This window comes from Lawsonibacter sp. OA9, assembly GCF_022440585.1.
On sequence record NZ_JAKNTI010000022.1, the window covers coordinates 1539905 to 1596640 of the forward strand.

Annotated in this window: 60 protein-coding genes (2 of these 60 only partly in view); 4 read left to right on the forward strand and 56 right to left on the reverse strand. The window is 57.6% G+C overall.

Going from position 1 to position 56736, the window contains the following annotated elements:
* The 23 genes from rlmN to cmk form a co-directional block, all read right to left on the reverse strand.
* Nucleotides 1-783: the 5' portion of a 23S rRNA (adenine(2503)-C(2))-methyltransferase RlmN gene (gene rlmN / locus MCG44_RS08610; RefSeq protein ID WP_147572274.1), read on the reverse strand. The gene continues 243 nt to the left of window position 1, outside the view; only the first 783 of its 1026 coding nucleotides appear in the window; the start codon lies at nucleotides 781-783; the stop codon falls past the left edge of the window.
* Nucleotides 780-2117 (reverse strand): 16S rRNA (cytosine(967)-C(5))-methyltransferase RsmB, encoded by a 1338-nt coding sequence (gene rsmB, locus MCG44_RS08615; RefSeq protein ID WP_240287744.1) that lies wholly within the window; start codon nucleotides 2115-2117, stop codon nucleotides 780-782. The genes rlmN and rsmB overlap by 4 nt, the downstream gene beginning before the upstream one ends.
* 232 nt (nucleotides 2118-2349) lie before the next feature.
* Nucleotides 2350-3273 (reverse strand): methionyl-tRNA formyltransferase, encoded by a 924-nt coding sequence (gene fmt / locus MCG44_RS08620; RefSeq protein ID WP_240287746.1) that lies wholly within the window; start codon nucleotides 3271-3273, stop codon nucleotides 2350-2352.
* The gene (def, locus tag MCG44_RS08625; protein ID WP_147572271.1) at nucleotides 3270-3773 is read right to left on the reverse strand and encodes a peptide deformylase; all 504 of its coding nucleotides are present in this window, start codon (nucleotides 3771-3773) and stop codon (nucleotides 3270-3272) included. The genes fmt and def overlap by 4 nt, the downstream gene beginning before the upstream one ends.
* Nucleotides 3774-3819: 46 nt before the next feature.
* On the reverse strand, nucleotides 3820-6285 hold the full coding sequence (priA, locus tag MCG44_RS08630; protein WP_240287748.1) for a primosomal protein N': 2466 nt from the start codon (nucleotides 6283-6285) through the stop codon (nucleotides 3820-3822).
* Nucleotides 6286-6351: 66 nt separating this feature from the next.
* Complete coding sequence (gene rpoZ / locus MCG44_RS08635; protein WP_147572269.1) at nucleotides 6352-6540, reverse strand: DNA-directed RNA polymerase subunit omega; 189 nt, start codon at nucleotides 6538-6540, stop codon at nucleotides 6352-6354.
* Nucleotides 6541-6583: 43 nt separating this feature from the next.
* On the reverse strand, nucleotides 6584-7189 hold the full coding sequence (gmk, locus tag MCG44_RS08640; RefSeq protein WP_186852651.1) for a guanylate kinase: 606 nt from the start codon (nucleotides 7187-7189) through the stop codon (nucleotides 6584-6586).
* Nucleotides 7186-7461 carry a DUF370 domain-containing protein gene (locus tag MCG44_RS08645; RefSeq protein ID WP_240287752.1) on the reverse strand — a complete coding sequence of 92 codons (276 nt, stop codon included), beginning with the start codon at nucleotides 7459-7461 and terminating at the stop codon, nucleotides 7186-7188. The genes gmk and MCG44_RS08645 overlap by 4 nt, the downstream gene beginning before the upstream one ends.
* A 14-nt stretch (nucleotides 7462-7475) precedes the next feature.
* Entirely contained in the window at nucleotides 7476-8357 is an 882-nt protein-coding gene (locus tag MCG44_RS08650; RefSeq protein ID WP_147572266.1) for a YicC/YloC family endoribonuclease, read from the reverse strand.
* A gap of 32 nt (nucleotides 8358-8389) precedes the next feature.
* Nucleotides 8390-8920: a hypothetical protein gene (locus tag MCG44_RS08655; protein WP_240287754.1), complete on the reverse strand. Its 531-nt coding sequence runs from the start codon at nucleotides 8918-8920 to the stop codon at nucleotides 8390-8392.
* Entirely contained in the window at nucleotides 8921-9511 is a 591-nt protein-coding gene (locus MCG44_RS14910) for a J domain-containing protein (RefSeq protein ID WP_186852517.1), read from the reverse strand.
* A complete protein-coding gene (locus tag MCG44_RS08665; RefSeq protein WP_262669756.1) occupies nucleotides 9511-10374 on the reverse strand; it encodes a DUF5685 family protein in 864 nt (287 codons plus the stop codon). The genes MCG44_RS14910 and MCG44_RS08665 overlap by 1 nt, the downstream gene beginning before the upstream one ends.
* A gap of 15 nt (nucleotides 10375-10389) precedes the next feature.
* Nucleotides 10390-10812 carry a SoxR reducing system RseC family protein gene (locus MCG44_RS08670; RefSeq protein ID WP_147572262.1) on the reverse strand — a complete coding sequence of 141 codons (423 nt, stop codon included), beginning with the start codon at nucleotides 10810-10812 and terminating at the stop codon, nucleotides 10390-10392.
* Nucleotides 10813-10829: 17 nt separating this feature from the next.
* Nucleotides 10830-12062: a YbbR-like domain-containing protein gene (locus tag MCG44_RS08675; protein WP_240287758.1), complete on the reverse strand. Its 1233-nt coding sequence runs from the start codon at nucleotides 12060-12062 to the stop codon at nucleotides 10830-10832.
* Nucleotides 12062-12946 (reverse strand): diadenylate cyclase CdaA, encoded by an 885-nt coding sequence (cdaA, locus tag MCG44_RS08680; RefSeq protein ID WP_240287760.1) that lies wholly within the window; start codon nucleotides 12944-12946, stop codon nucleotides 12062-12064. Before cdaA ends, MCG44_RS08675 begins: the two co-directional genes overlap by 1 nt.
* Before the next feature lie 235 nt (nucleotides 12947-13181).
* On the reverse strand, nucleotides 13182-14306 hold the full coding sequence (locus MCG44_RS08685; RefSeq protein ID WP_240287762.1) for an aminotransferase class V-fold PLP-dependent enzyme: 1125 nt from the start codon (nucleotides 14304-14306) through the stop codon (nucleotides 13182-13184).
* The gene (locus tag MCG44_RS08690; RefSeq protein ID WP_147572258.1) at nucleotides 14303-14557 is read right to left on the reverse strand and encodes a DUF3343 domain-containing protein; all 255 of its coding nucleotides are present in this window, start codon (nucleotides 14555-14557) and stop codon (nucleotides 14303-14305) included. Before MCG44_RS08690 ends, MCG44_RS08685 begins: the two co-directional genes overlap by 4 nt.
* Nucleotides 14558-14797: 240 nt before the next feature.
* Nucleotides 14798-15271: a 2-C-methyl-D-erythritol 2,4-cyclodiphosphate synthase gene (ispF, locus tag MCG44_RS08695; protein WP_147572307.1), complete on the reverse strand. Its 474-nt coding sequence runs from the start codon at nucleotides 15269-15271 to the stop codon at nucleotides 14798-14800.
* A 2-nt stretch (nucleotides 15272-15273) separates the two neighbouring features.
* Nucleotides 15274-16011 (reverse strand): 2-C-methyl-D-erythritol 4-phosphate cytidylyltransferase, encoded by a 738-nt coding sequence (gene ispD, locus MCG44_RS08700; protein WP_147572257.1) that lies wholly within the window; start codon nucleotides 16009-16011, stop codon nucleotides 15274-15276.
* A gap of 85 nt (nucleotides 16012-16096) precedes the next feature.
* Nucleotides 16097-16573: a CarD family transcriptional regulator gene (locus tag MCG44_RS08705; RefSeq protein WP_147572256.1), complete on the reverse strand. Its 477-nt coding sequence runs from the start codon at nucleotides 16571-16573 to the stop codon at nucleotides 16097-16099.
* A 178-nt stretch (nucleotides 16574-16751) separates the two neighbouring features.
* Entirely contained in the window at nucleotides 16752-18713 is a 1962-nt protein-coding gene (locus MCG44_RS08710; protein WP_186852516.1) for a bifunctional 4-hydroxy-3-methylbut-2-enyl diphosphate reductase/30S ribosomal protein S1, read from the reverse strand.
* Nucleotides 18710-19360 carry a lysophospholipid acyltransferase family protein gene (locus tag MCG44_RS08715; RefSeq protein ID WP_240287764.1) on the reverse strand — a complete coding sequence of 217 codons (651 nt, stop codon included), beginning with the start codon at nucleotides 19358-19360 and terminating at the stop codon, nucleotides 18710-18712. Before MCG44_RS08715 ends, MCG44_RS08710 begins: the two co-directional genes overlap by 4 nt.
* On the reverse strand, nucleotides 19357-20034 hold the full coding sequence (gene cmk, locus MCG44_RS08720; RefSeq protein WP_147572254.1) for a (d)CMP kinase: 678 nt from the start codon (nucleotides 20032-20034) through the stop codon (nucleotides 19357-19359). The genes MCG44_RS08715 and cmk overlap by 4 nt, the downstream gene beginning before the upstream one ends.
* 120 nt (nucleotides 20035-20154) lie before the next feature.
* On the opposite strand from cmk, the gene MCG44_RS08725 reads away from it, so the two are divergent.
* Nucleotides 20155-20598, forward strand: a complete 444-nt coding sequence (locus tag MCG44_RS08725) for a GyrI-like domain-containing protein (RefSeq protein ID WP_240287766.1) — start codon at nucleotides 20155-20157, stop codon at nucleotides 20596-20598.
* Here MCG44_RS08725 and MCG44_RS08730 read toward each other — a convergent pair.
* The 18 genes from MCG44_RS08730 to ylqF form a co-directional block, all read right to left on the reverse strand.
* Nucleotides 20582-21847, reverse strand: a complete 1266-nt coding sequence (locus MCG44_RS08730; protein WP_318653898.1) for an NAD(P)/FAD-dependent oxidoreductase — start codon at nucleotides 21845-21847, stop codon at nucleotides 20582-20584. The genes MCG44_RS08725 and MCG44_RS08730 overlap by 17 nt on opposite strands.
* Nucleotides 21844-22707, reverse strand: coding sequence for a MurR/RpiR family transcriptional regulator (locus tag MCG44_RS08735; protein ID WP_147572251.1), 864 nt, complete (start codon nucleotides 22705-22707; stop codon nucleotides 21844-21846). Before MCG44_RS08735 ends, MCG44_RS08730 begins: the two co-directional genes overlap by 4 nt.
* Before the next feature lie 160 nt (nucleotides 22708-22867).
* Nucleotides 22868-23593, reverse strand: coding sequence for a pseudouridine synthase (locus MCG44_RS08740; RefSeq protein ID WP_147572250.1), 726 nt, complete (start codon nucleotides 23591-23593; stop codon nucleotides 22868-22870).
* A gap of 19 nt (nucleotides 23594-23612) precedes the next feature.
* Entirely contained in the window at nucleotides 23613-24737 is a 1125-nt protein-coding gene (locus MCG44_RS08745) for a D-alanyl-D-alanine carboxypeptidase family protein (RefSeq protein ID WP_147572249.1), read from the reverse strand.
* 86 nt (nucleotides 24738-24823) lie between these two features.
* A complete protein-coding gene (locus tag MCG44_RS08750; protein WP_240287768.1) occupies nucleotides 24824-25246 on the reverse strand; it encodes a GerW family sporulation protein in 423 nt (140 codons plus the stop codon).
* Between the two features lie 4 nt (nucleotides 25247-25250).
* A complete protein-coding gene (locus tag MCG44_RS08755; protein ID WP_147572247.1) occupies nucleotides 25251-25871 on the reverse strand; it encodes a DUF2953 domain-containing protein in 621 nt (206 codons plus the stop codon).
* On the reverse strand, nucleotides 25868-26482 hold the full coding sequence (scpB, locus tag MCG44_RS08760) for an SMC-Scp complex subunit ScpB (protein WP_147572246.1): 615 nt from the start codon (nucleotides 26480-26482) through the stop codon (nucleotides 25868-25870). The genes MCG44_RS08755 and scpB overlap by 4 nt, the downstream gene beginning before the upstream one ends.
* A gap of 15 nt (nucleotides 26483-26497) precedes the next feature.
* A complete protein-coding gene (locus MCG44_RS08765) occupies nucleotides 26498-27298 on the reverse strand; it encodes a segregation and condensation protein A (RefSeq protein ID WP_147572245.1) in 801 nt (266 codons plus the stop codon).
* Nucleotides 27299-27448: 150 nt separating this feature from the next.
* The gene (yihA, locus tag MCG44_RS08770) at nucleotides 27449-28045 is read right to left on the reverse strand and encodes a ribosome biogenesis GTP-binding protein YihA/YsxC (RefSeq protein WP_147572244.1); all 597 of its coding nucleotides are present in this window, start codon (nucleotides 28043-28045) and stop codon (nucleotides 27449-27451) included.
* Between the two features lie 12 nt (nucleotides 28046-28057).
* Nucleotides 28058-30478, reverse strand: coding sequence for an endopeptidase La (lon, locus tag MCG44_RS08775; RefSeq protein WP_240287770.1), 2421 nt, complete (start codon nucleotides 30476-30478; stop codon nucleotides 28058-28060).
* A gap of 86 nt (nucleotides 30479-30564) precedes the next feature.
* Nucleotides 30565-31878 carry an ATP-dependent Clp protease ATP-binding subunit ClpX gene (clpX, locus tag MCG44_RS08780; protein ID WP_147572242.1) on the reverse strand — a complete coding sequence of 438 codons (1314 nt, stop codon included), beginning with the start codon at nucleotides 31876-31878 and terminating at the stop codon, nucleotides 30565-30567.
* 59 nt (nucleotides 31879-31937) lie between these two features.
* Nucleotides 31938-32519, reverse strand: a complete 582-nt coding sequence (gene clpP / locus MCG44_RS08785; RefSeq protein ID WP_147572241.1) for an ATP-dependent Clp endopeptidase proteolytic subunit ClpP — start codon at nucleotides 32517-32519, stop codon at nucleotides 31938-31940.
* A 209-nt stretch (nucleotides 32520-32728) separates the two neighbouring features.
* Complete coding sequence (gene tig, locus MCG44_RS08790; RefSeq protein WP_147572240.1) at nucleotides 32729-34123, reverse strand: trigger factor; 1395 nt, start codon at nucleotides 34121-34123, stop codon at nucleotides 32729-32731.
* Nucleotides 34124-34257: 134 nt separating this feature from the next.
* A complete protein-coding gene (locus MCG44_RS08795) occupies nucleotides 34258-34947 on the reverse strand; it encodes a metallophosphoesterase (protein ID WP_186852511.1) in 690 nt (229 codons plus the stop codon).
* Between the two features lie 4 nt (nucleotides 34948-34951).
* Nucleotides 34952-36436: a threonine synthase gene (thrC, locus tag MCG44_RS08800; protein ID WP_240288901.1), complete on the reverse strand. Its 1485-nt coding sequence runs from the start codon at nucleotides 36434-36436 to the stop codon at nucleotides 34952-34954.
* A gap of 140 nt (nucleotides 36437-36576) precedes the next feature.
* On the reverse strand, nucleotides 36577-36924 hold the full coding sequence (locus tag MCG44_RS08805) for a YraN family protein (RefSeq protein ID WP_240287772.1): 348 nt from the start codon (nucleotides 36922-36924) through the stop codon (nucleotides 36577-36579).
* A gap of 17 nt (nucleotides 36925-36941) precedes the next feature.
* Complete coding sequence (locus MCG44_RS08810; RefSeq protein WP_240287773.1) at nucleotides 36942-37547, reverse strand: ribonuclease HII; 606 nt, start codon at nucleotides 37545-37547, stop codon at nucleotides 36942-36944.
* Nucleotides 37548-38429, reverse strand: a complete 882-nt coding sequence (ylqF, locus tag MCG44_RS08815) for a ribosome biogenesis GTPase YlqF (RefSeq protein WP_240287775.1) — start codon at nucleotides 38427-38429, stop codon at nucleotides 37548-37550.
* A 106-nt stretch (nucleotides 38430-38535) separates the two neighbouring features.
* On the opposite strand from ylqF, the gene MCG44_RS08820 reads away from it, so the two are divergent.
* Nucleotides 38536-39300, forward strand: a complete 765-nt coding sequence (locus MCG44_RS08820) for a TraX family protein (RefSeq protein ID WP_240287777.1) — start codon at nucleotides 38536-38538, stop codon at nucleotides 39298-39300.
* Between the two features lie 37 nt (nucleotides 39301-39337).
* On the opposite strand, the gene rplS is transcribed toward MCG44_RS08820, so the two are convergent.
* The 6 genes from rplS to MCG44_RS08850 form a co-directional block, all read right to left on the reverse strand.
* Nucleotides 39338-39679, reverse strand: coding sequence for a 50S ribosomal protein L19 (rplS, locus tag MCG44_RS08825; RefSeq protein WP_147572234.1), 342 nt, complete (start codon nucleotides 39677-39679; stop codon nucleotides 39338-39340).
* Between the two features lie 153 nt (nucleotides 39680-39832).
* A complete protein-coding gene (locus MCG44_RS08830; protein ID WP_240287779.1) occupies nucleotides 39833-41485 on the reverse strand; it encodes a glucosyltransferase domain-containing protein in 1653 nt (550 codons plus the stop codon).
* Nucleotides 41478-42284: a Nif3-like dinuclear metal center hexameric protein gene (locus tag MCG44_RS08835; protein ID WP_240287781.1), complete on the reverse strand. Its 807-nt coding sequence runs from the start codon at nucleotides 42282-42284 to the stop codon at nucleotides 41478-41480. Before MCG44_RS08835 ends, MCG44_RS08830 begins: the two co-directional genes overlap by 8 nt.
* Nucleotides 42263-42970: a tRNA (adenine(22)-N(1))-methyltransferase gene (locus MCG44_RS08840; protein WP_240287783.1), complete on the reverse strand. Its 708-nt coding sequence runs from the start codon at nucleotides 42968-42970 to the stop codon at nucleotides 42263-42265. The genes MCG44_RS08835 and MCG44_RS08840 overlap by 22 nt, the downstream gene beginning before the upstream one ends.
* Nucleotides 42967-43560 (reverse strand): flavodoxin family protein, encoded by a 594-nt coding sequence (locus tag MCG44_RS08845; RefSeq protein WP_186852505.1) that lies wholly within the window; start codon nucleotides 43558-43560, stop codon nucleotides 42967-42969. Before MCG44_RS08845 ends, MCG44_RS08840 begins: the two co-directional genes overlap by 4 nt.
* Before the next feature lie 62 nt (nucleotides 43561-43622).
* Complete coding sequence (locus tag MCG44_RS08850; RefSeq protein WP_147572230.1) at nucleotides 43623-43826, reverse strand: DUF1858 domain-containing protein; 204 nt, start codon at nucleotides 43824-43826, stop codon at nucleotides 43623-43625.
* A gap of 300 nt (nucleotides 43827-44126) precedes the next feature.
* Between MCG44_RS08850 and MCG44_RS08855 the strand changes: the two genes are divergently transcribed.
* Nucleotides 44127-44870, forward strand: a complete 744-nt coding sequence (locus MCG44_RS08855; RefSeq protein WP_147572229.1) for a ThiF family adenylyltransferase — start codon at nucleotides 44127-44129, stop codon at nucleotides 44868-44870.
* 54 nt (nucleotides 44871-44924) lie between these two features.
* Here the strand turns inward: MCG44_RS08855 and MCG44_RS08860 are convergent, their stop codons facing one another.
* The 7 genes from MCG44_RS08860 to MCG44_RS08890 all read right to left on the reverse strand — a co-directional run bounded on the left by MCG44_RS08860 (nucleotide 44925) and on the right by MCG44_RS08890 (nucleotide 52795).
* Entirely contained in the window at nucleotides 44925-45347 is a 423-nt protein-coding gene (locus MCG44_RS08860) for a DUF3830 family protein (RefSeq protein ID WP_147572228.1), read from the reverse strand.
* A gap of 66 nt (nucleotides 45348-45413) precedes the next feature.
* Nucleotides 45414-46634 carry a tyrosine--tRNA ligase gene (gene tyrS / locus MCG44_RS08865; protein WP_147572227.1) on the reverse strand — a complete coding sequence of 407 codons (1221 nt, stop codon included), beginning with the start codon at nucleotides 46632-46634 and terminating at the stop codon, nucleotides 45414-45416.
* Between the two features lie 42 nt (nucleotides 46635-46676).
* Nucleotides 46677-47543 carry a DMT family transporter gene (locus tag MCG44_RS08870; protein WP_186852504.1) on the reverse strand — a complete coding sequence of 289 codons (867 nt, stop codon included), beginning with the start codon at nucleotides 47541-47543 and terminating at the stop codon, nucleotides 46677-46679.
* Between the two features lie 306 nt (nucleotides 47544-47849).
* Nucleotides 47850-49190: a hypothetical protein gene (locus MCG44_RS08875; RefSeq protein WP_240287785.1), complete on the reverse strand. Its 1341-nt coding sequence runs from the start codon at nucleotides 49188-49190 to the stop codon at nucleotides 47850-47852.
* Nucleotides 49183-50463, reverse strand: coding sequence for a DUF58 domain-containing protein (locus tag MCG44_RS08880; protein ID WP_186852502.1), 1281 nt, complete (start codon nucleotides 50461-50463; stop codon nucleotides 49183-49185). Before MCG44_RS08880 ends, MCG44_RS08875 begins: the two co-directional genes overlap by 8 nt.
* Nucleotides 50453-51412 (reverse strand): AAA family ATPase, encoded by a 960-nt coding sequence (locus MCG44_RS08885; protein ID WP_240287787.1) that lies wholly within the window; start codon nucleotides 51410-51412, stop codon nucleotides 50453-50455. The genes MCG44_RS08880 and MCG44_RS08885 overlap by 11 nt, the downstream gene beginning before the upstream one ends.
* 210 nt (nucleotides 51413-51622) lie before the next feature.
* On the reverse strand, nucleotides 51623-52795 hold the full coding sequence (locus MCG44_RS08890; protein ID WP_147572222.1) for an NADP-dependent malic enzyme: 1173 nt from the start codon (nucleotides 52793-52795) through the stop codon (nucleotides 51623-51625).
* Between the two features lie 243 nt (nucleotides 52796-53038).
* Here MCG44_RS08890 and MCG44_RS08895 point away from each other — a divergent pair, with 243 nt between their 5' ends.
* Nucleotides 53039-54466, forward strand: coding sequence for a sodium-dependent transporter (locus MCG44_RS08895; RefSeq protein WP_207721923.1), 1428 nt, complete (start codon nucleotides 53039-53041; stop codon nucleotides 54464-54466).
* A gap of 54 nt (nucleotides 54467-54520) precedes the next feature.
* Here MCG44_RS08895 and MCG44_RS08900 read toward each other — a convergent pair whose 3' ends face one another.
* Nucleotides 54521-56548 (reverse strand): complex I subunit 5 family protein, encoded by a 2028-nt coding sequence (locus tag MCG44_RS08900; RefSeq protein ID WP_240287789.1) that lies wholly within the window; start codon nucleotides 56546-56548, stop codon nucleotides 54521-54523.
* 50 nt (nucleotides 56549-56598) lie between these two features.
* A protein-coding gene (locus MCG44_RS08905) for a complex I subunit 5 family protein (RefSeq protein WP_240287790.1) crosses the window boundary here: on the reverse strand, nucleotides 56599-56736 show its end. It continues 1326 nt past the right edge of the window; 138 of the gene's 1464 nt are visible here — the last part of the coding sequence; its start codon lies off the right edge, out of view; its stop codon occupies nucleotides 56599-56601.

Genomic DNA, 56736 nt, shown 5'->3' on the forward strand with positions numbered 1-56736 from the left:
AACTCCGTCGATCATGGCGTACTCATAGGAGATCCGCCGTCCGGTGGTCTGGAAATACCGGCGACAGCAATCCATCAGCCTTTCCACCCCTATGCCCCGATTTACTGGCATGATTTTCGACCGCGTCTCGTCATCGGGCGCGTGGAGGGAAACGGATAGTGTTAATTGTAACCCACGCTGGGCCAATTTGTCAATTTTGTCTACCAAGCCGCAGGTGGACAGAGAGATATGCCGCATCCCAATGTTCAATCCGTCGGGATGGTTGACCAGGGTGAGGAACTTCATCACCGTGTCATAGTTATCCAATGGCTCCCCGATGCCCATCAGAACGATGTTGGAGATTGGCTCACCGCTGTCTATCTGGGTAAACAGGACCTGGTCCACCATCTCCGCCGGAGTCAGATCCCGGACCTTTCCAGCCAGGGTAGAGGCACAAAAGGCACACCCCATGCGGCAGCCCACCTGACAGGAGATACATACCGTATTTCCATGCTTGTACCGCATCAAAACTGTTTCAATACAGTTGCCATCGGCCAGCTCCCAGAGGTATTTGATCGTCCCATCCAGGGCGGAAACCTGCTTCCGGGCCACCTTGGGCTTGGACAGAAAGCACTGCTCCTCCAGCTTTTGACGAAGGGGCTTGGACAGGTCGCTCATCTCCCCAAAGGAGGTGGCCCCCCGGTAGAACCAACGAAAGACCTGCTTTCCCCGAAAGGCGGGCTCTCCCTGCTCTTGGAGCCAAGCGGTCAGCTCCTCCAGTGTCATGGATTTTAGGTCGATCAAAGGGAATCCTCCCCCTTCCGAAGCTTGCAAATAAAGAATCCGTCGGTGTCGTGGCGATGTGGCCACAGGGTTATCATCCCCTCCGGGGCCGCTCCTACTGGGTCAGGCAGTACAAAGGGCTCCTTTTGAAAGGAGCTGTCCCTTGTTAAAAAGGTCCCAATGACCTCCTCGTTCTCCCGACGGAGAAGCGTGCAGGTAGAGTAGAGCAGCGTCCCACCGGGCCGTACATACCGGGCCGCATTGGACAGGATGGCCAGCTGGATCTCTGGAAGTCCCTCCAAAGGCGCCGGGTCCTTGTAGCGGATATCCGGCTTTTTACGGATGACACCCAGCCCGGAGCAGGGGGCGTCTACCAGTACCAGGTCAAAGGCACGCTCCCACTCCGGGTGAAATACTTTGCCGTCGGCGGTCTGTGGGGTAATGATGTCCAGACCCAACCGGTCCGCGCCGGCCTGGATGAGTTTCTTTTTATGGGGATGAAGGTCGCAGGAAATGACCTGGCCACAATTTTCCATCGCAATCGCCGCAGCGAAGGACTTTCCTCCGGGGGCGGCACAGCAGTCCAGCACCCTCATGCCGGAGATGGGGCCTGCGGCGAGGACGGCCAGCCGGGACGCTGGGTCCTGCACATAGAACAGACCCTTTTGAAAGGCATCAAGCTCCTCCAGATTACCCGTCCGGGCCAAAAGCAGACAGTCGTTCAGCCATGGGTGGAGTCGTGCCTCCACCTCCGCCTCCTCCAGCTTATCCCGCAGCTCCTGGGCCGTAATCTTTGTTGTGTTCACCATAACGGACATAGGTGGCTGGCTATTATTTGCTGCAAGCAGCTTGGATGTTTCCCCTGTCCCGATGGCCAAGAGAAATTCCTTTACCATCCACTCCGGATGGGAATACAAAATAGACAGATAAGAGGTGGGGTCCCGCTGAGGTACCGTGGGAAGATCGTCCAGACTTCGGACCAACGCCCTCAAAATACCATTTACCATCCCCGCCGCCCTTGGGTTTTTACAGTGCCGTTTGGCCAGCTCCACCGAGCTGTTTACCGCCGCGCTCTGGGGAATCTTATCCAGAAAGAGAAGCTGGTATGCCCCCAAGCGCAGGGCCTGTACCACCTTTTCCTCCATCCTCTTCAGGGGAATATTGGAAAACCGGGACAGATAAAAGTCCAGCAGCATCTGATTTTGAAGCACGCCAAAGCACAGTTGGGTGGCAAGGGCCGCATCCCGTCTGTCCGCTCCGTGTTGAGCTAGTTGTTTCTTCAACACACCATCCGACCAGCCCCCTTGCTTGTAGCAGGCATACAGCGCCTGCAACGATACCTCGCGTGCGTCCATGCTTCTCACCGGCCTTTCTTCTTTTTTTCTTGAAAGAAAAAGGAGGGGAAAACTTGAGAAAAACTTCGTTTTCTCTCACTTTCTTACCATTTCTCTCAGCGTTAACAACAGAATGCCAATCAGGTCCTCCTATCATAGCAGCCGGGATGACTATAAAATACAGGCAAGTCTCCCTATAAATTGGCAAATGCCATGATAAATGACCGCTCCCATGGCGTTTCTCCTTTTTCGATCACAGGTGAATGGGATGGCCAGCCAAATAGGAGGCGGCGGACATGCGCTTGCCGCCAGGAGCCTGCAGCTCCAGGATACGGAGGAGCCTTCCGTCCCCACAGGCCACATCGATGCCTTCCTTCCCCGCGGCGACCACTGTACCAGGCTGTTTGTCCGTCCCCTGGTCCAGAAGGGTGGACTTGAACACTTTGACTGGCTCCGCAGAAAAGATGTCCGTGGAGGTGGCGGGCCATGGCACCAGCCCTCTGATCTGGTTATGGATGTCCCACCCGCTCCTGCTCCAGTCGATGGGAGAGAGCTCTCGGGACAGCATAGGAGCCAGCGTAGCCTGGCTGTGGTCCTGAGGGATCCGCCGGGCGGTCCCGGCAGCCAGCTCCGCCACAGTTTGGACCAGCAGCCGCCCACCCAGGTCAGCCAGCCGGTCGTGGACGTTCTCCACCGTTTCCTCCGGGTCGATATGGGTTCTCTCCTGGGCGATGATATCCCCGGCGTCCAGTTCCCCGGCCATATACATAATGGTCACACCCGTTTCCTTTTCCCCACGAATCACCGCCCAGTTGATGGGGGCAGCCCCCCGGTATTTGGGCAGCAGAGAGGAATGGACATTGATGCAGCCCATTGGAGGCAGAGCCAGGATATCGTCAGGTAGGATACGGCCATAGGCGGCCACCACCACCAGCTCCGGTGCCAGCTCCCTGAGCTGGGCTAATGCTGTGCCATCCCGAAGCTTGGTAGGCTGGTAGACCGGGATCCCATGAGCTGCGGCGCAGGACTTGACCGGTGTAGGCTGAAGCTTGTTCTGGTGCCGCCCAACCGGCTTGTCCGGCTGGCTGAACACCCCGCACACCTCATGTCCCGCGGAAATCAGCCCCTCTAGGGAGGGAACAGCAAAGTCTGGAGTGCCCATAAAGACGATCCTCATCCCCGCTCCTCCTGCTCCTCTTCCGACATCATCTGGTCCAAATCCTCGTTAGTATAGAGCTTGTCCGTCAGTTCCGTGTACAGATGGCCGTCCAGATGGCTCAACTCGTGACAGAAACAGCGGGCGGTGAGTTCCTGTCCCTCCACCTCAAACCAGTTTCCATCCCGGTCCTGGGCCTTTACTTTAACCCAAGCCGGCCGCTTCACATAGCCCCACAGTCCAGGGACAGACAGGCAGCCCTCCAGTCCGTCCTGTTCGCCCTTCTGGTCAACGATTTCAGGGTTGACCAGCTCCAGCATCTCTCCATCATCATTCACCACGATGACCGCACGGCGCAGGATGCCCACCTGAGGAGCGGCCAGCCCAAGGCCGTTGGCCTTTGCCAGCGTCTCCTTCAAGTCGTCCAGCAGCTCCCACAGCTTCTGGTCAAATTTGGTGACGGGATGGCACATCTTATTCAGGGCCGGATCGCCCTTGGTTAGGATCGTACGAATCGCCATGTTATTTTCTCCTTTTATTCTTCTGTCGGGGCCTCAAAGCCCAAGTCTAACTCTGATAGGGATCCCAATCTCCATACACGGACACCCCCCGGTTGTCCTTATCCTGATGGACGGACCGGATGAGATGAGCAATCAATCTACGGACTTCCCTGGTACAGGGGCCAGTCAAAGTCAGGCGATAACGGTAGCGGTTATTCACCTTCGCCACCGCAGCCGGAGCCGGACCCAGCACCTGCCAACCGCCCGGAGCGTATCGCTTCAGCTCCTGGTCAAGCGCCTGCCGCAGTCGGTCACAGCACCGCAGGACAGCCACCTCATCCACACTGGAGGCGGTGAGTACGATGATATCCTGAAAAGGCGGGTAGCCCCGCAGCCGACGCAGCAGGATCTCGGACTGGTAGAAACTGTCATAATCCTGGCTTGCGGCACATCGGATCACATCGTTTTCCGGGGTAAAGGTCTGGATGACCGCTCGCCCCTGTTTGTCCCCCCGCCCTGCGCGGCCTACGACCTGGGTCAGCAGAGAGAAGGTGCGTTCCCCAGCCCGGAAGTCGTCCACATACAGGGACAAATCGGGAGCGATGACCCCAACCAAAGTCACATTTTCAAAGTCCAGACCTTTGGCTACCATCTGAGTCCCCACTAAAATGGGAATCCGTTCCTTCTGAAAGCGGTCCAGCAGCTCCTCATGGGGGTGGGCCGCTGAAACTGTATCCGTATCCATCCGCAGGACCTGCGTGCCTGGAAACAGCGTCTCCAGCTCCTCCTGGACTCGCTGGGTCCCCACCCCGATAAAGTTCAGCAGTCCTCCGCAGGAGGGACACACCGGGGGCAGGGGCTGGGACCAGCCGCAGTGATGGCACATGAGCCGGCCGTTGGCCGAGTGATAGGTCAGCTTCACTGAGCACCGGGGGCACTCAGGCACCTGCCCGCACTCTCCGCAGGAGACCATTCGGCTGGCTCCCCGGCGGTTGAGGAACAAAATCGACTGCTCGCCCCGCGCTAGATTTTCTTCCAGCTCCCGCCGGAGCACGGAGCTGATGGCGGAGGCGTTGCCTTGACGCAGCTCCTGCTTCATATCGGCCAGGATAACCTGTGGAAGCGGGTGCTGGTTATAGCGGTTCTTCAGCTGGAACAGGTGGTATGTCCCCTCCTGCCCATGGTACATGCTCTCCACAGAAGGAGTAGCGGAGCCCAGCACCAGCAGAGCCCCGTGCTGGACACAGCGGTATTTCGCAATATCTCGGGCGTGGTACCGTGGAACATTTTCTGATTTATAGCTGGCCTCCTGCTCCTCATCCAGGATGATGACGCCGATGTTGTCCAGAGGGGCAAAGACAGCGGACCGGGTGCCAATGACCACGGCAGCTGTTCCTTCACGTACCCGCTTCCACTCGTCATACCGCTCCCCCGCCCGAAGTGAGCTGTGAAGGACGGCTATCTGATCCCCAAAGTGAGAAGTGAATATTCTTAGCAGCTGCGGTGTCAGAACGATCTCCGGCACCAGGACTAGCGCTGTTTTCCCCTGCTTTCTGGTTTCCTGGATCAGTCGGATATAGATCTGTGTCTTGCCGCTGCCTGTCACACCATAGAGCAGCGCGGCAGCCGGCTGACCGCTCCGGCGCAGCTGGTCAAGCCCCTCAAACGCCTCCTGCTGTTCCCGGTTGAGCACCAGGGGCTGGGCCGGCTCCACCTGGATGGCAGGCAGGCGGCGGAACACCTCCCGCTCCTCCAAGGTCAATATTCCACTTTTTTCTAGGGATTTTATGGTAGGCATAGAAGCCCCGGTGAAATAACACAACTCTTTGACCGAAGCCGCACCCAGTGTACACAGCAGTTCGGTTACGGAGTATCGAAGGGGAGCCGTCTTTCGCTTGGGCGTGACCATCGCCATAGCGTCCTCCGTGGGGACCGCCAACACCGCCAGCTTCTCCCGCTTATCCCCTACGCCCCGGCGTGTACTTGTTTCCAGCCGCGCCACGCCTCTCTCCACCAAAAGATGGATCGCCGGATTGGGATCCTTGGGGCCGAAGGCCATACGGATCTGTTCCATATCTCCCCTTCCGCCCCAGTCATACAACAGGTCCAAGAGCTGTACCGCCAGGGCCGCCCCCTCCGCCGTCTGATAGGCCGCTTCCTTGTCTCCCTGGACCACTACCTGATCCCGGAGTGAGAAATAGAGCCCTGCCGGCAGCATGGCTTTGACGCAGTCATACATCGTACAGAAACAGCGTTCCCGCATCCAAAGGGCCAGTTGGATCCCTTTATAGTCCAGCACCGGCGCATCATCTAACTTAGATTGGATGGCTTTTAGAGAGGGGCCACCCTCCCCCTCCTCACGGATGGAGAGGACAATGCCGTCCGTCCCCCGGTTTCCGCTTCCAAAAGGGACGAGCACCCGCATACCAGGCACCAGTTCCTTCTCCAACTCCTTGGGGATCCAGTAGTCATAGGGCTTATCAATAGCGTAGACGGCCCTGGAAACAGCGACTTTTGCGATTTTCCGTCCCACGGTCCGACCACCCCCTATCACAAGGAAAGCAAGCGCAAGGTTCCCCTTCGCCTGCTTTCTCTCCCTTTACTCCTGGTCCAATTTTCCTTCCGCCACCTCCCGGATGGCAATGCTGACCGGCTTGTCGTCCAGCGGCACACCAGCCGTCTCCGCCTCGCTGGCGATCTTGCGGGCCCGGCAGGCCACAACGTTTACCAGCTCATAGCGGCTGGGCACCTTCTTCAGTAAATCCTTCATAGCGGGATAGAGCATCATGATAAAAACCCCTTTTCAACCATAATCGTTAAAACTTTTTCGCTCAGATAAACTGGGAGAGCATACCGCTCCGGTTCTCCACCCGGCATTGGGCGGCGGTCAGGATGGACTCGATTTCATAAACCGCATTTGACACCTTGTCGTTGATCACCAGGTAGTCATAATTCGGTATCTCCCGAAATTCGATCCGAGCCTTTTCCAGACGCCCGGAGATAACCTCCTCACTGTCGGTATTCCGGCCGTGGAGACGTCGGGAAAGCTCCTCAAAGGAGGGCGGAATGATAAAGATGGACAGTGCGTCTGGGCACTGGTCCTTTACCTTGGCCGCTCCCTGAACCTCGATATCTAGCAGCACATCAATGCCGGCCGCCAGCTTCTCCCGTATTACCTTGAGTGAGGTCCCATAGTAGTTATTGACATACTCGGCATATTCCAGCAGCTCCTGGGCGGCGATCATCCGCTCAAACTCAGCCCGGTCTACAAAGTTATAATTGACCCCATCTTGCTCCCCCACACGGGGTTGACGGGTAGTGTAGGACACAGAGAAATAGATGTCAGGGCGCTGTCCCAATAGTTCAGCAATCACCGTGCTCTTGCCCACACCAGAGGGCCCGGAGAGGACGATCAGTTGCCCCTTTTCTTTCTTTATGGCCATGTGGCCCCCTCCTCTTCCTGTCTGTCCGCCTTTTCTCCTTCCAGCCGGCTGGCCACAACATCGGGCGAAAGAGCGGACAAAATCAGATGGTCATTGTCCATTACCAGCACGGAGCAGGTCTTACGCCCATAGGTGGCGTCAATGAGTACGCCCCGCTCTCTGGCCTCCTGGATCATGCGTTTGATTGGGGCTGATTCCGGCGCGATGACCGCCAGCAGCCGCTGGGCGGAAATCAGGCTGCCAAATCCGATATTAATCAGCTTCACAGCGCCGTTCCTCCTTATTCGATATTCTGGACCTGCTCCCGAATCTTTTCAATCTCCGCCTTGATATCGACCACCTGACGGGCGATGTCAATATCGCTGCATTTAGATCCGATGGTATTGGCCTCCCGGTTGAACTCCTGAATCAAGAAATCCAGCTTCCGTCCAATCGCTCCACCCTTGTCCAGCATCTCCCGGAGCTGTTCGATGTGGCTGCGCAGCCGCACAGTTTCTTCGTCCACGGCCACCTTGTCCGCAAAGATCGCGGCTTCTGTCAGGATGCGCGCCGGATCGAGCTGGGTGTTGGACAGCACCTCGTTCATCCTACTCTCCAGCCTGGTCCGATACTCGGAAACGGTCTGAGGGGAACGCGCCTCCACCACCCCCACCTTCTCCTCGATCAAGGCGGCACGGGCCAGAATATCCTCCCTAAGCCGTCCCCCCTCTCGGGTGCGCATCTGGTCAAAATCAGCCAAGGCCCGGTCCAGGACCGCACATATGTCTTTTGCCATCTGCTCTACATCCTCTTCCGCCTTTTGGGCCAACAGCACCTCAGGGAAACGCGAGAGTGTCTCAGGGGTAATATGATAGGAGCCCGCACCGCAAAACTCTGCCAGCTCTCTCAGAGCAGCGGCGTATTGGGCGGCCAGGGGCCTGTTTACCGACACCTGTATATCGTCGGCGCCCGTGCTGTCCATCGTGACAAATACGTCTACCTTTCCCCGCGAAATGGCGCTCTGCACCCGTGTCTTGATGGCATCCTCAGAAAACAGATACAGCCTTGGAATGCGGACATTACAGTCCAGATAGCGGTTATTGACGGAGCGCAGCTCCACTGTGATTGTGCAGCCGTTGACCGTCTCCTCCGCCCGGCCGTAACCGGTCATGCTCTTGACCAAATCAGGTCACTCTCCTTGATATGGATTATAGCTCAACGCCTTCCTCCCCGACTCAGACGATGTCCCAGCAAACCGATGAGCCTGGATAGGCCGATGTCGTAACAGATAAATACCAGGTTTCCCCCAGCAAAAAAGATAGCGATTCCCTCCTCCAGCCACTGGGGCGGGTCAGGGAGAAGCAATCCCTGAAATAAAAACCAGCACAGGATCAAAGCAACATTAAAGAAAATCAGCTTCAAGAGCCACTCTACCGCTCCACGGCGCAACCCCTCGATGCGGCTCTTTACCACCGGATAGAGGCCCAGAAACACCAGATAGAGCAGAGGTATCCCCTTATTTGGCAGCAGGACCAGTCCCAGCAAGGAACCTGCCGCCCAGCACATATAGCCAGCCGCGCGGCCAGCATACAATGTCGCAGTCACTGGAAACAGGCCAGCCACAGCTGTAAGACCCAGCCAGCCCGAAGGTACGATACAGGCCAGCCATAAAATGACCAGGCTCCCCGCCCCCAGCATACCGCCCAGAGCAATTCTGACGCTCTGTTCACGATCCCGACGTGACATTTAGCAGTGTCCTCCCCCACACAGACAGTTCAGACACAGCATTGAGGTACAACAGTCCATCCCGTCTACTGTATTGGTATAGCCATAGGGGCGATAACCCACATTGCCACGTTGCATGATAGACAGAGCCTGGCGGTATTCCATATTGTTGGGCTCCATCTGGACCGCCATGGAATAGTTCTGCATGGCCTCATCCAGCCATCCCTTGCGGTAGGCGATGCTGCCGGAGAGGAAATACCACTCCCCGTTTTTCTGGGGCACCTCCAATAAAAGGCGTTCCGCGGTCTGGAGATCACCGGCGTTAATCAGATTGCGGATCTGGGCAAAGGTGGGGTTTGCGGAGCCGCCATAAGACCTCTGCTGGCTATAACTCCCGGAGGACTGCTGATAGCCGCCACCACCGGCACGGCTCTTGGTGATGGCGTCATAGGCCTCGTTGATCTCCTTCATCTTCTCTTCCGCCAGATCTGCCAGAGGGTTGTTTTGATAGTTGTCGGGGTGGTATTTTCGTGCCAGCTCACGGTAAGCTTTCTTAATCTCCTCATCGCTGGCATTCTGGTCCACACCTAAGACGCTATACGGATCTCTCATCAGTTGTTACTCCAAATCTTTTGTTTTTTTATCTCTCGCCAGCTGCCATCAAAGACAGCCCGCTGCACCATAGGCAGCCCCAGGTACAGGATATTCTCTAAAATCGGGGTTCGGCAGCCAAACTCCCCTAATTGGAGAGCAGCGCCCATCAGCCCCAGGGAATGGTCTAAGGTACGCCTTAAGTTTTCATCATCCCCCTGGGGGCCAAATCGGGCTATCACCGGGTTATACCGCCCGGCTGCCCGGTCCTCCTCCATGTCGTCCCTCGCGTCCACCAAATAGATCCATCGCCCAAGCTGATAGAGCAGTTGGGATAACACCCGGTCCTGTTTTCCCTCTTTCGATGCCGCTCCCTGGAGCAGCCGGGCAAAGGTATCGGCCGACTGGTCCATCGAAGGACAACTCGCCCGCTCCAGCTGTTCCAATTCCACCAGGCTGTCCTGGACTTGCTGGTCAAAGGCAGGACAGCGAACCGCAGCCTTCCGGTAAGATGGACGCAGCAGAAGGGAAAGTCCTCTCGCGGGCATGGCTTTCCAAAAGCCCTCGTCCTTGATCGAATCCCGCAGCTTCCACCATGCCAGGATGACACTCTCATCCGCCGCCAACTCCAGCGCCTCGCTGTCAGGACACATGGGCTTTTTGACCAGAGGATTGGCGTGGCACCGCCCCTGACAGGGAGTAAAACGCTCCTCCGGCTCCCACAGCAAAAGAGCCAGAAAGGTGAAATCAAAGTTCAGGAACATAGGGGCCAGCAACCCATAGCGCCGGCGCAAGCAGCGGCACAAGCCGCAGTAGGTTGCCCGGTACAGGTCAAACTCCCTGCATTTCATCTCCGGGCGGCAGGGCCTTACATATCCAAACACTGCACGTTTCCGTCTTTAATGGAGCAGCTTCAAAACAGCAAATTCAGGGGCCTTGCTGCGGAGGATCGCCCGGTTAATCAGCCACGCGGGAACAAAGCCGAGTACCAGTCCCAGCAACGCGGTCCCCAGAGCGGCAATATCGCCCAGATGCAGAAGGGATTGGCCCAGCATATAACCCGCACCTAACCCAACGCAGGGCAGCAGGAACACCACCACGGAGGTGCTGATGTTGTGCCCAGACGTGGGTTCAACCTCCACCACATCGCCGGGCTTGGTCCCAATGGGATCGCTGGCCAACGCCAGGATCTCCTGCGTGGGTTTTTGGGTACAGCCAGCACAGGCTCCATCGCAGTGAAGTCCGCACTCCATCTGCCGCAGGAGGGAGACCTGGACCACTCCCTCACCTATCCGCTGTTTTACGATTGCGTTCTGAACCATGGTATTTTGCCTCCAAATTAGCTCCGACTCACATTGACTACAATGGAATAATCCCCGATGACCCCTACGCTCCCGCCGGCGTCCAGATAGACTCGGGCGGTGACCGGGATCAGCCCAGTGGTGGTCACCTCCGACACGTCCGCTACGATCCGGATCTGGCTGGCATCGATCTTTTCCAGATCCTCCGTTCTACCCCGGATAGTCACTGTACGGTTTTGCGTGACCGACTCGGCCGTATATCCATCCGGCGGCTGGCTTACCGTAATGTTGCCCACCTCGAAGGTAGCAGTTGACAAGCCATCTACCTTAACAGTCACTTTAGCAGAGGTAATCCCACTGACATTCTCTAATCCAGGGTCCAGTGTGATGGGGAAGGTATACTCTTTCGTCCCCACGACCTTGGATAAATCGACACTGCCCAGAGATATCTCCTCCAGACCCTCTATATCTGTTTCAGGTCCGGTCACGGTAATGATATCCGGCTCGATCTCGATAACCGCGTCATCCGCTGTGGCTCCGCCGCCAGGAATCACATTGACCGTCAGACCCACATCCTTCTGCACCACCACAGGAACCACCACATAGGCGGAGTCCGCGCTGAGGGTGACATCCAGATCAGTCAGCGGATTCCCTTCCCGGTCCAGCAGGGTGAGAGGAAGATCTCCGGCAAAGCGCTCGTCCAAATTTTCATCCTCAAGGATGGCAACCACCTTGGCGACCTGGCTGACCTGCTCTACCGAGCCGCTGACGGTCACACTTTCCGGACTCACAGCCGCGGTGCCCATCTGATAGTTCTCCGCCACCTGCCCTTTCAGTTGAAACTCTACGTCAAAAGAGCTTGTATAGAGTTTATCCACTGTTACGATAATGGTCGCCGGGTCCTGCTCCTGCAAGGTCACATCAGACACATTGACATTGGCGGGATAGCTGGGCTTGTAGCTTAACTCATTCTCCCCCTCCACACAGCGGGAAACATCTAGAGGGATATAGAGATTTGAACGGTTCTTCAGCAGGTTGGCCGCCACGCTGGTGGGCGCCTCAATCCGTAAGTTCACAGTTTCAGTGGACAGACCAGCCACGGTCAGCCCCTGGCTGGTCAATACATTGGTCCCAGTCAGCTCTACCCGCACATTATGGATGGTATAAGGCTGAGTGGGGTCCACCTCCGCCCGCACATAAAACCAAAAAAGCACTGCCAGCAGGACGGACAGCAGGACATATACCCATTTGCTCTCTCTCAGTCGTCCCATCATGAGCGGTCACCCTCTTTCCTGTTTCCGCCAAAGAGCTGGCTCAACAGAGGGAACTGGCTGCTCTTCTCCTCCTCCTTGCTCTCGCTCAACAGCTCGTTCCGCAGCAGCCGCTCTAAGGTCTCCGGTGCCAGATGCCGCTTGAGCATGCCTCCCACGGCCGCGGAGATGGAGCCCGTTTCCTCCGACACGATAACTACCACCGCATCCGAATGCTCGCTCATCCCGATCCCTGCCCGGTGGCGCATCCCCAGGTCGCGGCTCAGGTTCACATTGCCGGACAGGGGCAGCATACAGCCAGCGCCCACGATACGGCCCTCCCGAACAATGACAGCACCGTCATGCAGAGGCGCTTTATTCCAAAAGATGTTCTTCAGCAGTTCGCTGGATACACCGCAGTCCAGAGCCGTCCCTGTCTTAATGACATCGTCCAGGAGATTCTTGCGCTCAAAGACCATCAGAGCCCCAACCTTATCTCTGGAAAGGTCGGCATATGCCTCGGTCGTCTGGGTAATAGCGGTTTCGATCTCCATAGGCGTGGCCCTGTTGCTGGAAAAATTCAGTCCCAGGCGGCTGCTCCCCATCCGCTCCAAAAAGCGGCGTATCTCGGGCTGGAAAAGGACAACTAGGACCAGAACGCCCCACTCTACTACCTTGTTCAGCATGAAACTGGTGGCCGTCAGTGGGAGCTCCGAGGAGATCCACATGGCTACCAGCAGGATCAGGATTCCTCGTAAGACCCGTCCGGAGCTGCTTTTCCGGAGCATCCAGAGCAGTTTGTATATGATCAGAGAGAGGATGGCAATATCCAGCAGATCAAAAAGACGTATGGTGCTGATAATCGGAAGCTCATTTTGGAGCAGACTCGTGATATCCTGAAACACATGTATCACCTCTCTCAACGGCTGTCTTCGCATACCCGGCCGCAATTTTCCTATTTTGTTATTATACGATATTCCCGCCCGGTTGGCAACACGAAAGGGGGCGTTCCCGGAGAAAAATTCATGAATTTTCTTTTAATTTTCTTTGTTACTTTTTTACCCGTTTTTCCGGCGAAAAAAACGCTTCAAAACGGAGCTCATTCGCCTGAGTCCCACTTCAAAGCGTTTTTTTCATGATTCAACGTCTGACCATATCTCCAATTGCCCGCAGAAAGCGGTCAATTTCCATCTCGGTGTTAAAGGCAGATACACTGGCACGGACGGTCCCTGTTTCCAGAGTCCCAGCGGTGCGGTGTGCCTCCGGGGCACAGTGCAGGCCGGCTCTGAGCGCAAATCCTCGGTCCCCCAGCGCCTCACCTACGTCCTCACAGTCCCTTCCCTTAATTCGAAAGGAGAGCACACCGGACTGCGCCTTGGGCATAGACGCCTGGAACACCTCCACACCCGGCAATCTGGACAGCCCGTTACCCATCCGCTGGATCAGCCGGCTCTCATGTCCCGCAATCCACCGTATGTCCCGGCGGCGCAAAAAACGCAGGCCCTCCAGCAGGCCGGCCACACCGGCAATGTTGTGGGTCCCCGCCTCCAGGCGGTCAGGCAGGAACTGGGGCATGGACTGCTTCAAGGATTCACTTCCTGTCCCGCCCTCTAGAATCGGAGTCGGGTCACGGTTGCAGAGCAGCAGGCCGGTGCCCTGTGGGCCGTAGAGCCCCTTATGGCCCGGCATCGCTACAAAGGCGGCGCCCAGTTCCTGGATATCCAGCGGCAGGACGCCTGCGGACTGTGAGGCGTCAACAATCAGAGGCACTTCCCGCTGCCGGCACAGCTCCGCGATCTCCTGGATTGGGAGGATAAAACCGAACACATTGGATACATGGGTACATATAGCCGCGTCCGCCCCCTGGTCCAGACACTGGCGGAAGGAGTCTATCATTCCCTGCCTGTCAAAGAGAGGCGATCGGGCCACCAAAATTTCCACCTCCGGAATCGCGTGGAGCGGCCGGGTGACCGCGTTGTGCTCATAGCCGGAAATCACCACTCTGTCCCCAGGATGGACCAGGGTTTTTATGGCGATATTGAGTCCATGGGTAGCGTTAAACGTAAAAACCACCTGATCGACGCTGGTCACATGAAAGAGGGCAGCCGCCTCCTCCCGACAGGCGAAGGCAGTATCGGCGGCAGCCATAGCCGGCCGATGTCCTCCCCGTCCAGGGCTGGCCAAGTGGTCAATGGCGTGTGCGGTGGCGCGAGCCACAGAGGGCGGCTTCTGCAGGGTGGTGGCCGCGCTGTCCAGATAGATCACAGCTCCACCTCCTGATAGCTGCCGTCCCCGGCGGTGATATAGATACGCTTTGGCTCAAGATTCGTCCGCTGGAGGACCCGGAGGGCGTCAGGCAGACTGCGTTGGGATATCTTGACCGAGTGGCTGCACCCCTCCCCCGCCACGCTCTTTGGCGAGCGGAGAATCCGCGCCGTGATGCCCGCCCGCTCCAGGGCGGCGGCTGTCCGCTGTGCGTAGGTCAGAGAGCGGCATACAATGAGATAATAGAGCATGACTTGGTTCCTTTCTCGGGACAGTCTGTCGGCCGCCCCTCGGAAATAGCTGGGAGGGGAGCCTGCGTTCCCCTCTCATCTCCATTGTATGCTCTTTTTCAGGCGGTGACACCGCAGACTTGCTTTCTCTTTACAATGGTCAAACAGCCCATATCTCCATTTTCGCCATTCGCCAGGCGAAAATGGCCCCCCCCTGATACTTGCCGGAGTCGAACTATTTGCAACGTTCGTGCTTGCCGTTCAACCTTTCCAAATCAGCACTACTGCGTGCGCCGCCATCCCCTCACCGGAGCCAGTAAAGCCGAGACCTTCTTCCGTGGTAGCCTTTAGATTGACCTGCTCCGGGGACACTCCCATAGCTCTGGCCAGCCGCTCCCGCATCTGCGGAATATGGGGCGCCAGCTTAGGCCGTTGAGCCAGGATGGTGGCGTCGATATTCCCCACCTTCCAGCCCCGGTGATCCAGCAGGGCGGTCACTCTCTCCAGCAGTTTTATGCTGTCCGCCCCGGCGTAGGCGGAGTCTGTATCGGGAAAATGTGTGCCGATGTCCCCAAGTCCTGCCGCTCCCAGAAGCGCGTCCATCACCGCGTGGGTCAGTACGTCCGCGTCTGAGTGGCCCAGCAATCCCTTTTCCCAGGATATCTCTACCCCGCCCAGGATGAGCCTGCGCCCCTCTACCAGCCGGTGGACATCGTATCCGTGCCCGACCCGCATCTTCATAGCTCTCCCCTCACTCTCGCTTCCAGGATAGCCTCCCCCAATATTAGGTCAAAGGGGGTGGTGATCTTAATATTTTCCTTGCTTCCAGTGGTCAGGGACACCTTCATCCCCAGCCGCTCTACCGCCCCACATTCGTCTGTCAGGCTTTCCCCGTCAACCGCCGCCTTCTCCACCGCGGCCCGGATCAGCCCGGCTTCAAAGACTTGGGGCGTCTGAACCGTCCAAAGCTCTGAGCGGTCTACGGTTTCCTCTATCAGTCCCTCTCTAGCTCTCTTTACTGTATCTGTGACCGGTATAGCGGGGGCGGCTGCTCCCGTTTCCGCCGCCCGCTCCACCACCTCCTCCAGCACCTGCTGGGGGGCCAGTGGGCGGGCGCCGTCGTGGATTGCGATAAGGTCCGCATCCGGACGCACCTCCCTGAGCCCAGCCAGCACGGAGTCGGTCCTCTCTCTGCCCCCTACCACCACTTTGGACACTTTATCCAGTTGGAAGTCTTTGCAGATCCGGCTGACTTCAACCAGCAGGTCCTCTCTCGTGACCACCACGATCTCATCAAACCGGGGGCAGTCCTGAAAGGAATAGATCGTGTGCACCAAGACGGGCAGTTCCCCCAAAGGCGCCAATACCTTGTCTATCCCCTCCATCCTACGGGCGGAGCCCGCCGCCACAATCACAGCGGAACAGATTGGGGGATGAGCCTTCTTCTTCGCTAATTTTCGCAATACTTCCAGCATCTTAGGGACCTCCTACACAAAAAAGGAGCCGGTGGGCTCCTTTTCAGGTCAGCTTTTATCAATCACTATGTCTGGGCAGGACAAACTATGCCAGCGCTGTATCCAACTGCTCCTCCACTGTCTCGTAGCTTAGACTCTTGGAGAGCACGATCTCGGAGATCAGCATCTGCCGAGCCGAGTGAAGCATTTTCCGCTCCCCAGTGGACAGCCCCCTCGAGTGGTCCCTGGCCGTGAGCCCCTTGATGACCCAAGCGACCTGAAAGAGATCACCGCTTTTCAGGCGCTCCATATTCTCTCGGTAACGGCGGTTCCAATTTGAGGTCATCTCCGCCTGGATGGAAGGAATCGCCGCCATAACCTGATCGGCCTGATTCGCGTCCACTACTGGTCGGACGCCGATATCCTCGCTATGTTCTGTGGGGATCATAACCACCATGGACCGATTGGGGAGCTTCATCATGTAATAATCTCGCTCTACACCGTCAATTTTTCTCTGGACGATACTCTCTAAAACGCCTGCTCCGTACATTGGGTGGACGACTTTATCCCCAATCTGGTACAACTTTTACACCTCCATACCGATCATGACCCCGTCCTTGCCTCTATTTTCACACTAATTATAGCAATTTAAACGGCTTTACGCAAGCAAAACCCCTAATGATTTTAAAATTTTGTCATTTTTTACATCATATAGGAAACGGCCCTTGGTCAAAAAGACCAGGGCCGTTTTTAAATCAAAATTACTCCTCGGTTTCGGCAGGAGCTTCCTCGGCGCTATCTTCCTCCACAGCGGGCTCCAGCAGGGCACGGATGGAGAGGGAGATCTTCTTGTTCTCCATGTCCACATCGGTGATCTTCACGTCCACCTTATCGCCCTCAGCCAGTACGTCGCCGGGCTTCTCGATGCGGTGGTCTGCGATCTGGGAGATGTGGATCAGTCCGTCCACACCGGGAACTACCTCGGCAAAGGCACCGAAGGTCATCAGCTTGACGATGCGCACATTAGCGGTGTCCCCCACCTGGTAGGTAGAAGTAAATACGGTCCAGGGATCCTGGCTGTGGTCCTTCATGCCCAAGGAGATCTTCTTCTTCTCCTTGTCGGCGGAGATGACGTACACCTCTACGGTATCGCCCACCTTTACTACCTCAGAGGGGTGCTTAATGCGGCTCCAAGACAGCTCGGAGATGTGGACCATGCCGTCCACGCCGCCAATATCTACAAAGGCGCCGTAGGAAGTCAGGGACTTCACCGTGCCGGTATAGCGCTTGCCGTCCTCGATCTCGGCCCACACCTTCTCCGCGGCGGCAGCCCGCTCGGCGCGCTGCACCTTGCTGATGGAGCCCACTACACGGCGGCGGGCCCGGTTGACCTCTGTAATGACCAGACGGACCTTGTGCTTCAGCAGTTCAGCCATGGGAGTCTCCCGCGGCAGGCCCGTCTGGGAGGCGGGCACAAAGACGCGGATGCCCTTGACGGAAACAACCACACCGCCCTTGTTGTCCTCAGTCACAAAGCCCTCAACCACTGTCTCGTTCTCGCTGGCGGCCTCGATCTCCTCCCAGCCCTTGACCATATCCAGGCGCTTCTTGGACAGCTTGACCTGGCAGTCCCGGTCGCTGACCTGCATCACATAGGCTTCGATTTCGTCGCCTACCTTCACCAGGTCCTCAGGCTTGACGGTGGGGTCGTCGCTCAACTCAGCCAAGGGGATATAGCCGGGATACTTAAAGCCCAAGTCGACTTGGATCTCAGTGGGGGTAATAGAATCCACTATGCCCGTGACCTTATCTCCATTATTTATAGGCTTGATCGACTCCTCCAGCATCTCCGCAAAGGATTGCTCGATCTCCATGATTTCTTCGCTCATTTTGTCATAGACCTCCTTTATTATCCACGCGGGCGTGGACGCGCCCGCCGTGATGCCGACCATATCCGCCTGGGGCAGCCCGGTAAGATCCAGCTCCTCCGCGCTCTCAATCAGCTGAACGCGGGGACAAACCTCCCGGCAAAGCTCCGCAAGCCGCTTCGTATTGGAGCTTTGACTGTCGCCTATGACCACCATCATGCTGCATTTTTCAGCCAGCTGACGGGCCTCTTCCTGGCGTTTGGACGTCGCTCCACATATTGTATCAAAAAATTCTGCGTTTGTACACTCTTTTTTTGCTTTTTTCACGCAGTCGTCCCAAATTTTCCTGGTAGATGTGGTTTGCGATACCAAAGTGATAGGCAGGTTTCGCCGGTCCGGAGCCTCTAACAGCCATTTTTCCAATGCCTCTGCCCCCGATACCACAACTGGTTCCCGACACCAGCCAGCGATAGCCGTCACTTCCGGATGGTCAGGAGTCCCTACGATTACGGGCCTTCTCCCTTGCTCCTCCGCCTGGCGCACGATCTCATGGATTCGGGTCACATTGGGGCAGGTGGCATCCAAGATCTGGGCGCCCCGACTCTCCAGCGTTTTGTAAACCGCGCGGCTCTCGCCGTGGGAGCGGATAATGACCGACGCGCCATCCGGCACCTCCTCCGGTGTTTTCACCGAACGAAGGCCCTGCTCCGCCAACCGGCCGATCACCGCCTGGTTATGGATAATGGAGCCCAGCATAACGCAGGGCGTGCCCTGTGCGGCAGCCTGCTCCGCAAGCTCCACGGCCCGCCGTACACCATAGCAGAAGCCAGCACTCCTGGCCAATTCCAGCTTCATCCGATCCCCTCCCCCAGGGCCTGCACCCGGTTCATCACTTCCTGGGCAATCGACTGGAGCTCCTCCGCCGTAGGTTTACGGCCCTCATACTTGGGATAATAGGGCTGTCCGATGACCACAGTATTCGGTCGGAACAGCCGCTTCTTCCGCTGTATGTACACCGGCAGCAGGGGGACACCGGCTCGGGTTGCGAAGAGGGCGGCACCCGTCTTGACCGACACGTTTTCCCCTTCGTGAACTCTGGTCCCTTCCGGGAACATCAGCAGCTTATCCCCGCCCTTTAAGAATTTCAAGGCTGTCTTCACTGCCTTCATATCATTGTTTCCCCGGTCCACCCCAAAGACGCCGGCCTTGGACAATATCCAGCCGACAAATGGGACACGCATAATCTGTATCTTGGCCATGGCCCGCATGGGACATTTATGTCCAAAAGCAAAGACGACATAAAAAGGGTCCCCCGCGGTGGTATGATTGGGACAGATGACTGCCGGGCCCTTCGGAATATTCTCCCGTCCAACCGCCCGGATTGGGCGGAAGAGGTTAAAGAAGGGCCAGATGACAGCGTATAAAAAGGAAAAGTATCTGTCTAGGCTTTTGCGCTGGAGCTCATTCTTTTCCTGGGGTTCTTTCACCGATTCTTCGCTCACAGATGAATCTTCTCCTTTATCAAGGAAAGCATGGCCGCCAAACTCTCCTCTAAATTCAGCCGGGTGGTGTCCAGAAGGACTGCGTCCTCCGCCTGGCGCAGCGGTGCAATCGGGCGATTCCGGTCCTGTTCATCCCGCTGGACAATATCTCGCAGGACAGTTTCAAAATCAGTCTTTTGCCCCCGCCCTTCCAGCTCCAAGAGACGGCGGCGGGCACGGGACTCCGGTGCCGCAGTGAGAAATATTTTCACATCTGCCTGAGGCAGCACGACGGTTCCGATATCCCGGCCGTCCATGACCACATTGTGCTCACGGGCCTGAGTGCGCTGAAATTCCAACAGGAAGTCCCGCACTGCCGGGATAGCGGATACCTTAGAAGCCAGTCCGGAGATCTGATGTTCCCGGATCGCTTTGGACACATCCTCGCCCTCCAGAAACATCCGCTGCTCCCCGTCTGGGCCATAGTCCATAGAAATATCCAGCCCATTCAGCAGGGGGATCACCTGGCTCTCTTCGGTCGGATCCGCACCCGCCCGGAGGACCTTCAGGGCCACCGTGCGGTAGATGGCCCCGGTATCTACATATAAAAAGCCCAGCTCCCTGGCCGTCTTTCGGGCCAGGGTGCTCTTACCGGCCCCGGCGGGGCCGTCGATAGCAATGCTGACACACTTCATACAACCGCTCCAAACACTTCTGTAGTTTCCATAGAACAAATTAAAAAAGTTCTTGAAATTCCTTTTAATTCGGGATACTATACCTAAATCACCGTAATTTTATTGCAATATGGAGGTCCTATGATACAGGAGAGATTTGAGAACATTACCCTGGCATATCAAAGGAGCATCGGCCCATACGGCCAGCACAACCGGCATTTTATGGAGAACTTTAAGCAAACCTTAGACCGGGAGCAGCTATTGGACGCCCAGTCTGTTATTTTTGGCATCGCCCTGGACGATCCCGCCCGTGTGGCGGCAGAAAAGCTCCGATATGATCTGGGTCTGGTCCTCCGCCGGGGACAGTCCACCAGTCTGGAAACAAGGACCTTGGAGGACGGCCTCTATGTCGTCTTTGAAGTGCCCCACACAGAGGCCGACATTCTCTCCTTCTGGAAAGACCTGCCTGTCCTGACCCAGGGCCTGCCGGCCGACTGGAGGCGCCCCATCATCGAGCGGTACGCCGCCCCGATGATCGCCCGGCACCTGTGCGAGATGTGCGTCCCCCTTATCCGGCCCCTATAAACTCCACTGCCCCTTTCCCCGCCGCTCGGCCGGTAGCCCATGCGATCTGGAGGTTGAAGCCGCCGGTATAGGCGTCCACATCCAGCAGCTCCCCGGCAAAAAACAGGCCAGGCACCTTTTTGGACTGCATGGTCTTTGGGTCTACTTCGCCCACCTTGATACCGCCGGAAGTGATGATGGCCTCCTCAATAGGCCGTGGTCCGGACACGGGTACTGTAAAATGTTTCAGCGCTTCCAACAGGCGGCGGCGCTCCTCACGGGTCACATTGTGGGCCTTTTTGTCCCCTGGGATGCCGGCACGCGCCAGCAGGACAGGAATCATCGCCTTTGGGACCAGGCTACCTAATAAATTGCCCATATCTCTGTTGGCGTTTTCCCCCAGCTCCCGCAGCAGGCGGGCATCCAAAACGGACTCGTCCAGTGCTGGCTTTAAGTCGATGGAGCAGACATACTTAACTCTCTCAAAATCCCGCATATGAGCACTGGCTGACAGCACCAGCGGACCGGACAGGCCAAAGTGGGTGAACAAAAGCTCACCCTGCTCACGGTATACTATCTTACCCTTTTGTCCCCGGACCGTCAACTGAACATTTTTTAGAGTCAGTCCCTGCATCTGCCCACAGCAGGAGTCTGGGGACACCAGCGGAACCAGCGAGGGACACGGCTCCACAATGGTGTGGCCCAATGCCTCCGCCATCCGATACCCGTCCCCAGTGGAGCCAGTGGCGGGATAGGAAACGCCTCCCGTAGCAAGGATGACCGCTTTACAGCCAAATCCAGTCCTGCCCTTATCTTTTCTCACTTCCACGGCGCGCACCGCGCCATCCTGAATACAGATTTCAGAAGCCCGCTCATGAATCACCGGAACCTTCAGCCGTTTTAACTCCTGGAATAAGGCGTCGATGATATCCGAAGCCCTATCCGACCGCGGGAATACCCGATTCCCACGCTCCACCTTCAGCTCCACGCCCAGTCCGGTAAAAAATTCCTCTACATTGGCGGGTGTGGTGCGGCTTATAGAGCTGTATAGAAAACGTCCATTCCTGGTCGTGGCGGCTAGTGCCTCCTCCGGCGTACAGTGATTGGTCACATTACACCGGCCCTTGCCAGTGATATACAGTTTCCGGCCCACTTTGGGGTTGCGCTCCAACAGGCAGACCTCTGCCCCCAGACGGGCGGCGGTGATGGCCGCCATCATACCCGCGGCCCCACCGCCCACCACAATCAGATCATAATGGGTACCGCTCACTCCTGCACCTTCTCATAGACGCCGTACTCCTCCCAGATTTTCTCCAGGTCCTCAAAGGTATTGGCCAGGTCGTCATTTTTCTTCCGGCTCACCGCCACCAGCAGGGCGTTAATCAGTGAGAGGGGCGCCACCAGAGAATCGACAAAGGAGGCCATATCACTACGCGCCTTCAGTGTGTAGGTGGAGATGGGCGACAGGGGGGATACCTCGCTGTCTGTAATGGCGATGGTAGTTGCCCCCCGGCTCCGTGCAAAGTTCATCGCCTGAACCGTGCGGCTGGAATACCGGGGAAAGCTGACGCCGATAACCACATCCCCCTCCCCCACTCGTAGGAGGCTCTCAAAGACCTCGCTGGCTGTAGTGGCGGATACCTTGACTACATTATCGAAAATCAAATTGAAATAGAAGGACATGAAGGTTGCCATGGCCGCGCAGGACCGGACACCGATGATGTAGAGCTTCCGGGCAGACACGATGGCGTCAACAGCCTTCTCAAAGCTGTCCCTGTCCAGCTCCTCCAGGGTAAGACGTATCTTCTCGATGTCAGATTGCAGGACCATAGACAGCAGATCCTGGTCGCCCAGCCGATCATTGGTCACCTCAATCCGCTGAACGGATGTCAGCCGGTTACGGATCATCTTTTGCAGCGACCGCTGCATATCCGGGTATCCATCATAGCCCAACTCAGCAGCAAACCGGACCACGGTAGACTCACTCACATTCACCTTCTTGCCCAGCTTGCTGGCTGTCATAAAGGCAGCCTTATCATAGGACTCCAGGATAAAGCTAGCGATCCGCTTCTGTCCCTTGGAAAAGGTATGCATATTCTCCTGTATCAGGGCCAAAATGTCACGATTCATATGGTTCTCATCTCCCGTTTATATAGAAACCCCTCTGATACTATACGTCAGTCAAAGCGTACACGCCTTTCGTGGATTATCATACCCGTTTTCCTGCAAAAATGCAAGCGCTTTTTGCAAGAAATTCATTTTTTCTTGCAAAAAGCGCCGAGCAGCTTGTTCAATTATCTGTAGTTTCTTCTCCCGTCAGCAGGAGCACCTCCTGCTCCGTCAGCCTACGCCATGTTCCGGGGGCCAGTGTCCTGTCCAGGTGCAGCGCCCCCTCCCGAATCCGCTTCAGCCGCAGCACATTGAGTCCTGCCTGGGCACACATCCGGCGCACCTGCCGGTTTTTCCCCTGGTGGATGACGACAGACATCTGGGACACCCCTCCGCTGGTCCGCCCCCGCCGAACTTGGGCGGGAGCCAGCTTCTCCCCGTCCAACACCATTGGGCCGGACAGAATGGGCAGGGCTTTCTCTACATTTCCAGTCACCCAGACCAGATATTCTTTTTCCACCTCGTGGCTGGGATGGAGGAGCCTGTGGGTGATCTCCCCGTTATCGGTCAGAAGGAGCAGCCCTTCCGAATCCAGGTCTAGCCGGCCGATGGGCCACACTCGTGCGCCGCAACCGGACACCAGATCCGCCACGGTCTTTCTCCCCTGCTCGTCAGAGAGGGTGGACACATAGCCACGGGGCTTATTGAGCATCAGGTAGGTCCGTGCTCCCCCGGGGCGCAGCCTTTTGCCATCCACCAGCACCTGATCCCGGTCCAGGTCCGCTCGATCCCCCAGATGGGCTTTCTCTCCATTCACTGTGACCCGTCCAGAGGAAATCCACTCCTCCGCCGTTCTCCGGGAAGCCAGTCCGCAGGAGGATATCAGCTTTTGCAGTCGTTCTTCCATGGTCCGCCTTTCTCTTTCTCTATCTCTCCGAAAGCTGGGCCAACCGGTCCGACAGCCTGTCCCACAGCCCGCGGACCGATACGCTGTCCCGCGGGATATCGGCGCCGGCTACCAGGGGGATATCCGCCACTTCTTCCCCCTTCAAGCGGAACACCACCCTGCCCAAAGGGGCCCCCCTCTCCACCGGAGCGGTCAGAAGTTCCTGGTCCAGCAGAATATCATACTGGAGCTTCTCCCCCTCTGCCAAGGCCACAGAACAATCCTCGGCCGCTGATATGGGACACACTGGGATCAGACTGTCCGCCACCGGGAGCTGACAGACCTGTTCCCCCGCACGTGTCAGTTCCTTCGCACGATAGTGGGAGAAACCCCAGTCAAAGAGACGGGTGTGGTCCGCCCAGTCGTTGGGGTCACTGAGAGTGACGCAGATCAGCGCAGTCCCTTCCCTTCTGGCCGCTGACACCAATGTGCGCCCTGCCTTCTCGGTATATCCTGTCTTCAGTCCAATACAGCCCTCATACTGCCACAACAGCTTATTGTGGTTAGTAAATGTTCTGGTCCCTATGGTGATGGATTTGGTGGACACTATCTGCGCCAAGGTATCATTCTTCAGGCAGGCTTGGGCCAGCAACGCCATATCATAGGCAGAGGAGTAATGCCCCTCCGCGTTGAGCCCATTGGGATTGGCGAAATGGGTATCTGCCATCCCCAGCTCCTGAGCCTTCTGATTCATCCGGTCCACAAACCGCTCCACCGTACCGCCGCAGTATCCGGCTACCGCCAGAGCGGCATCGTTTCCAGAGCGTAGGAGCATCCCGTAGAGCAGCGCCTCCAGACTTACCCGCTCCCCCGCCCGCAGGTAGATGGAGGAGCCCTCAGCCCCGGCCCACTCCCCGGAGATGGTCACTTCTTCTTCCAGCACATGGCCTGATTCCAGGGCCACCAGGGCGGTCATCAGCTTGGTGATGCTGGCGATAAGACGCGGCTCATGGGCGTTCTGCTCATATAGCACCCGCCCGCTCTCTCCATCCATCAGGACTACCGAGGCGGCGGAGGTACCAGGCGCTCCGGAGGCCGCCGCGGCCGCGGCAGGTGCAACAGCCGCTGTCAGCACCGCCAGACACAAACTCATGATCCGTTTCATATCGGTCACCTTCTTCAAAAACATAGGTGACCATAGTATGGCAGTCTAACTTTTTTCGTTGCCCGGAAATTTTTGCGAATTTGGCTTTATTCGGCAAAATCCGCCCGCTCCGCCTCCTGTGCCTTTTTTTCCTGCTGCTTTTCAATAAAGTCCGTTACCTTGTCCACTACCTCGGGCACCGCTTCAATGACCCGGTCCACCGTAGTGGCGGGAGGAGGAGCCACAGGCAGCAGCTTCACGGAGCCTCCCCGGAGGATCAGAAAGGCCACCGGCTCCAGTTTAGCACTGGCTCCGCTACCCCCACCGAAGGCCGGATCGCTGGCTGGCTGCTTTTTGGTAGAAAACTCGGTCCCGCCGCCCGCTATCCCAAAGGACAGCCTAGACACGGGGATCAGGGTAACTCCATCTGCTTGAATAGGGGTGCCAATGATTGTGTTGGCGTCCGCCATGGCCCTCACGTGCTCCATGGTGACGCTCATCAGTTCACTTAGATGGTCCTTTTTTTCCATACCCTCAGGCCGCCTTTCTCACATTCTGCTCTTTTTGTTCCCCACGCGCCGCCATGACAGCCCGCAGAGCTTTTATCCCAAAATACACCGCCAGCCGGCATATCTGCCCCAGCTTCAGGGACAAGGAGGCCCTTCCCCGCAGACTGACGGCAGGAGCCTCCAAATCCAGCCTGACCCTAGCCCGGCCATCTACTATATGGAACCCCTCTACCAGGGGATACCACAGGGCGCCCAGGGCCCCGTTTGCCCATCCATAGGCCATTGCCGCGTCCGCAGGGTCCTGACCGCCTATGGTCAATTCCAGATCCAGGATATCTATTTTCAGCTTCTTCTGAAACTGTCCCGCCGCCTCCAGTGCGATGGGGAGCAGCCTTTTGGCATACTCCAGCCCCCCGCCCTTCACGCGGACAGGTTTTTCTTCTGTCAGGTCCGTTCCCATCTTTTTTCCCCGGACAGGCTTTTCCTTCTTTTTCCGCTTCCAAGGGAGCACTCTGATTCGGACAACCCCTGTTCGCAGCCAGAGGAACAGCCCCTCCTGCTGATAGGACACAACACAGCCCACCCGGACCTGTCCCAGCAGGAGCAGGGCCAGCAGGACGGCGGCCACCGTGAACAGGAGCTTCATGGCCCGTCCTCCGCCGGCAACCCGGCCCCCTGCTCCTCCTCCGCCCTAAGCCTGGCTACCGCCGCCTCCAGCTCCAGGGTCATCTGACTCCCCTCCTGGGAGGAGTCGGGGAGCTCAGGCAGCTCCTCCAGGCTGGACAACCCAAAGGAACGCAGGAAGTTCTTGGTGGTCCGAAACAGGAGCGGCCGTCCGGGGACAGCCAGGCGGCCCGCCTCCTCAATCAGCTCCCGCTCCAGCAACAGCCCCACCGTATAGGAGCTGTCTACCCCCCTCACCTGATCCACATAGGCACGGGTCACCGGCTGATAATAGGCGATAATCGCCAGTACCTCCAGGGCGGGCTGAGACAGGCGGGCCGGCTTGCGGCTCTCCAGCGTCTTTCTGATATAGGGGGCGAACTCCGGCGCGGAGCACAGCTGATAGCTGGTATCCAGCTTGATCAGCCGTATTCCCCGCCGCTCATAGCTGTACTGGTCCATCAGCCGCTGGGCCACAGCGTCCAGGGTGGGCCTGTCCACCTCCAGCCCCAGACACAGCCGCTCCACAGCCACCGGCTCTCCAGAGGCAAAGAGGACACCCTCCAGAGCGGATTCCAATTCCTTCAGTTCCACAGAGCTATCCTCCTCTTAGTAGCTGTCGGCGGTAAACTCCGCCGGCGTCTCCCCCTCCGCCTGGGTGCAGGTGACGGTACAGTCCGACTCGGTACCCGCCAACCTGACCCGGCGCGCTTTGCACAGTTCCAGCACTGCCAGGAAAGTAGCCACCACTTCGGAGCGGCTCCGGTTCCCCTTGAACAGGGCCCGAAAGCGGGTAACGCCGAACTGGAGCAACCGCCGGACGATCTCTCCCGCTTTGTCTGTCACGGGGTAGGGCTCCCGGCCCACGATGCCTTGGAAGGCGGAAACAGGAGGCGGGAGTTTGTTGTCTGTCCGGGACAATACAGCGGTCATAGCCTTCCAAATATCCTCCCTGTCATGGACATAGCGATAGGTCCTGTCCGGCTGGACCGGCTCCGGCACTTTGGTCAGATAGTCCCGCCCATAGTGGAACCTGGTATCCAGCACAGGGATGACTTCCTTGATTTTCAAAAAATTTTCATTTCTCTGATGGGCCTCTAGTGTAGCGATGAGCTGCTCCACCTCGCTGAGTGCCTCTTCATCGTGGATGGACAGGAGCATCCGAGTCTTGATATAGATCAGATGAGAGGCCATTGTGATAAACTCACTGGCCACCTCCAAGTCCAATTCCTTCCGCTTGTTCATCCATTCCAGATACTGGTCCAGGATCAGCGATATCTGAATGTCCTTGATCTCCATCTTATTCTTGCTCAAAAGATGGAGAATCAGGTCCAGCGGGCCCACGAAGTCCTCCATATTTTCTTCCTTGGCCTTCACCACCCCTTCCAGGTGGTAGATGGGTGCTTCCATGGGCTCACCTCTTTTGGGAAAATTGTGTCAGAATATTATACCAGCTATGGAGCCAAAACACAAGGCGTGAACAGCGGTTTCCCAATATAGAGAATAAAGTCTCTCCTGTACAAAGATCCCCGGTATGCCGCAGGGCATACCGGGGATCCTTCAGCTCACTCCGGCGCCGGACAGGATAGCCGACAGCAGTTCCTCCCTGCCGGTCCCCTTCTCAGCCGAAAAGGGGATAACGATGGTCTCCTCGTCCAGCTCCAGGGTTTCCCGGATCCTCTGGAGGTTGGGACCGATCTCGCTCTTTTTCAGCTTATCCAGTTTGTTGGCCACCACTACCATGGGCCGGCCTGTGTCACGGAACCATTGGGCCATGGTACAGTCATCGGCGGTGGGGTTATGCCGGGAGTCTACAATCATCACCCCCAGGGTCATCAGCTCCGGATGGGCGAAGTAGGACTCCATCAGCCGCGCCCACCGGTCTCGTTCACTCTTGGACACCTTGGCGTAGCCATATCCTGGCAGGTCCACCAGGTAGAAGCCCCCATCAATCAAAAAGTAATTAATGTGGATGGTCTTGCCCGGGGCGGCACCCACCCGTGCAAAATTCTTTCGGCCCAACAGCCGGTTGATGACCGAGGACTTACCCACATTAGAACGGCCGGCGAAGGCCACCTGAGGCAGCCCGTCGGTCCGGAAGTCCCTTGCGGAAGCGGCGGACAGGATAAATTCCGCCTTTTGCAGGTTGACAGGCATCCTATCCCCTCCTCACTGGCGCAGCCGGGGACCAGGGGCTCTCTTTGCAGTCCCCAGGACTGGAGCGGACGGCTCCCTCTGCTCCTCCGCGGAGGACAGCGGGTGTGAGAGGGCTGCCGACAGCACCTGGTCTGCCCGCTCTACCAGGATAAACTGGAGAGCCTTCCGTACCGTCTGGTCGATCTCCTCTAAGTCCTTGCCGTTGTCCGCTGGCAGGATGACCGTTTTGATGCCGTTTCGGAAGGCGGCCATCGTTTTCTCCTTCAAACCGCCGATGGGCAGGACACGGCCGCGGAGGGTGACCTCTCCGGTCATGGCGATGCCACGGCGCACCGGGCAGCCAGTCAGGGCGGACACCATGGCGGTAGTGATGGCGATGCCGGCAGAGGGCCCGTCCTTGGGGACGGCTCCCTCCGGGAAGTGGACGTGGATATCCTTCTCCTTATAAAAATCGGCGGGGATCCCCAGCCGGTCTGACTGGCTGCGGATAAAGCTGAGTGCGGCGTAAGCACTCTCCTTCATCACATCTCCCAGATTTCCGGTGAGCTCTACCTTTCCGGCCCCTGGGACCACATTCACCTCCACCTCCAGCAGCTCGCCGCCCACAGAGGTCCAGGCCAGGCCATTGACCACGCCTATCCGCTCTTCCAGGGCCTGCCGCTCGGGGTAGTAGCGTGGGACCCCCAGATACTCCTTGAGATCTTTTTCTGTAATGTGAATCGACTTTACGCCATCTGAAACCACTCTCATTGCGGTTTTGCGGCAGATGGCAGCCAGCATTCGCTCCAGCACCCGAACTCCCGATTCCCGGGTATAGGCTGAGATGATCTCCCGCAGGGCGCTGTCGGATACCTTCAGCTGGCTCTTTTCCAGGCCGTGGCGCTTCATCTCCTTCGGAAGCAGATGCTTTTTCCCAATCTGAACCTTCTCCTCGTCGGTGTAGCTGGACAGCTCGATGACCTCCATCCGATCCAGCAGAGGCCGGGGAATGGTATCCAGAGTATTCGCGGTGGTAATAAACAGGACTTGAGACAGGTCAAAGGGGACCTCCAGGAAGTTATCCCGGAAGGTGGCATTCTGTTCTCCGTCCAACACCTCCAGAAGCGCGGAGGAGGGGTCGCCCCGGTGGTCCCGGCCCAGCTTGTCGATCTCGTCCAACAGGATCAGCGGATTGCAGCTGCCCGCCTGCTGGATTGCGGTGATGATGCGGCCCGGCATGGCTCCCACATAGGTCTTGCGGTGCCCCCGAATCTCCGCCTCATCGCTGACGCCGCCCAGGGAGAGACGGGCCAGCTTCCGGTTCATAGCCTTTGCCATAGACATGGCGATGGAGGTCTTGCCCACTCCGGGCGGGCCCACCAGGCAGAGTACCTGTCCTTTCAACGCCGGGGCCAGCTGCTTGACTGCCACAAATTCCAGGATGCGCTCCTTCACCTTATCCAGGCCGTAGTGCTCCTGGTCCAGCACCCGGCGGACAGCCGGGACGCTGATCTTCTCCTTGGTGTATTTTCCCCAAGGCAGCTCCAAACATACGTCCAGATAGCTGCGCAGAACAGTGGCCTCCGAGGATCCGAAGGGCTGCTTGGTCAGCCGGTTCAGCTCCTTGGTCAACTTCTCCCGCACCTCATCAGGCAGGGCGGCCTTGGCGATCTTCTGACGGTACTCCTCGAACTCGTCGGCCCCATCACCCTCTCCAAGCTCGTTCTGGATGGCCTTCATCTGCTCCCTGAGGTAGTAATCCCGCTGCTGGTCGGACATCTGCTCTCTGGCTTTGCTCTGTATCTCGTTGTCCAGAGCCAGTATCTCCACCTCCCGGTCCAGCAGCCGATGCAGCTTCTCCAGGCGGCGCAGGGGCCGCCGCTCCTCCAGGATGGTCTGCTTGTCGCTGTTTCGCATGGGGATGTTTTGGGCGATATAGTCAGAGATATAGCCTGGGTCCTGGCTGGCCAATACATGGATCAGCAGGTCTGGAGATACCTTAGGGGCCAGCTCCGTATACCGCTGAAAGAGCTCGTAGGTGGAGCGCATTAGGGCTTCGGTCCGGGCGCTTGTTCCAGTCCGCTCCTCCTCTGGCAGTTCCAGTATCTCCCCCTCCAGATAGGGCTCGGTCCGCAGGAGGCGGAGCAGCTTGCCTCTGGCCTGCCCCTCTACCATAACCCGGACATTGTCTCCTGGCATACGGAGGATCTGGCGTACATTGGAGATGGTTCCTACCACGTACAGGTCGCGCTGGTCCGGCACCTCCACGGAGATATCCTTTTGGGCCACCAGAAACACAGGGCTGCCGGTCGTCATAGCAGTTTCCAAGGATTTGATGGAGATATCCCTGGCCACATCAAAATGGATCAGCACATTGGGGAAGATGGTCAGCCCCCGCAGAGCGATGACCGGCATAGTGCTGGTGTGGAGGATATCCTTCTGTGTGGTCGTCATGTGGTCACTTCCTCTCTGGTCGATATAGCGAAATGCCCCGGGGCCCGCCGATCCGGGGGCTCCGCGGGGCATTCAAGATTTCTCTTTTATCCGGCGTTGGTGCCGGGGACACCGCCGCGCTCGGCCTTAAGCGCCGCTTTCCCCAGACGGGGACGGCGGCAGCGTTCCGGGTCATAGGTCAATTCAGCCGGAGCACCATCCTGCACGGTAGCGGCGGTAATGGTTACCTTCACGATGGTTGGGTCAGAGGGCACGTCGTACATAACCTTGGTCATGATCTCCTCCAGCACCGCGCGGAGGCCGCGAGCACCGATGCCCCGCTTTACTGCCACGTCGGCCACCGCCTCCAGGGCCTCCCGGCTGAAGTCCAGCTCCACCTGGTCGTATTCCAATAGCTTCTGGTACTGCTTGACCAGGGCATTTTTGGGCTCCGTCAAGATCTGGACCATCTGGTCCCGGTCCAGAGACTGAAGGGTAGTGATGACAGGCAGGCGGCCTACCAACTCCGGGATGATGCCGAATTTCAGCAGGTCGTGGGGCTGGACCTCGGCCATCAACTGGCCCACGTTGCGCTCCTTCCTGCTCTGGATCTCCGCCCCAAAGCCAAGGGTTCGCTTATCCAGGCGGTTCTCAATGATCTTGTCGATGCCGTCAAAGGCGCCACCGCAGATAAAGAGAATGTTCTTGGTATCAATCTGGATAAACTCCTGGTGGGGATGTTTCCGTCCGCCCTGTGGGGGGACATTAGCCACGGTACCCTCCAGAATCTTCAGCAGGGCCTGCTGCACCCCTTCGCCGGACACGTCCCTGGTAATAGACGTATTCTCGCTTTTGCGGGCGATCTTATCCATCTCGTCGATGTAGATGATGCCCCGCTCCGCCAGCTCGATGTCGTAGTCGGCCGCCTGAACCAGACGCAGCAGGATGTTCTCCACATCGTCACCCACATAGCCCGCCTCAGTCAGTGTGGTGGCGTCAGCGATGGCAAATGGGACCTTCAGCACTCGAGCCAGTGTCTGGGCAAACAGAGTCTTCCCGCAGCCGGTGGGACCCATGAGCAGAATATTGCTCTTTTGAAGCTCCACATCCTCCGCCCCGCCGAAGTAGATGCGTTTATAATGGTTATACACGGCCACAGAGAGGGCCACTTTGGCCTTCTCCTGTCCAATAATATACTGGTCCAGAACAGCGTGTATTTCCTTTGGGGTGGGGATTACATCGGGGATATCGCTGTCTAAGGCATCCTGGATGGGGTCGTTGTCCTCGTCCAGAATCCCCATACACAGTTGGACACACTCGTTGCAGATATAGGCCCCAGGCCCGGCAATGATCCGGCGGACCTGGTCCTGATGCTTTCCGCAGAAGGAACAGCGGATGCTTTTTTCATCATTTCGCGCCATTGGTACACCTCATAAACTCTATGGTGGGAAATCGGGGCTGACCCTGAGCGTTCTCCAGGTCAGCGCTTATCGATGACCTTATCGATCAGGCCATACTCCATGGCCTCCTGAGCGGTCATAAAGTTGTCCCGCTCACAGTCCGCGGTGACCACTTCAATGGGTTTGCCGGTATTCTCCGCCAGAATGCGGTTCATCCGGCTCTTGACTACCTCCAGCCGCTTCAGGTGGATGGCCATATCGGTGATCTGGCCTTGGGTCCCGGCGGAGGGCTGGTGGATCATGATCTCAGCGTTAGGCAGAGCCAGCCGCTTACCCTTGGCTCCAGCAGCCAGCAGGAAGGCGCCCATAGAGGCTGCCAGCCCCACGCAGATGGTGGACACATCGCACTTGATATACTGCATGGTGTCATAGATGGCCATTCCGGCGGTAACAGAGCCACCGGGGCTGTTGATATAGAACTGGATATCCTTATCCGGGTCCTGGGCCTCCAGATACAGCAGTTGAGCCACCACCAGGGAGGCTGTGGTGTCATTGACCTCCTCTGACAGCATGATAATACGGTCGTTGAGCAGGCGGGAGAAGATGTCATAGGACCGCTCGCCGCGGTTGGTCTGCTCTACTACATAAGGAACTAAACTCATAATCACATACTCCTTCTTTTGGGACGGTGATACCAGAGTATACCCGTCCAGCCGGAAAATGATTCCTCCGGCCCACCAGAGAAAAAGGGACGATCTCAGGAGCGGGCGGCGTGCCGCCCTGCTCCATGGCCTCACCGGCGCCTTGTTACTCCACGTCTGCAAAAATATGGACACGCCCGGAGCGGTTCCCCACCCCGGACGTGACAGCATCACTCAGCCTTGGGCTCCTCGGTCTTCTTTTTGCGGGCGCGCTTAGGCTTCTCCTCGGCAGGGGCTTCCTCAGCAGCTGCCTCGGCGGCCTCCGTCTTCTTGGCAGCAGCCTTCTTCTTGGCCTTTCCAGCCTTGGCCTCAGCAATGACCAGACTGCTGGCCTTCTTCAGCCGCAGGTCCTTTTTCAGGTCCTCGGCGGGAACCGCTGCCTTCACCTGCTCAACCTTCAGGCCGTACTGTTCAGCCAGACGGCTGAACTCAGCCTCCAGCTCCTCCTCAGTGACCTCCAGCTTCTCGGCGTCGGCCACGGCGGTAAGGGCCAGCTCAGTCTGCACCTGCTTCAGGGCGGCGGGACGTGCGGAGGTGCGCAGCATCTCCGGGCTCATCCCCATCATCTTCATATAATCGTCCATGGAGATGCCCTGACCCTGGAGGCGCATGGCGTAGTCGTCCATCAGGCGGTCCACCTGGACCTCCACCATGCCGTCCGGGATCTCGCACTCCATATCCTCCACCAGCTGATCCATCACGGCGTTCTCAAAGTCAGCCTGAGCCTGCTGCTGGCGGCGCTGGGTGACCTTCTCCTTCAGGTCGGCCCGGAAGGCCTCCAGCGTTTCAAACTCGGACACATCCTTGGCAAACTCATCATCAACGGCGGGGGCCTGGGACTCCTTGACCTCGTTGACCTTCACATGGAATACCACAGCCTTGCCGGCCAGATCCGCATGGTAGTCCTCCGGGAAGGTGATATCCAGGTCCTTCTCCTCGCCGGCCTTCATGCCGATAATCTGCTCCTCAAAGCCGGGAACAAAGGCGCCGGAGCCCAGCTTCAGGTCGTAGTTCTCGCCCTTGCCTCCCTCAAAGGGGGTGCCGTTGTCAAAGCCCTCAAAGTCGATGACGGCAGTGTCGCCCTTCTTGGCCTTGCGCTTGACGCTGACCAGGCGGGTCGCCCGCTCGACAAAGGGCTTCATCTCCTCGTCGACGTCCTTCTCGGTAATCTTGGGCTCCTCCTTAGGGGCAGTGATGCCCTTGTAAGTACCCAGCTTGACCTCGGGTCGGACAGAAACCAGAGCCTTGAAGGTAAAGCCCTCCTTACCCACCTCAACGATCTCCATCTTTGGATAGCCTACATCGTCCAGCCCCTGTTCCTTGACAGCCTCCTCATAAGCGGAGGGGTAGACGTCGTTGATAGCATCCTCATAGAATACGCCAGCGCCGTACATCCCCTCGATGATCTTGCGGGGGGCCTTGCCCTTGCGGAAGCCGGGGACGGAGATAGAGCCGCGGCTCTTTAGATAGGCCTTCTGAACGGCGGCCTCGAACTGGGCGGCGTCGATCTGGATGGTCAGCTCGACGGTGCTTTTCTCTTTCTTCTCAACACTGGTGACCTTCATTTGTTTACTTCCTCCTGTGGGCGCATCTCCATCCCAAAGGGGGAAAGAACAGCGCCTTTTTACTTTCGCCACGATATTTTACCAGATATCTCTCTGTTTGACCAGAGGATTTTTAAGAATTTTCCATGAATTTTTCAATCTTCCACCAACTTTTCCGGTCGAAACCCCAAATAATCCGCCGAAACCAGGTGGTACTCAATGCCGCCATGCTTTCCAGAGGCCGCCAGACGGTGGCTTCCGCCGTGGAGGTGGCCATAGTAGCAGCGGGTAACGCCATACCGCTCCATCAGGTCGATGATCTCCTGGCAGCGATAACCCTGATAGAGAGGGGGGTAGTGGAGAAAGCAGAATTTTTCCTTCTCCCCCCCGGCCTTCAGGGACGCCTCCAGCCGAATCAGCTCCCGGTTGAAAATCTTGGTGCCGTGCCCCTCCCTGTCCTCCTCATAAAACCATCCCCTGGTCCCGCACAGGGCGATGTCCCCATAGAAATGGCAGTTATTGTGGAGCAGATGGAAGGTGGTAAATCCATTTTCCTGGAAGAACCGCTCCATTTTGGCGGCGGTATTCCACCAGTAGTCGTGATTGCCCTTCATCAGCAGTTTCTTCCCAGGCAGGGCGTTTAGAAAAGCGAAGTCCTCCCTCGCCTCCTCCAATCCCATGGCCCAGGATAGGTCGCCGCACAAGACCACCGTGTCCTCCGGGCGGATCTGTGAGAAGCCCTCTTTCAACTTATCCACATACCCCGTCCAGCCCCCGCCAAAAACATCCATAGGCTTTCCGCTGGAGAGGGATAAATGGGTATCTCCAATGGCATACAGGGCCATGGGCTCACACCAGCATGGACAGCACCGCGTCCACCATATTCTCTTTCTCCACCGTCCTCGTAAAGCGAATTTCCTTGTTACGCAGAGAGGACAACGGAGCGGGAGCGGGCAGTCCGGTCTTGGCGGACAACTGGTCCAGAGCGTCCAGCCCCTGTTCCACTTCCGTCACCCCCAGGGCTCCCAGCACATTGTCGCAGAACTTGAAGGGACTGGCAGTGGACACCACCACACAGGGGGTATCATCTCCGCTCTCCTTCCGATACTGGTCCAGGGCAGAGAAGGCCACGGCGGTGTGTGGATCGATGAGATAATCGTGCTGACGGTACACCTCACCAATGACACGCTGCGTTTCCCGGTCATCACAGCAGTAACCTTGGAAGAGCTTCTGCAGCCGCTCCAGAATGGGCTTGCGAACCTCATACCGGCCGCTGGTGTTCAACTGCTCCATATATTGCTTGACCTCCTGGGTGTCCTGGGTCAAAGCAAACAGGAGACGCTCCAGGTTACTGGAAATCAGGATGTCCATGGAGGGGGACATAGTATTGTGAAATGGACGCTTGCGGTCGTACACGCCGGTACGGATGAAGTCAGTCAGGACGTTGTTGCTGTTGGAGGCGCAAATCAGTTTGCCGATGGGCACTCCCATCTCTTTGGCATAGTAGGCGGCCAGGATATTGCCAAAATTGCCGGTTGGCACGCAGACATTGATGGTCTGGCCCGGAGCAATCTTCTCATCCCGCATCAGGTCGCAGTAGGCGGAGATGTAGTAGACGATCTGGGGCAGAACACGGCCCCAGTTGATGGAGTTGGCGGAGGAGAAGAAAAATCCCCGGTCCGCTAGAGTTCTGCGCAGTTCCCCATCGGAAAACAGCCGCTTGACGCCGCTCTGAGCGTCATCAAAGTTGCCTCGCACCGCGGTCACCCCCACGTTATTCCCCTCCTGGGTGACCATCTGGAGCTCCTGTACCTGGGACACGCCGTCCCTTGGATAGAACACCATGATGCGGGTATGGGGTACATCCTTAAAGCCCTCCAGGGCTCCCTTGCCTGTATCGCCGGAGGTGGCCACCAGGATGCAGACAGTCTTTTCCTCCTCCCTCTTGGTCAAAGAGGCAGTGAGCAGGTGGGGCAGCATCTGGAGCGCCATATCTTTGAAGGCACAGGTAGGGCCATGCCACAGCTCCAGGCAGTGGGTATTCCCATCCAGAGAGCGCACAGGGGCGACTGCCGGGGTGTCAAACTTCTCCGGGCCATAGGCGGCCGCCGCGAAGTCGGTCAGCTCCTTAACGGAGAACTCCTCCAGAAATTGCTTCATGATGTAAACCGCCCGGTGCTGGTAGGACATGGACTTTAAGTCCTCCAGGGCTTTACCGGGCAGCTTGGGGATGTAGAAGGGGGTCATCAGGCCCCCTTCTGGAGCCAACCCCTGGATAATGGCCTGGGAGGCCATATAAGAGGTACTTACATCTCTTGTGCTGACATATTGCATCTTGATCATTCCCATCTTGATTCACAAAGTCAAAAACGGTATTACCTGCCATCCGACAGGACCACTGTGCTCTATTATGACAGTTTCCCGGTCCCAGGTCAAGTTCTGAGGAAAGAAAAACCGAGAGAAATGTGGATGGCCTAAAAGGCGTTTTCCACTCTAGAAATCTGGGGGCGGCACGTTTCCGTCCCCTGAGGGGCATAGATCTCCACCACATCAAAACGGGGCTGGAGCTGTGTGGGGTTTTCGGCTAGGTAGAGCTGGGCGGCCAGACGCAGCTTCTCCTGCTTCCGGCTATCCACAAAGGCACCGGCACGAGCAAAGCTGCCACTCTTGCGCAGCTTTACCTCCACAAAACACAGGAAGTTCCCCTCCCGTGCGATCAGGTCTATCTCCCCTTGGCGGCATCTCCAGCCAGCGGCCAGGATCCGGCAGCCACGTTCCCGCAGCCATTGAGCCGCCAAGGCCTCCCCCCATCGGCCCAGCAATCTGCTCTCCTGTCCGCTCATAGGCTTTTCAAAAATGTGCGGCGGTGGATTGGACTGGGGCCATACCGCCGCAGCAGCTCATAGTGCAGCTTGGTACCATAGCCCTTGTGCTGGTCAAATCTGTATTGGGGATACCGCTCCGCCATCTCCAGCATGAAGCGGTCCCGGCTCACCTTGGCCAGCACAGAGGCGGCGGCGACAGAGGCCGACAGGCTGTCCCCCTTCACGATACAGCGGTGGGGCACGGTGATGGAGGAGGTCCGCCCCCTGTCCCGGTTGCCGTCGATCAACGCAAAGTCAGGGTGGACAGGCAGTCCATCGATGGCAAGCTGCATAGCCCTCATTCGGGCGCTTAGGATATCCGTAGCGTCTATCTCGTCGGCATCCACCCAGGCGACCGCGCAGGCCAGAGCCTGCTCCTGAATAAAGGGAAACAGGGACTCCCGCTTCTTTGCCGTCAATTTTTTTGAGTCGTCTAGCCCAGGGACATCCAGACCCAAAGGCAGGATAACGGCGGCGGCGTACACCGGCCCGGCCAGCGGTCCGGCCCCCGCCTCATCGCAGCCACAAACCAGCCCGTATCCAGCCGCCAGCGCCTCTCTCTCATAGGTATAGCGGTCCATTCACATTTCCCTTTCCGGCGCTTCCAGTGTGAAGCGTCCCAGCTTGCCAGCCCTGTATTCATCCAGAAGGACACGAGCCATCCGCTCGGTATCCAGCCCCCCCCCGGAAATCCGCATCCCCCGCTTCTGTGCGCAGGTCTCCAGCAGTCGGTAGCCATAGGCCACGTCATTTTCCTCCCCATCCCGCGGGGGCAGAGCGGCCAGCTTATAGCCGGCCATCAGGGCGTCGGGATAGCGGTGAGCCAGCAGGGTCATCAGATGACAGCCCAGGGTCTCTACATCCATGATATCGTCCTTCACCGCTCCAGTAAAGGCCAGATGGAGCCCGGTCTGTTCGTCGTCAAATTTGGGCCATAGGATCCCCGGAGTATCCAGAAGGTCCAGGGACTGATCCACATTAACCCACTGCTTGCCTCGGGTGACTCCAGGCCGATCACCCGCCTTGGCTGACTTTTTTTTCGCTACCTTGTTGATAAAGGTAGACTTGCCCACGTTGGGTACTCCGACCACCATAGCCCGGACTGGGCGACCCACTTGGCCCTTCTCCCGCCACTTGGCGATCTGCTCCTTCAGCGCCCCTTGCACGACCGCAGAAAACTGGTTGACGCCCCGGCCGGACTTGGCGTCTGTTTCCAGTACGCTGTACCCCTCTCCTTTGAAGCAAGCGGTCCACAGCCCAGTCATGGACGGGTCAGCCTGGTCCGCCCGGTTCAGGACAATCAGCCTGGGCTTCCCGGCGCAGATGGCGTCAATGTCCGGGTTTCGGCTGGACACCGGGATGCGGGCGTCGGTTATCTCTACCACAATATCAACATACTTCAGGTCAGCCTCGATCTGCCGACGGGTCTTGGTCATGTGACCAGGATACCATTGAATATTCATATGGGACACCTCCCAAAATTTCAGAAATTTGAAAGAAAGACAACCAAAAATTTGTAAGATTTCCATGTTATTCTCTTCCTCGAAACATATTCTGGAGGAAGATAATATGAGCTTTTTTACTCTTAAACTCGTGGCCCTGCTGTCCATGCTGTTCGACCATGTAACCAGTGTCTGGCCAGTATCCTGGTTTGTCTGGGACCTCTTTTTTCCCCACGCCACAGAAACGCCCCATATCGCGCTGGCTATACAGTCCCTTACGGATTATATCGGCCGCATCGCAGCCCCAGTGTTTCTGTTTTTCATTGCCAATGGCTACCGATACACCCATAGCGTCAAGCAGTATGCTCTGCGGCTGTTGGTCTTTGCCTGTTTGTCCGAGTGGCCTTATTACCTCTTATTTGGGATGCATGGGAACATCATATTCACACTTTTTTGGGGCCTAATCACCCTGTGGCTCTTTGAGCATGGTAATCGACTGCATCCTTGGCTGGGATGGACCTTGGCGGCGGCCGTCATTCTGGTAGCGGAGGTCCTGGCGCTGGCGGAGGGAACGGGCCGGTACCTCATCTTGATCCTTGCCTTTTATCTGACTGACCACTGGAGCGTAAGTCGAAAATTCCTGCTGTTCCTCTTTCTTCTGCCCGTGACCCGTTACGCTCTGACTTGGGATCTCCTCTCCCAAGCCGCCGCCGGTACATTGACCTGGCGCTGGATACACCTATGGGCGGTCAACACCATCGGTCCTCTCCTTGGAGTAGCTCTCACCTTCCGCTACAATGGCAAAAAAGGCCTCACCTTTCCGGTGGGTAAATATCTGTGGTATTTCTTCTACCCCGCCCACCTGCTAATTTTAGCGCTGATAGCCGGATAGAAAAAAGGAGCGGCACAAACCGCTCCTTTTTTGTGGATCACAGGGCCTCTTTGATCTTCGCAGCCTTGCCCACGCGGTTGCGCAGGTAGTACAGCTTGGCGCGGCGGACCTTACCGTGGCGGACCACCTCAATCTTCTCGACAGAGGGGGCGTGGACAGGAAATACCTTCTCCACACCGACGCCATAAGAGATACGGCGGACGGTAAAGCTCTCCTCGATGCCGCCGTGCTTCTTGGCGATGACGGTACCCTCGAACACCTGGATACGCTCACGGTTGCCCTCCTTGACCTTCAGGTGGACACGGACAGTGTCGCCGATGGCCACGACGGGGGGTTCAGCCTTCTTGTACTTCTCGGTAAAAGCCTGCATTAGATCCATATTACATTTCCTCCTGTTATATAGGCGTTCATGCCGGCTTTTCTGGCGCACACACGATTAGAGCGCCGCCGCAGAGGACCACCCGTTTTCAGACTAAGGAATCATATCACAATTTTCAGTGGATTGCAAGGACTTTTTCCCCTTTTTTACAAATCAGGACAGCTGTTCCGGCCGGAAAAAGTATCCGACACCGTCCTCCTCCCGCACCACACCCAGAAGCCGCCCCTCCTGGTCATAGATGGAGCACTCCGTCTCTCCCTCTTTCTCCAGCACCGCCGGTATCAGCTCCGCCCCGTCAAAGTAATAGAGGTGGTCAAAGGTATCCGGCCGGTTGGAGGCCGCGTTCCACTGGCGGTACATGGGATCGGTGGGCAGAGGTGTGACATTCCAGGAGCGCGAACCGTCCAGACTGGTCATCAGGCCCTGAAAGGCCCAGGCGCTCTCGGTGCAGCCATGGATGTGCTCATGATAATAATAGGTCTGGTTTGACAGATATGTAGGCTCTACCGCCAAGATGCCGACCCGGCCGTTGTCCTCCGGCTCCAGATCCTGTTGCAGGGCCTGGACGGTCATCTGGCCAATATACTGGTCTGTTTCCCAGGTCTGGCGATAATCGTGGATATCAGCGGCCCCAGCCCAGCAGAATATCAGCGCGGCCAGGGTAGCCAGCACCGCCGGCCCCTGCTTGCGGCCGGGGAGCCTGGACCAGAGGGCCATTACCGCGGTATCGCACACCAGAGCCAGCCCAGCAAAGGAGGTGACGGCTCCACGGAATGAGAACCAGGGATTTGCCAGCACAAAAAAGATACTGATGGGCGCCAGGAAGAGAAGTACCCCTGCCACAATCGCAAGCCAGGGGGACAGTGTTCCCCGCCCCGCCTCCTTCTTTGGAAAGAGGCGCCAGCACAGCACAGCTAACGCCGCCGTGAGGAACGCCCAGAACAGCAGCTGTCCGGAGAGGATCCACTGGAAAACGCGGGCCAGTCCCTGAAACAGCGTGGCCCCCATCCCTTCCACAAAGACAGACCGCATCTGGTCCAACACCTCTGGCAAAAAGGTATCCCACCAGTAAGGGGTGTTGACCGTGACCATTTCCGTCCGTCCGCTGTACACCCCATCGGAGGCCAGCAGCGCAGTCATCTCCAGGTAAAGCTTCATGGCGGGCAGGCCCCACAGGGACAGGAGCGCCCGCTTCCACCTCCTCCAGTCCCGGATTATCTCTAAAATAGCCATGCCTACGATAAGAGCTACGGAAAAAACACCGGATTGCTCGTAAAACCCATAGGGCAGTAACTGGAGGAAAAGGAAAGACAACGCCCAATACCAACGTCCCGTGTCCATCCACCGCAAAAAGGCCTCCGCCGCCAGTACCGCCATCAGCAGGCCGCACACCACCCGAGTGGACGCGGACATCCAATAGGTCCCCTCCACACCCAAGGGCAGAAGGGTCATTACCACCAGAAAAAGAGGACCAATAGAAAAGTACCGGCTCAACTGCCGTTTGAGCAGTACGGCGCTCACAGCCAGCGCAAGGGAGATCATCGCTACACCCAGGATCATATAGTCGTACATAGAGCCCCAGATAAAGTAGTCCGCCAGCCCCGCCAGCGGTCGTGAGGCCAGGAGCCCCATCGATGTCTGGAGCTCCCAGAAACTTTCAGACAGAGCGTAGTTGTGGTACTGGATGTAGTCGTCCAGCTGGGGCCAGTACTGGACGCCAAAAGCACAGGCCCTGGCCATCAGGAGAAGGAAGATCGCCAGCACTTCTTTCCCCATCTCATGGCGAGCGGACCGCATGTCAGACATTCCCATAGACCTCCCTGTGTCCGCTGGACAGCCGGACCTCCATGTGTGGGAATCGCTTCTCTAGGAACTGGACCAGTTGGGGACAGACCACCTGCTCCGTGGCGTAGTGGCCCGCGTCCATCAGATTAATCCCCAGAGCCTTCGCCTCTAAAAACACATCATATTTTACATCGGCGGTCACAAAAGTGTCGCACCCCGCAGCCAGAACTTCTGACAGCATGGACCCGCAGGAGCCTCCGCCCACCGCCACCTTATTCACCGGCACTCCACCATCCACATAGCGGACTGACGCGGCACCCAGTCGTTCCTTTACAAAAGCGGCGTACTGGCACGCATCCAGCCCCTCCTGATGGGCCCGGCCCACCCTGCCGATTCCGTAAGGACGACCCTGACAGTCTGTTCCGTCCTGGTGGAGCATCGCTGTGTCCACCAACGCCAGCCTGTGGGCCAGCACGTCGTTGACTCCCCCCTGGGCCGCGTCCAAATTGGTGTGGGCGCAGATGGCGGCGATACCCAGCTCTGCCAGCCGAAGCAGGGTCCGTCCCAAAGGTGAGGCGTCCGTAATCGTTTTTACCGGATGGAAGATGACTGGATGGTGGGACACGACCAACTGCGCGCCCCATAGCCCGGACTCCTCCACCACTTGTTCCGTGATGTCCAGCGCTACAAGGACACGGCTCACTGGCCGCTCCCCCCTGCCCACCAAAAAGCCGGCGTTGTCAAAGTCCATCTGTGTTTCAAAGGGCGCCCAGCCGTCCAGGGCCCGGTAGACCTCCATCACATCTGCCACTCTTGCCACTCCCTTTTCATCTCCAGCAGTCCCGCCCGGACCCGCTCCAGTTCTACACGCCGGTGGGCCGCCCGGTCCTCCCTGGCCTGTCCCATCCCAGACAGGGCCCTCTCTACCCGCTTCAGCCACTGGTCCAGCCACTTCCCCCGCAAGGGATGGGGGCTGTTCCTCCCCACCCAGCGTTCAGCGTCAGTCATTGGACCCATCTCGCCCGCCCTGACTGCCATAGCTGTATAAAGTGTATCTCCTTCACAGGAAAGCTCCTCCGCCTCAATCCGGTAGCCGTGGGTCCCCAGCCACCCCCTCAGGTCCGCCATAGACGACATGGGCTGAAGGACCAATAGGGTCCCCATGTCCCGTGTCCAGGGAGCAGCGGCCAGGATGGCGGCAATCGTTTCTCCCCCCATCCCCGCGATGGCTACGGCGTCCGCCTCTCTCGGCGAGATTTCCGCCAGACCGTCACACAGGCAGAACTTGACTTTTCCCTCCAAGCCGAATTCCTCTACGGTAGCTCTGGCCCGATTCAAGGGACCGGGTCGCAGGTCAGCGGCGATGGCCCCTCTGATCTTTCCCTCCAGCAGAAGAACGGCGGGCAGGTAGGCGTGGTCTGTGCCCACGTCAACCAGAACGACATCTCTGGGGAGCAAATCAGCCACCATCCGCAGCCGCGGTGTCAATTGAATCGTTCTGCTCATACTTCCTCCATCCGGATGGATAAGTAGATGGCCTGGGCAAAGTCTCGGACTCCAGACTCCTTTTCCTCATCCATGAAAGGCACAGATTTCCCCAGATCCCGGCGGCAGAACATCCCCAGATACTCCGCCTTCCCGTGCTTGCACCAGCGGCGCAGGCCCTCCTCCCAGAGGTCGGCCCCCCGATCCGGCCGGTATCCGCAGGTAACGATGGAGGCCACCCGTTTGCCGTTCAGCAGGGCTGCCCCTTTCGTCCTACCATAGTTCTTATTGCCCGCGTAGATGGCCCGGTCCAACAGAGCCTTCATAGGCGCGGTGCAGAAAAAGGCATAGACAGGGGTCGCCAGCACGATCACGTCGCAGTCCTCCATCTCCTGAAATATCTGGGCAAAATCGTCCTTCTGAACACAGCCCAGACTGTCAGGTACATCCTGGCAGGCCATACAGCCCAGGCAGGGCCCTACCTTTTTATCATACAGGTGGATACACTGGGTCTGTATGCCCAGGAAACGGCACTCCTCCAGAAAGGGCGCCAGCAAAGCAGCGGTGTTGCCCTGGGACCTGGGGCTACCCATCAATATGGTAAATTTCATCTCTGTTCCCCCTGACCAGAAAAAAACGGGGACGGAATCGCTCCGCCCCCGCTTTTCAAACTTTACTCACCGGCGGCGATCATCTCGTTGACCTTCGCCAGCAGAGCATCACAGTCCACCCCGTGGACCATGCAGGCCTGCTCCACGGTCTCTCCACGGGAGGAGGGGCAGCCCAGACAGTGCATTCCAATGCCCAGGAACAGGGGAGCGGTCTGGGGGGCGATGGTCAAAATATCACCGATGATGGTGTCTTTTGTAATGGTCATAGCAGGATTCCTCCATTTTCTGAGATAGGAGTATTATACCCCATCTTCTCCCCTTTTTCAATGGAAAATCGGAAAAAAGTCCTTTCCTTTGATGGTATGGCAGATACCCCTTCCTTGCCTGTCTATCCTATCTTTCCATACTGTTCGAGAATTCTGTTTAGCGCCGCTGTTTTCTCGCCAATCCTATTTTGTAAAATTACCAGTGTCTTCTCCCTTTCCATGACCCAATGGATATGGTAAAATAAAAATAAAATATCCGCGCCTCTCCATATGGAGGAGCGCGGGGCAAGGAGCGACACCATGTCCGATCCATTTATCCGTACCCGCCTACTCATCGGCGAGGAACCGCTCGACCGGCTGGCCGCCGCCCGGGTCGCCGTCTTTGGCGTGGGCGGCGTGGGCGGTTTCTGTGTAGAGGCGCTTGCACGGGCAGGCGTTGGAGCTTTACACCTATATGATGACGATACCGTGTCGGAGAGCAATCTCAACCGGCAGATCGCCGCCCTTCGGTCCACCATTGGTCAGCCAAAGGTGGAGGTCATGGCCCGGCGGGTACTGGACATCAACCCCGGCTGCCAGGTCAAGGCCGTCCCTATGTTCTATCTGCCTCAGAACGCCCATCAGGTAGACCTGTCCCAGTACGACTATGTGGCCGACTGTATCGATACTGTGGCCGCCAAGCTGGAACTGATTGCACGGTGTACGGCGCTAGGCATCCCCATCATCAGCGCCATGGGTTCGGGAAATAAACTGGACCCCACCGCCTTTGAAGTGACGGATATCTCCAAAACCCAGGGCTGTCCCCTGGCCCGCGTCATGCGTAAAGAGCTCCGTCGGCGGGGTATCCTCCATCTGAAGGTGGTCTACTCCAGAGAGGAGCCCCTCTCCCCCGCCCAGCTTATCGAGGCAGAGGCTCCCGCCGGTGAGGGTACCCGCCCCGGCTCCTCCGCTCGACGGGCCACCCCCGGCTCCATCTCCTTTGTTCCCGCCGCCGCTGGGCTGGTATTGGCCGGGGCGGTTATACGGGATCTTGGCGGCTTCTAAGCATAAAAACGGCGTGGGAAATATCCCCACGCCGCTTTTCGTTTCTGCTGTCAATCAGTCCTCGGCCAGCTCGATACGGATGTTCTGCGCTCCCTCGTACAGGGTCTTCCTCCCCAGTTCATAAAGCTGGTCCAGCCCTTCGGTAATCGTTAGAACATGGTTCCCCGCCAACTGTCCCACCTTGCTGGCAAAGGACACGCCGCCATAGGCCAGGATCATCTCCATCTCGCTGATGCCCCCTGGATAGATGAGCAATTCCCCCTTGCTGGGGTAGCTGGTGTGGTTCTCAAAGTCCAGCCCCTCCCACCGGGTGTCGCCCATGGGAATCCACATCCCCTCTCCACTCCAGCGGACATGGATCAGCCTGTCCTCGATGGGAAGCATCTTCTTAAAAATGGCACAGGTCCTGGGGGCCTTTTCTTCTTCCAACCGCGCGAAAAATTGATAGTCACCGCAGGTCAACATTACCTTGGTCATATCCGCCGCTCCTTTTCTGGCCTTTTCCCAAAAACGTCTGTCGAGCCCCTGTCCGGCCGTGCAACTTTACAGAGACACCTTGTGGAACACTTTTTTCCCCTTGCGGACCATTAGGCCGTCGGAGAGCTGCTGGGCGGTATAAGCCGTATTGACATCCGCCACCTTTTCGTCATTGACAGTGACGCCGCCCTGCTCCACTAGGCGGCGGGCCTCCTTCTTGGAGGGGGCCAGCTTACACCTGACCATCAGGTCTAAGATCCCGATAGAACCGTCGGTCAAGTCAGCCTCGGTTAGTGCGGTGGAGGGCACATTACTCATATCTCCCCCGCCTACGAACAGGGCCTTGGCGGCCTCCTGGGCCTTTTGGGCCTCCTCCTCTCCGTGGACCAGCTTGGTCAGCTCGAAGGCGAGGATCTCCTTGGCGGTATTCAGCTGGCTTCCCTCCCACTTGTCCATCTCATCGATCTGCTCTATGGGCAGGAAGGTGAGCATACGAAGGCACTTGAGCACATCCCCGTCGCCCACGTTGCGCCAGTACTGGTAGAACTCGTACGGGCTGGTCTTGTTGGGGTCCAGCCACACGGCGCCCTTGGCGGTCTTGCCCATCTTCTTGCCCTCAGAATTGAGCAGCAGAGTGATGGTCATGGCGTGGGCGTCCTTCCCCAGCTTGCGGCGGATCAACTCGGTGCCGCCCAGCATGTTGGACCACTGGTCGTCGCCGCCGAACTGCATATTACAGCCATAGTTCTGGAACAGGTAATAGAAGTCATAGGACTGCATAATCATGTAGTTAAATTCCAGGAAGCTCAGTCCCTTCTCCATCCGCTGCTCGTAGCACTTGGCCCGAAGCATATTGTTGACGGAGAAGCAGGCACCCACATCCCGCAGCAGGTCGATATAATTCAGCTTCAGCAGCCAGTCGGCGTTGTTCACCATCTGGGCTTTGCCCTCGCCGAACTCGATGAACCGCTCCATCTGCTTCTTGAAGCAGTCGCAGTTGTGCTGGATGGTCTCAGGGGTCATCATGTTCCGCATATCCGTGCGTCCGGAGGGATCCCCGATATATCCGGTACCGCCGCCGATGAGGGCAATCGGCCGGTTCCCTGCCATTTGGAGGCGCTTCATCAGGCACAGGGCCATGAAGTGGCCCACATGGAGGGAGTCCGCGGTGGGGTCAAAGCCGATATAAAAGACAGCCTTCCCCTCGTCGATCATTTTGGAGATCTCCTCCTCATTGGTCACCTGGGCGATGAGGCCTCTGGCCTTCAGTTCTTCATAACAGGTCATATCTATACTTCCTTTCCTTTCTTTTCTCCATGGCTGTTATCTTCATTTTGTTGGGATATTGGAATGCTGTGCTTTCGCGCCCAGCTTGAGCTTGAGTACATTATAGGCCACCACCCCGCCGATGACGATGGCCGCTCCCACCATGGCATAGGCTCCGATGGCCTCTTTATAAAAAATCGCCACCAAAATAGGGTTGAGCACCGGCTCGATGCCGGAGATCAGGCTGGCCGTCACCGGCGGGGTGGTCTTCAGGCCAATGCACAGGAGCACATAGGCGACCCCTACCTGGAAGGCCCCCAGAATGACCAGGCTGAAAACCGCTGTGGCAGTAAATTCCGTTTCATGCGCCAAAAAGGGAAGCCCTGTCACGGCGGACAGCACATCTCCCCAGAATACGGAGGAGATGGCGTCGCTGTCCGGCATATCGTTCATCAGAAACACTCCGGCGTAGCTCACGCCGGACAGCAGGGCCAGAACATTGCCCAGCCCTCCCCCCATCTCCAGGCTGTCCAGAAAGAAAAAGAGGATGCCACCCAGCACCACCGCACAGGCTGCCAGGTCCAGCTTTTGGGGCTTTTTCCGAAAAAAAAGGGCGGAGAACAAGATGACGAAAATGGGCACTGTGAATTGAAGCACAATGGCGTTGGCGGCGGTTGTCAGCTTGTTGGCCAGAGAAAACAGGGCGTTGGTCCCAAACACGGACAGGGCCCCCAGTGCCACCCATCGGTTCAGGCGCAGAGGGTGCTTGGTCCACAGCAGATAGGCCCCGATGACTACCAGGGCGATTGCGGTCCGTCCGCCATTGATAGACATTCCGTTCCAGGGGATGACCTTGATGCAAAGCCCGCCAATGCTGTAAAGGGCGGCTGAGATGGCTACGAACAGTGTTCCCCTTTGGCTGGCTGTCATGCGTAGGCTCCTCTCTGCTCTGATATGAGGAAAGCCCTCTGTCCAAATTGGACAGAGGGCATGAAAATGCGGTACCACCTCTGGTATGCTTTCACCTCGCGGCGGAAGCCTCTCGGAGTACATGACTCCAGCGCTGTAACGGGCGCTCTCCGGCCTGTCCCCTACTAGGCCGTTCTCGGCGGTTCAGGCGGCTGCTCCGAGGGGTATTCACAAAAGCTTCCTCTCCCCCGTTGCACCGATCCGGGGGCTCTCTGGGCAGGAATTGCCTCTGCTACTCTTCCTCATCTCCGCAGTGTGCCAAATGTATCACAGTTTTGTCCCTTTGTCAACACCGGGTTTTCTCAGCCTTCGGACAGAAGACCAGCTATCCCGCAGGAACTGTCCCCGTACAGCCCGCCCGATCCGGCGGCGGATCAGCCCAGCCTGGGCCACAGTGTCGCTCCGGCCGGCAGGGCTGTAAAGGGCTGTCTCTACCGCAGGAATCAGTCCATCCAGGGCCGCGGCCAACTCCAGGTCCTCCCCTGCGCTTCGGCGCAGACGGAGCAAGAATTCCCGTGGCGTTTCCCCAGTCCGCTTACGCCAGGGGCTGAGTCGGCAGCGGCGGACCAGGCCGTAAAACATCCCCACAGGGGTGTCCCGGTGACGTGTCAGGAACAGATGCAGACGAATCCGGGTTCTCCAGCTCTCTAGCAGCCGCTTCAGCCCACTCCACAGGGAGATACGGCGGCGCTGAGGCGCCTTTGCAGCCTTCGGCACCTTCCTCCCACCAATTTTCAGCCGTCCCATCAGCCTTAACAGCCACGCCAGGAAAAGGAGGAGCGCCACCGCCGCCAGCACCAGAAGGATGATGGTCAACACAGGGTTGGCTTCCGCCTGAACAAGCTCCTCCTCCGGCAACTGGATCTGTGCATAGGGCTCCTCCAAATCCCCGGCGGCCATCTCCGGCAGCAGAGAAGACAAAAACAGAAGCAGCCGCCACAGCAGAGCCAATACTCCCTTTGCCATGGTAACCAGCCCATTCCACAGCATCACGATCCCCTCTCCGGCCGGGGCTGCCGCCACTCCTACCAGCAAAACCATCAGTCCAAAAATGCCCACAAAGGCAATCCCCAAGAGAGCCCAGCCCTTGATTGTGATTGGGCCATACATCCGCCTGGCCGCTACGCCCAAGCAGGCGGCGGCAAAGCCGGCCGCTCCAGGCAGTACCCATAGGATACCGCTCCCCATGATCGAGGTGTAACCCATCAGGAGGACCAGCATTACGGCGCTTGTATCCAGACTCAGTATCATTTCGTGGAGTGTAGGTGCGTGGAGACTTCGGTATCCCCCCTTCATGGTTATCCAGAGACAGAATCCCGCGGCAAATACCAGCAGCAGCATCTCCTTCTGCTCTCCCAGCAGAAGAATAGACAGGAAAAAAAGGGCTCCCACCGCTGTATTCAGCAACACCAGTCTCCTCATAGTCTGTGGCCTGCTCAAAAACAGCTTGTTCAACAGATAAACAGCAGGAGAGTAGACCAGCATCGACAGCGGATAGTATCCATTGGGTGTTCTGGTGGACAGGGTCATCAAATAGAAAAAGGTGCACAGGTTGGCCGCCAGAGTGAACTGGAGCACCAGCGATGAGAAGGTCCGCCGCTCATCCATGGACAGGTCCCTCCCTCAGGCTGGACAGACAAACCAGCTCAAATTCTCCAAACGGCTCCGGCTCCCGGTAGGTCAGCACCGAGGTACATTCCTCTCCCAGCCGGCGCAGCAGTCCCCGGTCCCCCAGGCATGCCGTATCATAGGCGATGTAATAGAAGCGGCCCACCTTCTGGGCGCTCTCGTAGATGGGGCCCTGGTCAAAGACCGGCTGCTGGAGGATAAACTCCCCCCCGTCCTCTTTGCGCACCCGCGCACAGGGCTCGTAGGCGGCCAGGGCGCAGAGCAGCTCCTCCACATGGCTGACAGCAAACAGATTGACCGCCCTGCCGCTGAGACCCCGGCAGAGGCTCAGGCCGCATTGAACCTGGTAGTCAGCCAGCAGGACGAATTCAGAGGCCAGGATACTCAAAGTTTCCTCCAACTCTTCCCAATGGGGGACGTTCCCTCCAAAGCTCTCCCCGTCCAGGAGGAAGTGGACATTTTTGGGCAAAATATCCTCATACACATTGACGGACAAAGGCAGCCCCCGTGCGGCCAGACGCCAGTTGATATGCTTCAGGGAGTCGGTGGTCATGTAGTTCCGGGTGGAGCGGATCACCGTCAGGTCCTCCACGACGCCCCTGGTCCCGGTATCCGCGTTCCACAAGTTGCGCAGGAACAGGTCCGGGACCACCCGGACCAGCCTTGGGTAGACAAAAAACTGCCGTGCGTCCTCTTTGGGAATGAGGCACTCTACCTGACTTAGTCCAAAACCGTCCCCCGTCCTCAGTCGCCACCCTTGTGTGGAATAGACGCCCCGGCGCTCCGCCGTCCACCTGGAGGAGAAGCGCAGCCGCTCATACCAGAGAAACATGGTCAGCCGCTTCTCTCCCACCAGTTGGGTGGAAGCCCCCTCTTCCTCCAGGGCGGTCATCTCCCAATCGTCGGGCTTGCGGCTGTTCTCCGGCTTTAGGCAGAGGTTTCTGGACAGAGGAAAAAATACCTCCAGCCATACCACAGGCAGAAACTTGTTGTTGCATACCTCGATATCAAAGGTCGTCTCTTCCCCAGGGAACAAGCCGCCGCTCCGATTGGTCACCTGGATGGACACCTTTCGTGCGGAGGCGAAAGCCCATATCCGGGAAACTGCCGCAAGAAGGAACAGGAACATGAGGACACTGGCCAGGGCACTCTGTCCAAAAAAGGCGGCCAGCACACACAGCAGAGCCGATGTCGCTATAACCGGGATAGACACCAGAAGGCTAGAGCGGCTGAATACCAGCTTATTTTTCATGGGCGACTGCTTCCAGCTCTGGCGCTCCCTGGAGCCGTTCCAGCACATCGTCCAAGATGGCGGACACAGATACGCCGGAGAATCGGGCCCCGCTGTCCAGGATCAGGCGGTGCTCCAGCACTGGGGCGGCCAGTGTCTTTACGTCGTCCGGCGTCACGAAATCCCGGCCCTCCATGGCGGCCCAGACCTTTGCCGCCCGGTAGAGCCCCCGGGTGGCCCTGGGGCTTGCCCCCATCTTCAGTTGGGGATGGCTTCGGGTGGCGGCGGCCAGCGCCACGATGTAATCGGCCACCGCGTCGGACAGGTGTACCTGGCTGATCTGCCGCTGGGCCTCCACCAGCTCCTGGGCATTGGTGACCGGCCGCACCTGGTCAAAGGGAATCTCGTCCCCCAAATTACGGAGCATCCGCCGTTCCTCCTTCGGAGTTGGGTAACCCATGCTGATGCGGATAAGGAAGCGGTCCATCTGGGCCGCAGGGAGCCGGAAGGTACTCTCCGACTCCACCGGGTTCTGAGTAGCCAGCACCAGGAAAGGGGCGGGCAGAGGGAACTGCTCGCCGTCGATGGAGATCTGCCGCTCCTCCATGGCTTCCAGCAGGGCGGACTGAGTGCGGGGAATGGCACGGTTGATCTCGTCTGCCAGCAGGAGATTGGTCATTACCGGCCCCTGGCGCAGCTCAAAATCCCCGGTTTTTTGATTGTATATCCGCATACCGATGATATCGCTGGGCAGCAGATCCGGGACAAACTGGATTCGTCCAGACTGACAGCCCAAGGCGATGGAGATGGTCTTAACCAGGGTGGTCTTTCCCACGCCGGGCAGATCATCCAGCAGGATATGTCCATTGGCCAGAATCGACATCACGATCAGTCTGATCCGGTCCGATTTTCCTACGATGATCTTTCCTGTTTCTTCCTGGATGTTCTGTGACAGCTTGCGGATATCCATAGCTCTGCTCCTTTTATATCAATACGCCTCTTCGGGGTGCTCCGGGCACCTGCCTCGCGCAGCAGGTCAATAGTATGTATTATAATGGTATTATTATATCGACTGCCTCCCGCAAAATCAAGGCCCAGCGGCCCCTCCGTCCATTCACCTTTGGATATGGAAAAGGAGAGCGGCCCGCCATTTTCAGCGGACTGCTCTCCCTATTCTGGTTCAGATGCGGGCTACCCCGGTGCGGCGGGCCGCCTCCGCTACCGCCTCTGCCACCGCCGGCACCACTCTGGGGTCAAAGGGTTTCGGGATGATATAGTCCTCCGAGAGCTCTTCCTCGGAAATCAAGCCGGCCAGGGCCTGGGCCGCAGCCATCTTCATCTCCTCATTGATATCTCTGGCCCGCACGTCAAAGGCACCCCGGAACACACCGGGGAAGGCCAGTACATTGTTGATCTGGTTTGGAAAATCGCTTCGTCCGGTAGACACCACACGGGCGCCTCCCAACCGTGCGTCATCCGGGAATATCTCCGGTGTAGGGTTGGCACAGGCAAAGACGATGGCGTCCCGCTCCATCGTCCGAACCATGTCCGGAGTTACAAGGCCGGGGGCAGATACGCCGATAAACACATCAGCGCCCACCAGCAGGTCCGCCAAATTCCCCCGTCGTCCCTCCAGATTGGTCACCTTGGCAATCTCCTGCTGGGCCCAGTTCAGCTGAGGGCAGCCCTGGTAGATGGCCCCGAATTTGTCGCACAGCGTGATATCCCGGTAGCCGGCCAGAAGGAGCAGCCTCGTAATGGAGATGGCCGCCGAGCCGGCGCCGGAAAAGACGACGCGCACCTCCTCCTTGTTCTTCCCCACTACCTTCAGGGCGTTGGTCAGTCCGGCCAAGGCGATGATGGCGGTGCCGTGCTGGTCGTCGTGAAAGACCGGGATATCACACTTCTCCTTCAGCTTCCGTTCGATCTCAAAGCATCGGGGCGCGGCAATGTCTTCCAGATTGATGCCCCCAAAGGAGCCGGAGATGTTATACACCGTCTGGACAAATTCATCTACGTCCTGAGTCTTGACACATAGGGGAAAGGCGTCTATCCCGCCAAAGGTCTTGAACAGGACACATTTGCCCTCCATGACGGGCATTCCGGCCTCCGGACCAATATCTCCCAACCCCAGAACCGCCGAACCATCGGTGATGACGGCGCACAGGTTGTGACGCCTGGTCAATTCATAGCTCCTGTCAATATTGTCACGGATGGCTAGGCACGGTTGAGCCACACCGGGCGTATAGGCCAGGGACAGAGACTCCTGGTCATTAGCGGGTACAGTAGCCACTACCTCTATTTTTCCCCCCCACTGCTGGTGGAGGCGGAGGCTCTCCTTCGCGTAGTCCATAGTGTTCTCTCTCCTTCTCTCATGCGGCTGGAATGTGGACAGCCGTCTCTGTTTTTATTATATATCAGCTATCAAAAAAGGCAACAGGGAACAGTCGATTTTTCCGTCTCCTTCTAACGCTTCCCATCCCTATAAAAATGCAATTCTACATTGACACGTCTTTCATATTCTGTTACAATGTTTTTTAACATTCTATTTCAGGATGTGTTGTAAGGGATATTTATAGAGAATGGGAGGATCATTATGGAACATCACAGAGGACAATGGGGCAGTAACATCGGGTTTTTGATGGCTACGGTAGGCGCTGCTGTCGGACTGGGCAACATCTGGGGGTTTCCCTATAAGATGGGTGCCAGCGGCGGCTTTCCCTTCCTGATCATCTACATCGCCCTTGCTGTCCTGGTAGGCTTTCCCATCATGCTAACCGAGCTGGCAATCGGCCGGAAGAGCGGCAAAAGCGTCCTGGTAAGTTATCAAAATGTAGCTGGAGGCATGGGCACCTTCTTGGGGTTCCTAGCCATCATCTCTCCCCTGCTGATCCTAAGCTTCTACACCGTTCTAGGCGCCTATTGTATCCAATATGTGTGCCTCAACTTTGCCGAGTTGATTGGGGTATTTTCCCTGTCCAGCATCTCCGGCGCACAGTCTTTTACCGATATGCTCAGTAACCAGCCCTTGGCCATCGGTTCTACTGTGTTCTTCATCGCTATCTGTTACCTCATCATCCGCGGCGGCATCAAAGATGGTATTGAAAAGTTCAACAAAATCGGTATGCCTGCCTTGGCGATTATGCTGCTCATCGTCATCATTCGGGCTGTAACACTTCCCGGAGCTTTCGAGGGATTGAAGTTCATGTTTTCCCCCAACTGGGAGCCCTTCTCCTCTGTTCAGGGCTTCCTGAAGGTACTTTCCACCGCTGGCGGCCAGATGTTCTTCTCCTTATCCCTAGCTATGGGTATCACCGTCACTTACGGTTCTTACCTGAGCAAAAAGGAGAGCCTTGTAAAAAACTCCCTTATTATTATCATCTCTGATACCTGTGTGGCCATTATGGCTGGTCTTGCGGTTCTCCCCGCCGCTTTCGCTCTGGGCGGTGAGGGTGCTGAACTGAGCGGTCCCAAACTGCTGTTCATCACCATGCAGGACGTCTTTAACTCTATGGGCGCCTTTGGCCCCATCTTTGGTATTCTCTTCTTCCTGTTTGTCACCCTGGCGGCTATCACCTCCGCCATCGCCCTAGTCGAGGTGCTGGTCACCTTCGTCATTGACCATCAGGTAGCCAAGGGTAGGTCGCCCAAGCGCAGCAGAATCGTAGCGATCGCCTGTCTCATCGTGCTAGCGGAGGCTGTTCTGGTAGCCGCCGATGGGCTTGGCTCCAATGGACTCTGGATTCCCTTCCAGGATACTGGTATGACCCTGGGCGGCACCTGGCTCGACTTCATGGACTTTATTTCTGAGGGCGTGGCCATGCCTCTGGGGGCCTTGGTCATGTCTATCTTGGTGGGCTGGGTCATTGGCCCCAAGGTCATCCGCAACGAGGTCAGTTTAGAAGGAAATACCATGGGGGACGGTCTGTATTCCTTCTTCAGCATCTGTATCCGCTTTGTGGCCCCTGTGGCTATGGCCTTCATCCTGTATGGCCAGGTCACCACCTTTATTTCTCCCGCATGATTTCAGTCAAATAAAGATAGCGTCCTGTATCCAGATTGGGTACAGGACGCTTTTTTATCTGTGCAAGAAAATGAATAGAATCGAGAACACCAGGCCAAGTCCGGTCAGGATCAGGCCAAAGGCCAGCGAACGCATGACTCCATTCCCCCGCTGGGGCTGGTCGTCGTACAGGCCGAAGCTAGAGTCATCCACTACCTGTTCCAGGCTGGGCCGTGGTGTATATTCCTGCCCCGTAAGGGCGCTCACCAGCCGGCTTCGTCGGTCGATCAGCCATCGGCTCCATCTTAGGAACAAGGCAGGCAGTCCCCGGAACAAAAGCCGGAAGCCCACCCGGTCCACAAAGGCAGCCGCCAGCAGCAGTACCTGGGTGGAAAATTTCAGGAGCGGTCGGTACAGCCCGTACTCCAGATTGAGCCATCCTGGAATAGGGTCTCGGTAGTACCTTCTCCCGCTCTCTCCTTTGGGCATCAGCAGGGTACGCACCACCAGGAGGTAGACCACCAGGCCGATGGTCAGTGAGATCGCCGCCCCCTTCAGATTGACCACAGAGAAGTAATCTACCGCGTGAGACGGCACCGCTCCCTGGAAAAAGGAGCGGCCAAAGGCAGCGATCCTATCCATAAAACGGCCGGGAAGGAGGCCCAGGAGGAGCATCACCCCCACATATGTCAGCAGAACAGCCGCGGAGGCCGGAGCGATATAGCCGCCATGGCGGCGCCATTTTTTATCCAGTACCTCCTGGGGCAGCCGGTTTCTCTCCACAAAGATGCAGAGAAACAGCTTCAGCATATAGGCCAAGGTCAGCCCACCCGCAAAAAGAAACAGCCACTCCAGCGCCGTATAGGCCCAGGCCCGCTCTCCTGACAGATGGATATATTCCACGATGCTCTCGTGGAGCAGTGTTTTGCTCACATAGCCGTTGAGCAGGGGCAGCCCCGCCAGACTGAGCATGGGGATCCCCATGATAAGGGCCAACATGGGCTTATTTCGGCCAAAGCCCCGTATATCGTTCAGGTCAAAGGAATGGGTAGACAGATGGATGACGCCTGCAGCCGGGAAGAGCGCCAGCTTGATTAGCGAATGGTTGACGATATGGAGGACCGTCCCGTCCACCGCCAGGGCGTTATGGCTGCCCAGCAGACACTGCATCGCCAGCCCCACCAAAATAAAACCGATCTGGGAAACTGAGGAGCAGGCCAGTGTCCTTTTGAGGTCCACGGAGCAGAGGGCCAGCACAGCCCCCAAAACCATGGTGACGGCCCCGATGGCTGCCAGCATGGCGCCCCAGCTTCCGTCATGGAGAAACAGGGTTGTGGACAGCACAGCTACCCCGTAAATCCCTGTCTTTGTGATAACACCGGACAGGACCGCCGAGGCGGGGGCAGGTGCAGCCGGATGGGCGGTGGGCAGCCAGATGTGAAGTGGAAACGCCCCCGCCTTGGCGCCAAAGCCCACCAGGGTCAGCAGGCCGCCCACCCAGAGCAGGGTACGGTCAGAAGCCTGTGCCGCCGCCTGTGCCAGCTGGTCAATTTGAAGGGTACCCAGTTGGAAGTGCAGGAGAAATAACCCTGACAAGGTAACCAGACCGCCGATGACAGCTACCGCTAAATAGGTGCCTCCGGCTCGCAGGGCCTCCTCCTCCTCTGTCTGGACCACCGACACATAAGAGGTAAAGGACATGACCTCAAAAAATAGGAAGGTAGTGTACAAGTCAGCAGATAAAAATACGCCCATGGCAGCCCCTAATGTGACCAGCCAAAACAGATAGTAGCGGTTCCGCCTTTTGATGTGGGCAAAATACTCGTCAGACAGGATGGTCGCCGCCAACCACCCCGTAGCAGTCAGCATGGCCATAAGCGAGTGGAACCCACCGGAAGCAAAGGAGATGCCGAGCCCACAAAAGCCGTCCAACCGGACTGCGGTGTCCTCTCCCATGGCCATTGACAGCACCAGCAGAAGCTCCAGCGCGGCGGCAGACTGGACAAAGATATCCCTCGCCTTTTTCCAGACTCGACCGACCAGATAGCTGACCGGCCCGCACACAATAGGCATTGCGACCAGCAGCAGCAGAATCCGTCCCACAGGTTCCTCTCCCCCTCTCCAAAATAATGCATGCCCCTATCTATGCTCGGTCATAAGAACAGCAGCCGGCTGATGCCCAGATATACCTCCTGGGCCATCAGCCCAAGAATGACCGAGGCAAGAGCCAGTACGACCAAGGGAATGGTCATCCTCACGCCAGGGTCCCGCCGGGCCTGCCTTGGAATACG

Excerpts from the sequence above, each read along its gene's own strand:
- rsmB (WP_240287744.1), bottom strand. The coding sequence starts at position 2,117 with ATGGACGCACGCGAGGTATCGTTGCAGGCGCTGTATGCCTGCTACAAG.
- MCG44_RS08880 (WP_186852502.1), bottom strand. The coding sequence starts at position 50,463 with ATGAAAAATAAGCTGGTATTCAGCCGCTCTAGCCTTCTGGTGTCTATC.
- MCG44_RS08860 (WP_147572228.1), bottom strand. The coding sequence starts at position 45,347 with ATGACCAAGGTAATGTTGACCTGCGGTGACTATCAATTTTTCGCGCGG.
- MCG44_RS08755 (WP_147572247.1), bottom strand. The coding sequence starts at position 25,871 with ATGAAGCTCCTGTTCACGGTGGCCGCCGTCCTGCTGGCCCTGCTCCTG.
- MCG44_RS08855 (WP_147572229.1), top strand. The coding sequence starts at position 44,127 with ATGTCCGATCCATTTATCCGTACCCGCCTACTCATCGGCGAGGAACCG.
- MCG44_RS08840 (WP_240287783.1), bottom strand. The coding sequence starts at position 42,970 with ATGAGCAGAACGATTCAATTGACACCGCGGCTGCGGATGGTGGCTGAT.
- MCG44_RS14910 (WP_186852517.1), bottom strand. The coding sequence starts at position 9,511 with ATGAGAGATCCGTATAGCGTCTTAGGTGTGGACCAGAATGCCAGCGAT.
- ylqF (WP_240287775.1), bottom strand. The coding sequence starts at position 38,429 with ATGAATATTCAATGGTATCCTGGTCACATGACCAAGACCCGTCGGCAG.
- MCG44_RS08795 (WP_186852511.1), bottom strand. The coding sequence starts at position 34,947 with ATGGCCCTGTATGCCATTGGAGATACCCATTTATCCCTCTCCAGCGGA.
- MCG44_RS08725 (WP_240287766.1), top strand. The coding sequence starts at position 20,155 with ATGATACAGGAGAGATTTGAGAACATTACCCTGGCATATCAAAGGAGC.
- tig (WP_147572240.1), bottom strand. The coding sequence starts at position 34,123 with ATGAAGGTCACCAGTGTTGAGAAGAAAGAGAAAAGCACCGTCGAGCTG.
- MCG44_RS08810 (WP_240287773.1), bottom strand. The coding sequence starts at position 37,547 with ATGGACCGCTATACCTATGAGAGAGAGGCGCTGGCGGCTGGATACGGG.
- MCG44_RS08830 (WP_240287779.1), bottom strand. The coding sequence starts at position 41,485 with ATGTCTGACATGCGGTCCGCTCGCCATGAGATGGGGAAAGAAGTGCTG.
- MCG44_RS08690 (WP_147572258.1), bottom strand. The coding sequence starts at position 14,557 with ATGCTCTATTATCTCATTGTATGCCGCTCTCTGACCTACGCACAGCGG.
- cmk (WP_147572254.1), bottom strand. The coding sequence starts at position 20,034 with ATGAAGTGTGTCAGCATTGCTATCGACGGCCCCGCCGGGGCCGGTAAG.
- thrC (WP_240288901.1), bottom strand. The coding sequence starts at position 36,436 with ATGCAATATGTCAGCACAAGAGATGTAAGTACCTCTTATATGGCCTCC.
- MCG44_RS08750 (WP_240287768.1), bottom strand. The coding sequence starts at position 25,246 with ATGGAAAAAAAGGACCATCTAAGTGAACTGATGAGCGTCACCATGGAG.
- tyrS (WP_147572227.1), bottom strand. The coding sequence starts at position 46,634 with ATGACCTGTTATGAAGAACTGAAGGCCAGAGGCCTCATCGCCCAGGTG.
- MCG44_RS08870 (WP_186852504.1), bottom strand. The coding sequence starts at position 47,543 with ATGACAGCCAGCCAAAGGGGAACACTGTTCGTAGCCATCTCAGCCGCC.
- rplS (WP_147572234.1), bottom strand. The coding sequence starts at position 39,679 with ATGGATCTAATGCAGGCTTTTACCGAGAAGTACAAGAAGGCTGAACCC.
- MCG44_RS08820 (WP_240287777.1), top strand. The coding sequence starts at position 38,536 with ATGAGCTTTTTTACTCTTAAACTCGTGGCCCTGCTGTCCATGCTGTTC.
- MCG44_RS08740 (WP_147572250.1), bottom strand. The coding sequence starts at position 23,593 with ATGGAAGAACGACTGCAAAAGCTGATATCCTCCTGCGGACTGGCTTCC.
- MCG44_RS08745 (WP_147572249.1), bottom strand. The coding sequence starts at position 24,737 with ATGAAACGGATCATGAGTTTGTGTCTGGCGGTGCTGACAGCGGCTGTT.
- MCG44_RS08675 (WP_240287758.1), bottom strand. The coding sequence starts at position 12,062 with ATGGGACGACTGAGAGAGAGCAAATGGGTATATGTCCTGCTGTCCGTC.
- MCG44_RS08885 (WP_240287787.1), bottom strand. The coding sequence starts at position 51,412 with ATGGATATCCGCAAGCTGTCACAGAACATCCAGGAAGAAACAGGAAAG.
- rpoZ (WP_147572269.1), bottom strand. The coding sequence starts at position 6,540 with ATGATGCTCTATCCCGCTATGAAGGATTTACTGAAGAAGGTGCCCAGC.
- clpP (WP_147572241.1), bottom strand. The coding sequence starts at position 32,519 with ATGAGTTTAGTTCCTTATGTAGTAGAGCAGACCAACCGCGGCGAGCGG.
- MCG44_RS08765 (WP_147572245.1), bottom strand. The coding sequence starts at position 27,298 with ATGGAAGCACCCATCTACCACCTGGAAGGGGTGGTGAAGGCCAAGGAA.
- def (WP_147572271.1), bottom strand. The coding sequence starts at position 3,773 with ATGGCGATTCGTACGATCCTAACCAAGGGCGATCCGGCCCTGAATAAG.
- MCG44_RS08670 (WP_147572262.1), bottom strand. The coding sequence starts at position 10,812 with ATGGTTCAGAACGCAATCGTAAAACAGCGGATAGGTGAGGGAGTGGTC.
- lon (WP_240287770.1), bottom strand. The coding sequence starts at position 30,478 with ATGACGACCACACAGAAGGATATCCTCCACACCAGCACTATGCCGGTC.
- MCG44_RS08845 (WP_186852505.1), bottom strand. The coding sequence starts at position 43,560 with ATGAAATTTACCATATTGATGGGTAGCCCCAGGTCCCAGGGCAACACC.
- MCG44_RS08850 (WP_147572230.1), bottom strand. The coding sequence starts at position 43,826 with ATGACCATTACAAAAGACACCATCATCGGTGATATTTTGACCATCGCC.
- yihA (WP_147572244.1), bottom strand. The coding sequence starts at position 28,045 with ATGCCTGTCAACCTGCAAAAGGCGGAATTTATCCTGTCCGCCGCTTCC.
- MCG44_RS08735 (WP_147572251.1), bottom strand. The coding sequence starts at position 22,707 with ATGAATCGTGACATTTTGGCCCTGATACAGGAGAATATGCATACCTTT.
- ispF (WP_147572307.1), bottom strand. The coding sequence starts at position 15,271 with ATGCGGGTCGGGCACGGATACGATGTCCACCGGCTGGTAGAGGGGCGC.
- MCG44_RS08890 (WP_147572222.1), bottom strand. The coding sequence starts at position 52,795 with ATGGACTACGCGAAGGAGAGCCTCCGCCTCCACCAGCAGTGGGGGGGA.
- fmt (WP_240287746.1), bottom strand. The coding sequence starts at position 3,273 with ATGAGGATCGTCTTTATGGGCACTCCAGACTTTGCTGTTCCCTCCCTA.
- MCG44_RS08875 (WP_240287785.1), bottom strand. The coding sequence starts at position 49,190 with ATGGATGAGCGGCGGACCTTCTCATCGCTGGTGCTCCAGTTCACTCTG.
- MCG44_RS08710 (WP_186852516.1), bottom strand. The coding sequence starts at position 18,713 with ATGAAGCTGGAATTGGCCAGGAGTGCTGGCTTCTGCTATGGTGTACGG.
- MCG44_RS08655 (WP_240287754.1), bottom strand. The coding sequence starts at position 8,920 with ATGTCACGTCGGGATCGTGAACAGAGCGTCAGAATTGCTCTGGGCGGT.
- clpX (WP_147572242.1), bottom strand. The coding sequence starts at position 31,878 with ATGGCGCGAAATGATGAAAAAAGCATCCGCTGTTCCTTCTGCGGAAAG.
- MCG44_RS08895 (WP_207721923.1), top strand. The coding sequence starts at position 53,039 with ATGGAACATCACAGAGGACAATGGGGCAGTAACATCGGGTTTTTGATG.
- ispD (WP_147572257.1), bottom strand. The coding sequence starts at position 16,011 with ATGCTGGAAGTATTGCGAAAATTAGCGAAGAAGAAGGCTCATCCCCCA.